The 51915-nt window shown below is 73.1% G+C and carries 43 protein-coding genes; 11 read left to right on the top strand and 32 right to left on the bottom strand.

The features are described 5' to 3' along the window. Nucleotides 1-153: 153 nt before the first annotated feature. Entirely contained in the window at nt 154-1701 is a 1548-nt protein-coding gene (locus ACZ7H1_RS26115; protein WP_470790237.1) for an MFS transporter, read from the bottom strand. Between the two features lie 117 nt (nt 1702-1818). Here ACZ7H1_RS26115 and ACZ7H1_RS26110 point away from each other — a divergent pair, with 117 nt between their 5' ends. After that, complete coding sequence (locus ACZ7H1_RS26110; RefSeq protein ID WP_470790193.1) at nt 1819-3891, top strand: S9 family peptidase; 2073 nt, start codon at nt 1819-1821, stop codon at nt 3889-3891. Nucleotides 3892-3969: 78 nt separating this feature from the next. On the opposite strand, the gene ACZ7H1_RS26105 is transcribed toward ACZ7H1_RS26110, so the two are convergent. The 14 genes from ACZ7H1_RS26105 to ACZ7H1_RS26040 all read right to left on the bottom strand — a co-directional run bounded on the left by ACZ7H1_RS26105 (nt 3970) and on the right by ACZ7H1_RS26040 (nt 20108). Beyond that, nucleotides 3970-4986 carry an ABC transporter ATP-binding protein gene (locus ACZ7H1_RS26105; protein WP_470790192.1) on the bottom strand — a complete coding sequence of 339 codons (1017 nt, stop codon included), beginning with the start codon at nt 4984-4986 and terminating at the stop codon, nt 3970-3972. Continuing rightward, nucleotides 4983-6050, bottom strand: a complete 1068-nt coding sequence (locus ACZ7H1_RS26100) for an ABC transporter ATP-binding protein (RefSeq protein WP_470790191.1) — start codon at nt 6048-6050, stop codon at nt 4983-4985. The genes ACZ7H1_RS26105 and ACZ7H1_RS26100 overlap by 4 nt, the downstream gene beginning before the upstream one ends. Further along, complete coding sequence (locus ACZ7H1_RS26095) at nt 6050-7036, bottom strand: ABC transporter permease (RefSeq protein ID WP_470790190.1); 987 nt, start codon at nt 7034-7036, stop codon at nt 6050-6052. The genes ACZ7H1_RS26100 and ACZ7H1_RS26095 overlap by 1 nt, the downstream gene beginning before the upstream one ends. Beyond that, nucleotides 7033-7977, bottom strand: a complete 945-nt coding sequence (locus ACZ7H1_RS26090; protein ID WP_470790189.1) for an ABC transporter permease — start codon at nt 7975-7977, stop codon at nt 7033-7035. The genes ACZ7H1_RS26095 and ACZ7H1_RS26090 overlap by 4 nt, the downstream gene beginning before the upstream one ends. 29 nt (nt 7978-8006) lie before the next feature. Further along, on the bottom strand, nt 8007-9755 hold the full coding sequence (locus ACZ7H1_RS26085; protein WP_470790188.1) for an ABC transporter substrate-binding protein: 1749 nt from the start codon (nt 9753-9755) through the stop codon (nt 8007-8009). Nucleotides 9756-9932: 177 nt separating this feature from the next. Further along, nucleotides 9933-10652, bottom strand: coding sequence for a GntR family transcriptional regulator (locus ACZ7H1_RS26080; protein WP_470790187.1), 720 nt, complete (start codon nt 10650-10652; stop codon nt 9933-9935). Between the two features lie 41 nt (nt 10653-10693). Continuing rightward, entirely contained in the window at nt 10694-11620 is a 927-nt protein-coding gene (locus ACZ7H1_RS26075) for an ornithine cyclodeaminase family protein (protein ID WP_470790236.1), read from the bottom strand. A gap of 50 nt (nt 11621-11670) precedes the next feature. Beyond that, nucleotides 11671-12690 carry a proline racemase family protein gene (locus tag ACZ7H1_RS26070; protein WP_470790186.1) on the bottom strand — a complete coding sequence of 340 codons (1020 nt, stop codon included), beginning with the start codon at nt 12688-12690 and terminating at the stop codon, nt 11671-11673. Beyond that, nucleotides 12687-13691, bottom strand: a complete 1005-nt coding sequence (locus ACZ7H1_RS26065) for a proline racemase family protein (RefSeq protein ID WP_470790185.1) — start codon at nt 13689-13691, stop codon at nt 12687-12689. The genes ACZ7H1_RS26070 and ACZ7H1_RS26065 overlap by 4 nt, the downstream gene beginning before the upstream one ends. Nucleotides 13692-13725: 34 nt before the next feature. After that, nucleotides 13726-14637, bottom strand: coding sequence for a dihydrodipicolinate synthase family protein (locus ACZ7H1_RS26060; RefSeq protein WP_470790184.1), 912 nt, complete (start codon nt 14635-14637; stop codon nt 13726-13728). Between the two features lie 75 nt (nt 14638-14712). Then, a complete protein-coding gene (locus ACZ7H1_RS26055; RefSeq protein WP_470790183.1) occupies nt 14713-16152 on the bottom strand; it encodes an FAD/NAD(P)-dependent oxidoreductase in 1440 nt (479 codons plus the stop codon). Next, nucleotides 16133-16444 (bottom strand): (2Fe-2S)-binding protein, encoded by a 312-nt coding sequence (locus ACZ7H1_RS26050; protein WP_470790182.1) that lies wholly within the window; start codon nt 16442-16444, stop codon nt 16133-16135. Before ACZ7H1_RS26050 ends, ACZ7H1_RS26055 begins: the two co-directional genes overlap by 20 nt. After that, nucleotides 16441-17637 (bottom strand): NAD(P)/FAD-dependent oxidoreductase, encoded by a 1197-nt coding sequence (locus ACZ7H1_RS26045; RefSeq protein WP_470790181.1) that lies wholly within the window; start codon nt 17635-17637, stop codon nt 16441-16443. Before ACZ7H1_RS26045 ends, ACZ7H1_RS26050 begins: the two co-directional genes overlap by 4 nt. 92 nt (nt 17638-17729) lie before the next feature. Beyond that, nucleotides 17730-20108 carry a collagenase gene (locus ACZ7H1_RS26040; RefSeq protein ID WP_470790180.1) on the bottom strand — a complete coding sequence of 793 codons (2379 nt, stop codon included), beginning with the start codon at nt 20106-20108 and terminating at the stop codon, nt 17730-17732. 196 nt (nt 20109-20304) lie between these two features. Between ACZ7H1_RS26040 and ACZ7H1_RS26035 the strand changes: the two genes are divergently transcribed. Next, nucleotides 20305-21684 (top strand): aminopeptidase P family protein, encoded by a 1380-nt coding sequence (locus ACZ7H1_RS26035; RefSeq protein ID WP_470790179.1) that lies wholly within the window; start codon nt 20305-20307, stop codon nt 21682-21684. 3 nt (nt 21685-21687) lie between these two features. Here the strand turns inward: ACZ7H1_RS26035 and ACZ7H1_RS26030 are convergent, their stop codons facing one another. Continuing rightward, on the bottom strand, nt 21688-22086 hold the full coding sequence (locus ACZ7H1_RS26030) for a RidA family protein (RefSeq protein WP_470790177.1): 399 nt from the start codon (nt 22084-22086) through the stop codon (nt 21688-21690). Nucleotides 22087-22098: 12 nt separating this feature from the next. After that, nucleotides 22099-23208, bottom strand: coding sequence for an acyl-CoA dehydrogenase family protein (locus ACZ7H1_RS26025; protein WP_470790175.1), 1110 nt, complete (start codon nt 23206-23208; stop codon nt 22099-22101). A gap of 161 nt (nt 23209-23369) precedes the next feature. Between ACZ7H1_RS26025 and ACZ7H1_RS26020 the strand changes: the two genes are divergently transcribed. The 3 genes from ACZ7H1_RS26020 to ACZ7H1_RS26010 all read left to right on the top strand — a co-directional run bounded on the left by ACZ7H1_RS26020 (nt 23370) and on the right by ACZ7H1_RS26010 (nt 26728). After that, the gene (locus ACZ7H1_RS26020; protein ID WP_470790173.1) at nt 23370-24989 is read left to right on the top strand and encodes an AMP-binding protein; all 1620 of its coding nucleotides are present in this window, start codon (nt 23370-23372) and stop codon (nt 24987-24989) included. A 4-nt stretch (nt 24990-24993) separates the two neighbouring features. Then, nucleotides 24994-25806, top strand: a complete 813-nt coding sequence (locus ACZ7H1_RS26015) for a PaaX family transcriptional regulator (RefSeq protein WP_470790171.1) — start codon at nt 24994-24996, stop codon at nt 25804-25806. An 82-nt stretch (nt 25807-25888) separates the two neighbouring features. Further along, on the top strand, nt 25889-26728 hold the full coding sequence (locus ACZ7H1_RS26010) for a GNAT family N-acetyltransferase (protein ID WP_470790169.1): 840 nt from the start codon (nt 25889-25891) through the stop codon (nt 26726-26728). 20 nt (nt 26729-26748) lie between these two features. Here the strand turns inward: ACZ7H1_RS26010 and ACZ7H1_RS26005 are convergent, their stop codons facing one another. Continuing rightward, a complete protein-coding gene (locus ACZ7H1_RS26005; RefSeq protein ID WP_470790168.1) occupies nt 26749-29013 on the bottom strand; it encodes a bifunctional salicylyl-CoA 5-hydroxylase/oxidoreductase in 2265 nt (754 codons plus the stop codon). A 2-nt stretch (nt 29014-29015) separates the two neighbouring features. Continuing rightward, nucleotides 29016-29843, bottom strand: a complete 828-nt coding sequence (locus ACZ7H1_RS26000) for an enoyl-CoA hydratase family protein (protein WP_470790166.1) — start codon at nt 29841-29843, stop codon at nt 29016-29018. A gap of 372 nt (nt 29844-30215) precedes the next feature. On the opposite strand from ACZ7H1_RS26000, the gene ACZ7H1_RS25995 reads away from it, so the two are divergent. After that, the gene (locus tag ACZ7H1_RS25995; protein WP_470790164.1) at nt 30216-30665 is read left to right on the top strand and encodes an ATP-binding protein; all 450 of its coding nucleotides are present in this window, start codon (nt 30216-30218) and stop codon (nt 30663-30665) included. Nucleotides 30666-30669: 4 nt separating this feature from the next. On the opposite strand, the gene argF is transcribed toward ACZ7H1_RS25995, so the two are convergent. The 7 genes from argF to ACZ7H1_RS25960 form a co-directional block, all read right to left on the bottom strand. Beyond that, entirely contained in the window at nt 30670-31680 is a 1011-nt protein-coding gene (gene argF / locus ACZ7H1_RS25990) for an ornithine carbamoyltransferase (RefSeq protein ID WP_470790162.1), read from the bottom strand. Between the two features lie 145 nt (nt 31681-31825). Next, nucleotides 31826-33055 (bottom strand): arginine deiminase, encoded by a 1230-nt coding sequence (locus tag ACZ7H1_RS25985; protein ID WP_470790160.1) that lies wholly within the window; start codon nt 33053-33055, stop codon nt 31826-31828. A gap of 49 nt (nt 33056-33104) precedes the next feature. Continuing rightward, on the bottom strand, nt 33105-33608 hold the full coding sequence (locus ACZ7H1_RS25980) for a hypothetical protein (protein WP_470790158.1): 504 nt from the start codon (nt 33606-33608) through the stop codon (nt 33105-33107). 151 nt (nt 33609-33759) lie between these two features. Further along, nucleotides 33760-36321, bottom strand: coding sequence for a polynucleotide kinase-phosphatase (locus ACZ7H1_RS25975; RefSeq protein ID WP_470790157.1), 2562 nt, complete (start codon nt 36319-36321; stop codon nt 33760-33762). Further along, the gene (locus ACZ7H1_RS25970) at nt 36318-37862 is read right to left on the bottom strand and encodes a 3' terminal RNA ribose 2'-O-methyltransferase Hen1 (RefSeq protein ID WP_470790155.1); all 1545 of its coding nucleotides are present in this window, start codon (nt 37860-37862) and stop codon (nt 36318-36320) included. The genes ACZ7H1_RS25975 and ACZ7H1_RS25970 overlap by 4 nt, the downstream gene beginning before the upstream one ends. 43 nt (nt 37863-37905) lie before the next feature. Beyond that, on the bottom strand, nt 37906-38799 hold the full coding sequence (gene mmuM, locus ACZ7H1_RS25965; protein WP_470790153.1) for a homocysteine S-methyltransferase: 894 nt from the start codon (nt 38797-38799) through the stop codon (nt 37906-37908). Further along, nucleotides 38799-39749: an LLM class F420-dependent oxidoreductase gene (locus ACZ7H1_RS25960; protein ID WP_470790151.1), complete on the bottom strand. Its 951-nt coding sequence runs from the start codon at nt 39747-39749 to the stop codon at nt 38799-38801. The genes mmuM and ACZ7H1_RS25960 overlap by 1 nt, the downstream gene beginning before the upstream one ends. A 203-nt stretch (nt 39750-39952) precedes the next feature. On the opposite strand from ACZ7H1_RS25960, the gene ACZ7H1_RS25955 reads away from it, so the two are divergent. Next, complete coding sequence (locus ACZ7H1_RS25955; protein ID WP_470790150.1) at nt 39953-40225, top strand: hypothetical protein; 273 nt, start codon at nt 39953-39955, stop codon at nt 40223-40225. A gap of 89 nt (nt 40226-40314) precedes the next feature. Here ACZ7H1_RS25955 and ACZ7H1_RS25950 read toward each other — a convergent pair whose 3' ends face one another. The 4 genes from ACZ7H1_RS25950 to ACZ7H1_RS25935 form a co-directional block, all read right to left on the bottom strand. Further along, nucleotides 40315-40824: a DUF6099 family protein gene (locus ACZ7H1_RS25950; RefSeq protein ID WP_470790235.1), complete on the bottom strand. Its 510-nt coding sequence runs from the start codon at nt 40822-40824 to the stop codon at nt 40315-40317. 128 nt (nt 40825-40952) lie between these two features. Beyond that, nucleotides 40953-41333: a nucleotide pyrophosphohydrolase gene (locus ACZ7H1_RS25945; protein WP_470790149.1), complete on the bottom strand. Its 381-nt coding sequence runs from the start codon at nt 41331-41333 to the stop codon at nt 40953-40955. Then, entirely contained in the window at nt 41330-42547 is a 1218-nt protein-coding gene (locus ACZ7H1_RS25940; protein ID WP_470790147.1) for an AAA family ATPase, read from the bottom strand. Before ACZ7H1_RS25940 ends, ACZ7H1_RS25945 begins: the two co-directional genes overlap by 4 nt. A 56-nt stretch (nt 42548-42603) precedes the next feature. After that, nucleotides 42604-42999 carry a cell division protein SepF gene (locus ACZ7H1_RS25935; RefSeq protein WP_470790146.1) on the bottom strand — a complete coding sequence of 132 codons (396 nt, stop codon included), beginning with the start codon at nt 42997-42999 and terminating at the stop codon, nt 42604-42606. Nucleotides 43000-43138: 139 nt separating this feature from the next. On the opposite strand from ACZ7H1_RS25935, the gene ACZ7H1_RS25930 reads away from it, so the two are divergent. Beyond that, nucleotides 43139-43762, top strand: a complete 624-nt coding sequence (locus ACZ7H1_RS25930; RefSeq protein WP_470790144.1) for a TetR/AcrR family transcriptional regulator — start codon at nt 43139-43141, stop codon at nt 43760-43762. Between the two features lie 30 nt (nt 43763-43792). On the opposite strand, the gene ACZ7H1_RS25925 is transcribed toward ACZ7H1_RS25930, so the two are convergent. Beyond that, the gene (locus tag ACZ7H1_RS25925) at nt 43793-44188 is read right to left on the bottom strand and encodes a nuclear transport factor 2 family protein (RefSeq protein ID WP_470790142.1); all 396 of its coding nucleotides are present in this window, start codon (nt 44186-44188) and stop codon (nt 43793-43795) included. Nucleotides 44189-44382: 194 nt separating this feature from the next. Here ACZ7H1_RS25925 and ACZ7H1_RS25920 point away from each other — a divergent pair, with 194 nt between their 5' ends. After that, complete coding sequence (locus ACZ7H1_RS25920; protein WP_470790140.1) at nt 44383-47589, top strand: AfsR/SARP family transcriptional regulator; 3207 nt, start codon at nt 44383-44385, stop codon at nt 47587-47589. A 162-nt stretch (nt 47590-47751) separates the two neighbouring features. On the opposite strand, the gene ACZ7H1_RS25915 is transcribed toward ACZ7H1_RS25920, so the two are convergent. Further along, nucleotides 47752-47967 (bottom strand): hypothetical protein, encoded by a 216-nt coding sequence (locus tag ACZ7H1_RS25915; RefSeq protein ID WP_470790138.1) that lies wholly within the window; start codon nt 47965-47967, stop codon nt 47752-47754. Nucleotides 47968-48383: 416 nt separating this feature from the next. Between ACZ7H1_RS25915 and ACZ7H1_RS25910 the strand changes: the two genes are divergently transcribed. Together ACZ7H1_RS25910 and ACZ7H1_RS25905 are read left to right on the top strand one after the other, a co-directional pair. Further along, nucleotides 48384-49817, top strand: coding sequence for a helix-turn-helix domain-containing protein (locus ACZ7H1_RS25910; protein WP_470790136.1), 1434 nt, complete (start codon nt 48384-48386; stop codon nt 49815-49817). Nucleotides 49818-49954: 137 nt separating this feature from the next. Next, a partial coding sequence (locus ACZ7H1_RS25905) for a condensation domain-containing protein (RefSeq protein ID WP_470790135.1) occupies nt 49955-51915 on the top strand: 1961 nt, incomplete at its 3' end.

Genomic DNA, 51915 nt, shown 5'->3' with positions numbered 1-51915 from the left:
GAGGTTTTTGTCCCCTCCCCCCCCCTTTCGCCGCCAGCTGCCGAACGCGGGCCTGCCTCACCAGGAAGGCCGGGACGGCAGGGACGGCAGGGACGGCAGGGACGGCAGGGACGGCAGGGCCCGTGCCGGCCGGCGGCAGGGCACGGGGGTCGTTCAGACGCTGCCCGGGGTGCCGGCCGGGCTGTGGTTGCCCTGAAGGCGTTCGCGGTCCGAGGGCCGGACCTGGATGACGAAGAGCGCGATGACGGCGGCCGCGAGGGCGAAGACCGCCGCGGCGACGAAGGCCGCGCTGACGCCGGAGGTCAGGACCTCGTCGCCCCAGGGGTCGGGCAGCTGGCCGGTGCGCTCGAACAGGGCGCGCTGGGCGGGGCCGGCCTCGGCGAGGAAGGCGGGCACCTGGGTCTCGGCCGCGTTGCGGCTGGCCGTGCCGAAGACCGTGACGAGGATGGAGAGGCCGAGCGAGCCGCCGACCTGCTGGGTCGCGTTGAGCAGGCCGCTGGCCGCGCCCGACTCGCGGTCGGGGACGTTCGACAGGGCCATCAGCGTCAGCGAGATGAACATCATGCCCATGCCGAGGCTGAACACCAGCATCGGGCCCAGCACGCTGCCCAGGTACGTGGAGTCGACGTCGGTCAGGGTGAGCCAGGACAGGCCGGCCGCGGCGAGGATCGCGCCGACCACCATGAACGGCTTGGGGCCGTACTTCGGCAGCAGCTGGGAGGTGATGCCCGCGCCCACCGCGATGACCGCGCTGACCGGCAGGAAGGCGAGGCCCGCCTGCAGGGGGCTGAAGCCGAGGACGTTCTGCACGAAGAGGGTGAGGAAGAAGAACATCCCGAACATCGCGCAGGCGAGGAAGAGCATGATGCCGTACGTTCCGGCGCGGTTGCGGTCCGCGAACATGTGCAGCGGCGTGATCGGCTGGCTCGAACGCCGCTCGATCAGGATGAACAGCACGAGCAGCACCACCGCGGCGCCGAAGGAGGCGAGGGTGAGGGGGTCGCGCCAGCCGTCCTGGGCCGCGCGGATGAAGCCGTAGACCAGGGCCACCATGCCGAGGGTCGAGGTGAGCGCGCCCGCGAAGTCGAAGTGACCCGTGTGCCGTTCGGATTCCTTGATGACCTTGGGGGTGGCCAGGGCGATCAGCGCGGCGATCGGGACGTTGACGAAGAGGACCCAGCGCCAGTCGAGCCACTCGACGAGCAGGCCGCCGGCCAGCAGGCCGATGGCGCCGCCGCCCGCCGAGACGGCCGCGAACACGCCGAACGCCCTGTTGCGTTCGGGGCCTTCACGGAAGGTCGTGGTGATCAGGGCGAGCGAGGTCGGCGAGGCGATGGCGCCGCCGACACCCTGGAGGGCGCGGGCGGCCATCAGCTGGCCGGCGTTCTGCGCGAAGCCGCCGAGCAGCGACGCGACGCCGAAGAGCACGACACCGAAGATGAAGACGCGCCGCCTGCCGAGGATGTCGCCCGCGCGGCCGCCCAGCAGGAGCAGTCCGCCGAACGTGAGCGTGTAGGCGTTGACGACCCAGGACAGGCTCTCGGTGGAGAAGCCGAGGTCCGTCTGGATGTGCGGTAGCGCGATGTTCACGATCGTGATGTCGAGAACAACCATGAGCTGGCAGGAAGCGATGACCAGGAGCGCGAGGTTCCCGCGTCCGCTTTTGCCCTCTTGGACCTTGCCGTCGGTCCCGGTGCTGATCGGCAGATCGTTCCGGTCCACCCTTCCGACGCTAAGCCGGGACGGGGAGTGTTACCACTCGAACAGGCTAAGGCCGCGGACCTGGAACAGTGTAATTTCACATGTCACACTGCTGTTATGGATTCCTTCCTCCAGCTCTCCGCCCGGACCGGGCGCTTCACCTACGGCGCCCCGCGCGCCGCCGCCTTCGGTGACGACGGGCGGCTGTTGTACTTCCTGCGCTCCTCCGGACCGGCCGACCCCGTCGACTCCCTCTGGGTCCTGGACACCGCCGATGGCACCGAGCGGCTGCTCGCCGACCCCGCGCTGCTCGCACCCGGCGGCGGCGAGCTGCCCGCCGCCGAGCGGCGGCTGCGCGAGCGGATCCGGCTGTCCGCCCCCGGCATCGGTGCGTTCGCCCTGGCGGGTACGGGGACCTGCGCGGTGTTCGCACTGTACGGGCGGGTGTTCCGGGTCTCCGTGCCCGGCGCCGCCACCGCCGACGGCGCCGCCGGTCCCGAGGAGGTGGCGGTCGCCGGACCCGCCTTCGACCCGCGCCCCAATGCCGACGGCTCGCGGATCGCGTACGTCACCGGCGACGCCCTCCACGTCTGGCCCGGCGGCCTGGTCAGTCCCGCCGACGGGGCCCGCTGGGGCGTGGCGGAGTTCGCCGCCGCCGAGGAGCTCGGCCGCTCCCGCGGCCACTGGTGGTCTCCCGACGGGGTGACGCTGCTCGCCGCGCGGGTGTCCGAATCGGCCCTGCCCCGACGCTACTTCGCCGATCCGACGCACCCCGAGCGGGCGCCGGAGGACTTCGCCTACCCGCAGGCCGGCGGGCCCAACGCCGACGTGCAGCTGTGGGTGCTGGGACCGGACGGGGACCGGGTGCGGCTGGAGTGGGACGCGGACGCGTTCCCCTACCTCTCGCAGGCCTCCTGGGAGTCGGCCGGCGAGATCCTGCTGACCGTGCAGGACCGGCTCCAGCAGAACGTACTGCTCCTGACCGCCGACCCGGCGACCGGCCGGACCCGCGAACTGTCCCGTACGTCCCACCCCCAGTGGGTGGACCCGCTGCCCGGCACCCCCGCCCGGCTCCCCGACGGCCGGATGCTCACCTCCGCCGACACGCCCGGTGGCGCGGCCCGGGGCCTGGCGGTCGACGGCAAGCTCCTGACCGGCGCCGACGTCCAGGTCCGCAGGGTGGTCGGCGTGCACGGCGGGGCGCTGCTGGTGGAGGCCGGCCGGCGCGACCCCTCCGAACAGCAGGTCCTGCTGATCGACCCCGGCAGCGGCGAGGTGCGGCCGCTCGCCGACGGGCCGGGCGTGCACACGGCCGAGGCCAAGGCCGGCGCCCTGCTGATCACCTCCGCCGGTCCCCGGGGGATCCGGCGGACCGTACGGACCGCGGACGGGCGCGAGTCCGGCCCGCGCGACCTCTCGGAGCCGCTGCCGTACGCCGTCGGACCGCGGCTGGCCCGGGTCACCGAGCACCGGGTGCCGACCGCGCTGGTGCTGCCCCGCGGCCATGTGCCGGGCGAGCGGCTGCCCGTACTCCTCGACGTGTACGGCGGTCCCGGCTACCAGGCGGTGTCCGCGGAGCCGAGGCGCTGGCAGCACCAGCAGTGGTGGGCGGACCAGGGCTTCGCGGTCGTCACCATCGACAACCGCGGCACGCCGTTCGTGTCCCCTGCCTTCACGCACGCGATGTACCGCGGATTCTCTGATGTGACATTGCACGATCAGGTGTCGGCGCTGCGGGAACTCGGCGCGCGCCATCCCGAGCTGGACCTGAGCCGGGTCGGGGTGCGCGGCTGGTCGTACGGCGGCTATCTGGCCGCCCTGGCGGTGCTGCGCCGGCCGGACGTCTTCCGCACCGCGGTCGCGGGCGCGGCGCCGACGGACTTCCGCCTCTACGACACGGCGTACACCGAGCGGTACCTCGGGCTGCCGCAGGAGAACCCGCAGGTGTACGAGCGGGACTGCCTGATCCCCGACGCGCCCGCGCTGACCCGGCCGCTGCTGCTGGTCCACGGCCTGGCCGACGACAACGTGCACCCGTCGCACACCCTGCGCCTGTCGCAGGCCCTGACCGACGCCGGGCGCCCCCACCAGCTGCTGGCCCTGCCGGGGGTGACCCACATGACCCCGGGCGGTGTCAACGAGAAGCTGATGGCGCTCGAACTCGACTTCCTGCGCCGCACGCTCGCCTGAACCGGGTGACCGGACCGGGCACGGGGAAGGGCCCCGGAGACGTCGTTGTCTCCGGGGCCCTCTTCCCGTGGTTCCCCGTCAGACCCCCGGGAAGTGACAGGCCACCTCGCGCGCCTCGCCCGGTGAGGCGATGCGCAGCAGGGGCCGTTCGGTGCGGCACAGGTCCTGTGCCTTCGCGCAGCGCGGGTGGAAGGTGCAGCCCGGCGGCGGGGCGGCCGGGCTGGGCGGGTCGCCGAGCAGGGTGATGCGTTCGCGCCGGCGCTCGGCGGCCGGGTCGGGCAGCGGTACAGCGGACAGCAGCGCCCGGGTGTACGGGTGCTGGGGGTCCTCGTACAGCGCCCGCTTGTCCCCCGTCTCCACGATCCTGCCGAGGTACATCACGGCGACGCGGTCGCTGACGCGCTTGACGACGGACAGGTCGTGGGCGATGAACACGTAGGCGAGGCCGAGTTCCGCGCGCAGCCGTTCCATCAGGTTGACGATCTGGGCCTGGACGGAGACGTCGAGGGCGGAGACCGGTTCGTCGGCGATGATCAGGCGGGGGCTGGTGGCGAGCGAGCGGGCGATGCCGATGCGCTGGGCCTGGCCGCCGGAGAACTCGTGCGGGTAGCGGTCGATGTGCTCGGGGATGAGGCCGACGAGTTCCATGAGCTCGGCGGCCCGGTTGCGGGCGTCGGCGGCGCTCCAGCCCTGGACCAGCAGCGGGTCGGAGATGATCCGGGCGACGGTCTGGCGGGGATTGAGGGAGGAGTGCGGGTCCTGGAAGACCATCTGGAGGTGCTTGCGCAGGGGCCGCATGCCGCCCTGGGACAGCCGGCTGATCTCCTTGCCCTCGAAGGCGATGCTGCCGGAGGTGGGCTGGAGCAGCCGGACGAGCATCCGGCCGGTGGTGGACTTGCCGCAGCCGGACTCCCCCACCAGGCCGAGGGTCTCGCCCGCGGCCAGATCGAAGGAGACGCCGTCGACGGCCCGGACGGGGGCTCCGCGGCGGCCGGTGACGCTGCGGCGGCCGGGGAAGGTCATGGTGAGGTCGCGGACGGAGAGCAGCCGGTCGCCGGCCTCGGCCGGGGCCGTGGTGACGGGGGTCGTGGTCATCGGGCCGCCTCCTGGACGGCGCCTGCGAAGTGGCAGGCGGTCATGCGTGACATGTCACCGTACGGTGTGAACGCCGGACGCTCGCCGGTGCAGCGCGCCCGCTCCTGGTCGGTGCCCGCGGCCGCCCGCGCACAGCGGGGTGCGAAGGCGCAGCCTGGGGCGGGTGCGAGCAGGGAGGGCGGCGAGCCGGGGATGGCCCGCAGCGGTTCGTCGTCGGTGTCGTCCAGCCGTGGCAGGGAGTCGAGCAGCCCGCGCGTGTAGGGGTGCGCGGGTTCGGCGAACAGGGCGTCGACCGAGGCCTGTTCGGCGGCCCGGCCGCCGTACATGACGAGCACCTCGTGGGCGACGCGTGCGACCACGCCCAGGTCGTGGGTGATCATCACGACGCCGAGGCCGCGCTCCTGCTGGATCCTGGCGATCAGTTCGAGGATCTGCGCCTGGACGGTGACGTCGAGGGCGGTGGTCGGCTCGTCCGCGATGAGCAGGTCCGGCTCGCACGCCAGCGCCATGGCGATCATCGCCCGCTGGCGCATGCCGCCGGAGAACTGGTGCGGGTACTCCCCCGCCCGGCGGGCGGGTTCCGGGATGCCCACCTCGCCGAGCATGTCCACGGCACGCTTGCGCGCGGCGGCCCGCCCGGCCCGGAAGTGCACCCGGAAGTGCTCGGCTATCTGCTCTCCGACCGTGTAGTAGGGGTGCAGGCTCGACAGGGGGTCCTGGAAGATCATCGCCATGCGCCGGCCGCGGAGCTTCGACAGCTCCTTCTCGGGCATGCCGACCAGTTCCTGCCCGTCGAGGGCGATGGAGCCGCCGACCTCCGCGCCGCGGTGGAGCCCCATCACGGCGAGGGAGGTGACGGACTTGCCCGATCCGGACTCGCCGACGATGCCCAGCGTGCGGCCGGCCTCTACCGTGAACCCGAGCGAGTCGACGGCCCGTACGCTGCCCCGCGGGGTGCTGAACGTGACGTGCAGGTCCCGCACTTCGAGCAGGGACCGGGGACTCTTCGCGGCCTTGGCGGCGTTGGCGGCGTTCGCGGCCTGGGCTGACTTGTCGGGTGTCATCAGTACCTCACCCTCGGGTCGACGACGGCGTACAGGAGGTCGACCGCGAGGTTGGCGACGACGATGAAGAAGGCGGCGAGCAGGGTGACGCCGAGCACCACGGGCTGGTCGGAGCTGACCAGTGCGCCGTAGAACAGCCGCCCGATGCCGGGGAGTCCGAAGATGGACTCGGTGATGACGGCTCCGGCGAGCAGGCCGCCGAGGTCCATCCCGAAGATCGTGAGGATGGGGGTCATGCCGGAGCGCAGGCCGTGTTTGACGACGACGGTGCGTTCGGGCATGCCCTTGGCGCGGGCGGTGCGGATGTACGGCTCGGCCATCGCCTCGATCATCGAACCGCGGCTCTGGCGGGCGTACATGGCGGCGTAGAGCAGGGCGAGTGCGGTCCAGGGCAGGATCAGGTTGGCGGCCCAGCCCGCGGGGTTGTCGGTGAAGGCCTGGTAGGTGGGGTACGGCAGGAGTCCGGCGATGCGGATGACGCCGTAGATGAGCATCACGGAAGTGAAGTAGACGGGCAGCGAGGCCGCCGCGACCGCGCCGACCATCAGCGCCTTGTCGGTGACGGTGTCCTTGCGCAGGGCGGCGGTGACGCCGGCGCCCAGGCCCAGGAGCAGCCAGAGCACGGCGGCGCCCACCGCGAGGGACGCGGAAACCGGGAGCCGGTCCATGAGGAGGTCCCAGACCGGCAGGGAGTTCTCGTACGAGTAGCCGAGGCACGGGAAGTCACATGTCACCGCGTACTGTCCCGTGCCCAGGGTGCGCCCTGTGAAGATGCCGGTGACGAACTCCGTGAACTGGCTCCACAGCGACCTGTCCAGGCCGAGGTATTCGCGTACCACGGCGAGCCGTTCGGGGCTGCAGGTCTTGCCGCAGGCTGCTGCCGCAGGGTCCGAGGGCAGGACGTAGAAGATGAGGAAGGTGACGGCGGCGATGGCGAGGAGCACGCCCGCGAGGGCGGCGAGCCGGCGCACGAGGTAGAGGATCACGTGCGGCCGCCCCTCGGGTCGAGGATGTCGCGCAGGGCGTCACCGAGCAGGGTGAAGGCGAGCACCGAGAGGAAGAGGAAGGTGCTCGGGATGACGAAGTACATGGGGTCGGTCTCGTAGAAGGCGACGCTCTCGGCGATCATCTGGCCCCACGAGGGGGTGGGCGGGCGGACGCCGACGCCGAGGTAGCTCAGCGCCGCCTCGGTGCTGATCATGCCGGGGATGAGCAGGGTGGTGTACGCGATGACCGGGCCGGAGACGCCGGGGAGGATGTCGCGGGTGAGGATCCGCCAGGGTCCGGAGCCGCCGACGCGGGCCGCGTCGACGTATTCGCGGTGCTTGAGGGAGAGGGTCTGGCCGCGGACCACCCGGGCGACGCCGGGCCATCCGAAAAGGCCGATGACGGCGGTCATCAGCACGATGCGGTTGACGTCCTTGGCCACCGACAGCATCGCGATCATGAAGATCAGCGAGGGGAAGGACATGGTGAGGTCCATCAGGCGGGACAGGACGGCGTCGGTGCGGCCGCCGAAGTAGCCGGCGGCGATCCCGGCGGCGGTGCCGGCGAGGACGACGATCGCCGTGGCGGCGAAGGCGATCAGGAGGGAGACCTGGGCGCCGTGCACGACGCGGGCGAACAGGTCGCGTCCGGTGACGGGTTCGACGCCGAGCCAGTGCTCGGGGCTGATCCCGCCGAAGGAACCCAGCGGCAGGCCGCCGAGGTAGGGGTCGACTGCGGACTTGTCGAACTCGTCCGGGGACCAGCCGCCGAGTGCGCCCAGCCAGGGGGCGGTGGCGGCCATGAGGACGAAGAGGACGACGACGGAGAGGCTGATGCGGACGGCGGGGCGGCGGCGGAGTTCCCTCCGGGCGAGCTGCCAGGGGCTGCTGCCCGGAGGGACTGCCGCGGCCGGCGCGGTACCGGCGGCGGTGGCGGTCACGGTGGTGTGGACCTCGCTGGCCTTCGCCCTCAGCCCTGGCTCTTCGAGGGGTCCTTGAGGCCGATGGTGGCGTAGTCGAGCTGTCCGACCCAGACGGGGTGGCCGAAGGCTCCGGCGATGTTGGGGCCGACGAGCAGCGGCTTGCGCTCCAGCAGGACGGGGACGGCCGGGGACTTGGCCATGATGGCCGCGTCGAGCTCGATCCAGGCCTGGTTGGCCTGCGCCGGGTCGGACATCGCGTTGATCTCGTCGATGCGCTTCATGGTCGCGTCATCGCGGAACTGCGCGTAGTTGCCGCTGTTGCCCTTGACCTTGATGGTGCGGCCGTCGAAGACGAAGGGGAGGAAGGTGGAGCCGGAGGGGTAGTCGGGGCACCAGCCACTGAGCACCATGTCGGGTGCCGTTGTAGTGTCACCGATCACGTCGTAGTAGGCGCCCGGGTCGACCGTGTCGATGACGACCTGGATGCCTGCGCGGGACAGGCCCTGCTGGATGGCTTCGGCCTTGGTCTTGTCGCCGGTCGAGACGGCGAGCGAGACCTTGAGGCTCGTCTTGCCGGCCGCCTTGAGGAGTTCCTTGGCCTTCGCCGGGTCGCCGGCCGGGGCGATCTTGACGGTGTCGGCCTGCTTGCCGCCGGAGAGCGCGGACGGGAGGTAGGCGGTGGCGATCTCGTTGAGGGCGGGGCCGCCCGCGGCGGTGAGCAGGGACTCCTTGTCCACGGCGTACTGGAGGGCCTCGCGGACCTTGGGGTCGTTGAACGGCGCGCGGGAGGTGTTCATCTGGAGCATCTCGGTACAGCCCTGGGACTCGGCGAGCAGCCGCTGCTTGACGTCCGCCTTGGGAAGCACCTTGGGTGCGCTCTCGGGCCGCATGTCGGACCACTGGACGGCGGAGGCGTCGGCGCCGCTGCCGGCGATGATCCGGTCGTCGATCTGGCCGCCCTTGAGGCCCATGACCACGACGAACTTGTCCGGGTAGGCCTTGCGCACGGTGTCGGTCTTCGGGTCCCAGTGCTCGTTGCGGACCAGGACGAGCTTCTTGTCCCGGTCGTACGACTCGATCTTGTACGGCCCGGAGGAGAACGGGCGGGCGTCGTACTGGGTGCCCTTCTCCTTGGACTGCGGGACGGGCGCGAAGGTCGGGAGGGTGGCGGTCGCGGAGAACTCGGCGACGGGGCGGTTCAGTTCGAAGACGATCGTGCGGTCGTCCGGGGTCTTGACGGAGTCGAGGTGCTTGCCCTGGAGGGGGCCCGTGTAGCCCTTCGCGCCGGCCAGGTAGCGGGCGGCGTAGTCGGGGCCGCCGGTGAGGTCCGGGGAGAAGGAGCGCTCGACGTTGTACTTGACGTCCTGGGCCTTGATCGGGGTGCCGTCCTCGTACTTCAGGCCTTCTTTGAGGGTGAAGGTCCAGGTGCGGCCGCCGTTGGAGGACTTGCCGAGGTCGGTGGCGAGGTCGGGGACCAGCTCGCTGCCCGCCTTGCCGGGCTCGGCCTTGAAGGTGACCAGCGTGCGGTAGAGCAGGCGGGTGCCGAAGTCCATCGTCGGCATGACCCAGTTGCGGGCCGGGTCCAGGTGGGCGAAGTCCTGGTTCGACAGGACGGTGAGGGTGCCGCCCTTGACCGGGGTGCCGCCGATGATCCGGCCGTCGTTGCCCGCCGCGGGGTTCGAGGCGCCGGAACCGCCGCCCGCCTTGCCCTTCGTCGTGCCGGAGCAGCCCGAGGCGCCGAGTGCGAGAGCAGCCACCAGGGCGGTGGCGAGGGCGAGTTGGGTGCGCTTGGTCATAGGTCACTCCAGGGAAGGGCCGCTCTAAGGTGTGACCGGTAACATAGTAATGTGAAATTGTACTGACAAGACTTCCGTCGCCTCGTTATCCAGCCGTGTCCAAATGGCCTTCCCCAAAAGCAAGTTGGGGCCCGGACCAGGAGGTCCGGGCCCCGATCAGGGCATGCTCAGGGTGGATCAGGCCGGGCGGCCATCACCGAAGCGGCGCGGCCAGCCCATGCCTACCGGCTCGTCACGGCCCTGGGCCCACAGCGAGCGCACGTGCCCGAGGTGGCGGCCCATGCAGGCCTCCGCCCCCGGGGTGTCCCGGGCGAGCATCAGGTCGAGCAGCTCCAGGTGCTCCTCCGCGGACGCGACGAGCAGCCCCGCCTCGTCCAGACCCGTCAGGCCGTAGAGCCGGGAGCGCTTGCGCAGGTCGCCGACCGTCTCCACGAGCCGGTCGTTGCCCGAGAGCCCCAGCAGGGTCAGGTGGAAGCGGCGGTCGGCCTCGAGGTAGCCGATGAGGTCGTGCTCGCGCGCGCTGCTGACGATCTCCTCGGCGATGGGCCGCAGCGCCTCCAGCTGCTCCGCCTGCGCGATCTGCGTGACGATGCCGATGGTCGGCACCTCGATCAGCGTGCGCAGCTCCGTGTACTGGTCGAGGTCCCGCTCGCTGACTTCGGTGATGCGGAAGCCCTTGTTGCGGACCGGTTCCACCAGGCCCTCGCGGGCCAGGTCGAGCATCGCCTCGCGGACCGGGGTCGCCGAGACGCCGAGCTCCGCGGCGAGGCCGGGCGCCGAGTAGACGTTGCCGGGCCGCAGCTCACCCGCTATCAGGGCTGCTCGGAGGGCATGGCCGACCTGGTCGCGGAGCCGTTCCTGGGCCTTGATGAGACTGTGCTGCTTCAGGTCACCCATTGCATTTCCTCCGAGAAATCGCAGAGGAACAGCGTACAATGTCACGTTTCGCTGTTCGCCCCGGCAGCGAGGTACAGAGCCACCGCCACTGCGAGATCTTCCCAGGCCATGCCCACGCTCTTAAAGACCTGTGGACAACTCATCGGGCTGCCCGGCCGCGCGCCCCTGACCAGGTCCGCAAGGGTTCCGGTGACATGTCCCGGCCCAATGGCCCCTTCCGCCTCGGGGATCAGCAGGTCTCCGGCCTCCCGCAGGGCCGCCGCGCGGGACTCGACGTACACCGCTGCCCTGCGTATGAGCGCGGTGTCGGTCTCCCGCGCGTCGGGCTCGTGGGACCCGACTGCCACGACGGTGGCGCCGGCGGCCACCAGCCGACCGTCGAAGAGCGGTTCGCGGGCGGTGGTGCAGCACACCACCAGGTCGGCGCCCGCGACGTCGGCGGCGGTACCGGTCCGGGAGGCGGGGACCAGCGACCGTGCGTACCCGGCGAGTTCGGCCCCGGCGGCGGCGTTGCGCGCCACCACCACGACCTCGGCGAGCTCCCGGACCGCGAGGACCGCCTCGAGGTGCCCGTACGCCTGCGGTCCCGAGCCGAAGAGCACCATCCGCAGCGGACCCGGCGCGGCGAGGTGCCGTACCGCCAGCGCGGAGACGGCGGGGGTGCGCAGCGCGGTGAGGGCCGCGCCGTCCAGCAGGGCGAGGGGGTGCAGGGTGGTCCCGTCGAGCAGCAGGTAGCTGCCGGTGATCCGGGGCAGGCCGCGGGCGGCGTTGCCGGGCGCGACTCCGGCGATCTTGACGCCGGCGTAGTCGCCGGACGCGGCCGGCATCAGCAGGAGTTCGCCCGCGGGGACGGCGACGCCGGTGCGGTGCGGGCAGGTTTCGGGGTCGAGCCCGTCCTGGAGCACCCGGGCGACCGCCTCGACCGCGGCGGCGGGGGTGAGGAGTCCGGCGATCTCCTCGGCCCCCAGCAGCACCAGGTCCTTGAGCCCGGCCGCGCCGCCTGTGCCGCCCGGGCCGCTCACAGCAGGAATCCGGTGCCGAGGCTGTCGTACGGGTCGAGGACGAAGGTGTGCTCGCCCGTCCGGTACGCGGTGCCGGTGACCTCGGTGACGCCGTCGCCCAGGATCCGCCCGGTGAAGACCGTGCCGGCGACGGACTCGTGGAGGAGGTCCTCGCCCGGCGAGAGCAGGCCGTCCTCGGCGAGCAGCGCGAGCCGGGCGGAGGTGCCGGAGCCGCACGGGGACCGGTCGATCTGACCGTCGGCGAACACGGTGACATTGCGCTGGTGCGGACCGAACGGCGTCTCGGGCAGTTCGTCGTAGAGGATCACCCCGTACACCCCGGACAGCAGCGGTCCGTCGGGGTGCCAGGTGCCGGGGTGGGTGGCGAGTGCCGCCCGGATCTGCTGTCCGGCGCTGACGAGTTGGGGCAGCGAGGCGCGTTCGACGCTGAGGCCGAGGGACCGCGCGGACACCGAGGCGTAGCAGGCTCCGGCGTGGGCGATGTCGGCTTCGGCCAGCCCGAAGCCGGTGGCGACGGGCACTTTGCGGGCGGTCACCCTGGCGGGGACGTTGCGGAAGGTGACCCCGGTGGTGCGGCCTTCGGTGCGGTGGACGGTGGCGGTGACGCGTCCGGACGGCACGTCGATGCGTACCTGTGCGCTGCCGTCGTCGGGGGCGGGGACCAGCCCGCTGTCGACGGCCCAGGCACCGAGGGCCATGGTGCCGTGGCCGCATGCGGTGGAGTAGCCGTCCTTGTGCCAGAACAGCACGCCGAGGTGGGCGCCGTCGTCGTCGGGCGGCACGAGGAACCCTCCGTACATGCCGGCGTGCCCGCGCGGTTCGCGCACGAGCAGGCGGCGTACGTCGTCCAGCGGGCCGCGCCGGGGGGCGGTGCCCGATCCGCCGGGGCCGATGGCGGTGGCGCAGCGTTCGGCGACGGTGTCGCCGGGGGCGGGCGGGAGGCCCCCGGTGACGATGCGGAAGGGTTCGCCCGCGGTGTGGTAGTCGGTGGTGCGGACCGTTGTCGGCGCGCTCACAGCAGGAACCCTCCGGGGAAGGGGTCGGTCGGGTCGAGGAAGTACTGGGCGGTGCCGGTGATCCAGGCGCGTCCGGTGACGGTGGGCACGACGGCGGGGAGTCCGCCGACGGTGGTCTCCGCGACGAGGCGGCCGGTGAACTCGGTGCCGATGAAGGACTCGTTGACGAAGTCGCGGCCGAGGGGGAGTTCGCCGCGGGCGTGCAGCTGGGCCATCCGGGCGGAGGTGCCGGTGCCGCACGGGGAGCGGTCGAACCAGCCGGGGTGGATGGCCATGGCGTGCCGGGAGCGGGTGGCGTCGGAGCCGGGGGCGGCGAGGTAGACGTGCTTGACGCCGGAGATGGCGGGGTCCTCGGGGTGGACGGGCCGCTGCGGCGAGGCGTTGATCGCGTCCATGATCGCGAGTCCGGCCTTGATCAGGTCGTCCTTGCGGGCCCGGTCGAAGGGCAGGCCGAGGTCGTCGAGTTCGACGAAGGCGTAGAAGTTGCCGCCGTAGGCAAGGTCATATGTGACATTGCCGTATCCGGGGACGTCGGCCTTGAGGCCGAGACCGACGCTGAAGGCGGGGACGTTGGTGAGGGTGACGGAGGTGGCGGCGCCGTCGTCCACGCGGACGTCGACGCTCACCAGTCCGGCGGGGGTGTCCAGACGGACGGTGGTGACGGGTTCGGTGACCGGCACCATTCCGGTCTCGACGAGGACGGTGGCGACCCCGATGGTCCCGTGTCCGCACATCGGCAGCAGACCGGACACCTCGATGTAGAGCACCCCGCAGTCGGCGTCGGGGCGGGTGGGCGGCTGCAGGATGGCTCCGCTCATGGCGGAGTGCCCGCGGGGCTCGAACATGAGCAGCGTGCGGAGTTCGTCCATGTGCTCGATGAAGTGCAGTCGGCGTTCGGCCATGGTGGCGCCGGGGATGACGCCGACGCCGCCGGTGATGACCCGGGTCGGCATGCCTTCGGTGTGCGAGTCCACCGCGTGGTAGACGTGACGGGTACGCATCTGGGTCCCCTCCTCTTCTCCTGGTGGGCCGGGGTTAGTTGAGGCCCTCGGCGAGCGCCTTCTCGGTGGCGGCGCGGACGGCGGCCTCGACCTCGCCGGTCAGGGGGAAGCGCGGCGGGCGGGTGGCGCCGCCGGGACGGCCCGCGAGGTCCATGGAGAGCTTGATGGCCTGGACGAACTCCGTCTTGGAGTCCCAGCGCAGCAGCGAGTGCAGGGACTTGTAGAGGGGCAGGGCGGTGTCGAGGTCCCCGGCGACGGCGGCGCGGTAGAGGGTGGCGCAGGACCGGGGCAGGGCGTTGGGGTAGCCGGCGATCCAGCCGACGGCGCCGGCGAGGGCGAGTTCGAGGAGGACGTCGTCGGCGCCGATGAGCAGGTCGAGGCCGGGGGCGAGTTCGGCGATCTCGTAGGCGCGGCGGACGTCTCCGCTGAACTCCTTGACGGCGACGATGCTGCCGTCGGCGTGCAGGCGGGCGAGCAGGGCCGGGGTCAGATCGACCTTGGTGTCGATGGGGTTGTTGTACGCGACGACGGGTACCCCGGCGCGGGCGACCTCGGCGTAGTGGGCGCGCACGGCGTCGTCGTCGGCGCGGAAGGCGTTCGGCGGGAGCAGCAGGACGGAGCCGGCGCCGGCTTCGGCGGCCTGGTCGGCCCAGCGGCGGGACTCGGCGCTGCCGTAGGCGGCGACGCCGGGCATGACCCGGTCCCCGTCGCCCGCGGCTTCCACGGCGGTGCGGACGACACGGGCGCGCTCGTCGTCGGTGAGGGTCTGGTACTCGCCGAGCGAGCCGTTGGGGACGACGCCGTCGCAGCCGTTGGCGATCAGCCAGGCCACGTGTTCGGCGTAGGCGTCGTAGTCGACGGACCGGTCGTCGCGCAGGGGTAGTGCAGTGGCGACCATGATTCCGTGCCAGGGACGGGTGCGGTCGGGGGTGGACGCGTGGGTCATGGCAGGACTCCCTAGTGTGATGTGTGACATTTTACTAGTCGCTGTGTGTCGGCCACAAGGGCCGCACGGTTCTGATCAGCGGTCAGCGGGCAGGTCGGCGAGGTGTTTCAGCGGCACCGGGCAGGACAGCGGGCGCCGGTCGGCATCGGGGCCCGAGCCGGCGAGGGCGGCGACGGCCTGGCCGCACATGCGGCCCTGGCACCAGCCCATCCCGGCCCGGGTGAGGAGTTTGACGGTCCGTGCGTCGCGGGCGCCGAGCTCGCGGGCGGCTTCGCGGATCCGGCCGGCCGGCACCTCCTCGCAGCGGCACACGTCGGTGTCGTCGGTGAGCCAGCCGGTCCAGCCCGTGCCGGGCCGGTGGGCGGCGCCCATCGCGTCGGCGAAGGCCCGCAGCCGGCCGCGGCGCCGGACCAGGGCGGCGGGCAGCGGCACGCCGGCGACCGAACGGGCCGCCAGCTCCCCTTCCACGAGGGCCAGCTGGGCGCCCCCGATGCCTCCGGTCTCGCCCGCGGACCAGATCCCGGGCACGGAGGTGCGCTGCGCGGAGTCGAGGATGAGGGCCACCGTGCCGTCGGCGGCGAGGCGGGTCGCGCAGCCGAGTCCGGTGGCGAGTTCGAGCTGCGGTACGAGGCCGTGGCCGACGGCAAGGGCGTCGCAGGGGATGCGGCGTCCGGTCCCGGGAACGGGCCGCCAGTCGCGGTCGAGCCGGGCGACGGTGACGGCCTCGACCCGGTCGGTGCCGTGTGCCTCGGTGACGGCGTGCCGGGTGAGCAGCCGGACCTGATGGCGCAGCAGGGCGCTGCCGTACACGGCGCCTTCGGCGAGTTTGCCGGGATTGCGCAGCAGGGCGGGGAGCCGGCCGGCGTAGGAGGCGTAGGAGGCGGCCTCGGCGACGGCGGGTACCCGCGCTCCGGCGGCGGCGAGGGAGCCGGCGACGGCGAGCAGCAGGGGTCCGCTGCCGGCCACGACCACCCGGCGGCCGGGCAGTACCAGGCCGGACTTGAGCATGGCCTGGGCTCCCCCGGCGCCGATGACCCCGGGCAGGGTCCAGCCGGGGAAGGGCAGTTGGCGTTCGTACGCGCCGGTGGCGAGCAGGACGGACCGGGCCCGGACGGTGGCGGGGTGCTCCTCGGGTCCGGCGAGTGCGTGCAGGACCCAGCCGCCGGGGGCGGTGTCGCGCGCCGGGACGACGGTCCAGACGTGGTGGGAGGGGAGGTGGGTGATCCGGCCCGCGGCCTCGTGCGCCCGCAACCGCTCCTCGCGCGAGGAGAACGCCGCCCAGTCGTGGTGGAGGGCCTCGGGGCGGTCGGCGCCGAGGGCGGGCGCGGGGTGGCGGTAGTACTGGCCTCCGGGGCGCTCGCCCGCGTCGAGGACGGTGACGCGCAGGCCGAGGTCCGCGGCGGTGACGGCGGCGGCGAGGCCGGCGGGACCGGCGCCGACGACGGCGAGTTCGGTGACCGGTGACACTGCAATGTCACCCGTGCCGTGTCCGGGGTCAGACGCCGAGGTCGCCATGGCCGGTCCCTTCCTGTGTGGTGACGGTGTCGCCCGGGCTCGCGGGGACCAGGCAGGCCCGCTGGTTGGGCCGGCCGTTGACGGTGATCAGGCAGTCGTAGCAGCTGCCGATGCCGCAGAAGGCGCCGCGCGGGGCGCCGCCGTCCCGGGTGGTGCGCCAGGCGAGGATGCCCGCGCCCCAGAGCACGGCGGCGATGGTCTGGCCCGTCTGCGCGGGCAGGGCCCGTCCGTCGAAGTCCAGGCTGAAGACGGCGTCGGCGGTGCCGCCGACGAGGTCGCGCGGGTGGCTCACCGGCCGGCTCCGTTCGCTCGGTTGGTCGGATCGGCCCCGGGGTCCGTCCCGAAGCGTTCGGGGCGGAACGGCCGGAGGTCCAGGGCGGGTTCCGCGCCGGTCAGGGCCTGCGCCGTCAGCAGTCCGGTCCCGGGCGCCAGGCCGATGCCCGCGCCCTCGTGGCCGCAGGCGTGGTACAGCCCCGGGACGCGCGGGTCGGGCCCGATCGCCGGCAGGTGGTCGGGCAGGTACGGCCGGAAGCCGTGGTAGGTCCGCAGCACGCGGACGTCCGCGAGGACCGGGAAGAGGGCCGCGGCCTGGCCGGCCAGGCGCCGCAGAGCCTCGGTGGACAGGGAGCGGTCGAAGCCGACCCGTTCGCGGGTGGCCCCGATGAGCACCGGTCCGGAGGGGGTGCCCTCGACCACGGCCGAGGACTGCAGCGCGGCGGAGTCGCTCGCCACGTCGGCGATGTAGTCGGCGGCGTACACCTTGTGCCGTACGACCCGCGGCAGCGGTTCGGTGACCAGGACGAAGCCCCGGCGGGGCAGGACCGGCAGGGTGGTGCCGGCCAGTTCGGCGATCCGGCCGCCCCAGGTGCCGGCGGCGTTGATCACGGCGGGGGCGGACAGTTCGCGCCGCGCGGTGCGCACGCCGCGGACGGCTGCGCCGGGGCCGGTCAGGATGCCGGTGACCTCCTCGCCCAGGTAGGTCCGGGCGCCCGAGGCGTGCAGCAGCCGGGCGGCGGCCTGGGCGGGCTGGACTTGGGCGTCCTGCGGGTAGTGGAAGCCGCCGGCGAGGCCGGGGGCCAGGTGCGGTTCCAGTTCGGGCAGTTCGTCCGGGGTGATCTCGCGGGCGTCCACGCCCGCGGCCCGCTGGCCCTCGGCGAAGGTGCGCAGGGCCTTGAGCGTGGTTTCCCCGGGGGCCACGACGAGCCCGCCCTTGGGCTCGTACTCGGCCTCCGGGGGGAGCACTCCCGGTGCGGCGGCCAGCTCCTGCCAGAGTCGGGTGGACAGCAGCGCGAGGTCGAGCTCGGGGCCCGCCTCCTTGTCGGAGACGAGCAGGTTGCCTTCTCCGGCACCGGTCGTGCCACCCGCGACGGGACCGCGGTCGACGACTGCGACGGAGAGTCCGGAGCGGGTTGCGTAGTACGCGCACGCGGCTCCGACGACGCCTGCGCCGATGATCACGGCGTCCAGGGAGTGTCTGTTGGGCACGACAGTAATATGTCACATTCTTCAGAGGTGGCCAAGGGTCCCGGTACGGCCGGCCCCGCCCCCCGCGGGTCCGGGGCCGGCCGTACCCGGGGTCAGCCGCGCAGCGGGCCGTCGCAGGAGTAACGCGAGGTGCCGGCCTTGCCGTTCGTCCAGATCTCCACCGGGCCGAAGGAGCAGTTCATGTCCGCCAGGTTGTTGGACGCGGCGCCCGCCCGGTCGAGGATGAAGTAGTCCACCGTCTCGGACATGTCCTTGAAGACCTGGTCCGGGTTGCGGAAGTTCTTCAGGTTCGCGGTGATCTGTCCGGTGCAGACGAACCGGCGCTTGCCCGGCTCGCCGTTCTCGACGCAGTCGGGGTTGTTGTAGGTCGCCTCGTGGAAGTCGGCCTTCACCGAGGCCAGCGCGGAGTCCCGGAGCTGGTCCACCGGCGTGAAGGTGGTGTTCGGCACGTACAGGTCGTCGACCTTGGCGATCTGGGCGTCCAGGAAGCGGTCGTAGTCGCGCTGCAGGTACGTGTCCGCGCCGAGCCGGTTGCGCCACTGGTCGAAGGCCTGCGGGTCGTCGGCCCGCAGGTGCCGGTACATCTCCTGGAGCAGCGAGGGCCGCGAGGTCCACAGGAACTCGAAGAACGTGCCCGCGTAACTGTAGAAGCGGAAGCCGTCGCCCTCGTACGTCGCATTGAGGAGCTGCTCGACCGTCATCCGCGGGCCGCCGTTCGCGGTGTCGCCGATGATCGACTTCACCAGGGACTTGCGCACGGCGATGCCGTTGTCGCGGGTGGCACCGTCGAAGAACTCCGCCGTGCCCTCGTCCATGGCGGTGGTGCGGTCGCCCTGGTACCAGTCGCCCTCGCCGAAGTAGCCCGGCACGGCGAAACGGCCGTTGAGGTAGTGCACGTACTCGTGGCGGAACAGCTCCTCGAGGGTGAGCGAGGAGTCCTGCGGCACGCGGCGCTGGTAGGTGTAGAAGGTGGCGCCGCGCTCGATGTAGATGCCGCCGTTGTTCGTACCCATGCCCGTGAGGATCGGGTGGTAGTTCACGTAGTCGGCGCGTGAGCCGTACAGCACGATGTTCAGCGTGGAGTTGGTGTCCCCGGCGAGCGGCTGGTCGGTGCCGACGACGCGGTGGAACTGCGCCTTGACCCGCTTGCTGGCGTAGTAGAGCTGGTCGACGGTGGCCTTGTCGAGGCCGGTGCGGACCTTGATGGCACCGCTGTCGTAGACGTAGGTGTACGGGAAGAGCTGCTTCTCGATGTCTTCCTTGCAGACGCCGTACTGCTTGCACGCGCCGTAGTAGTTGAGCCAGGAGACGGCCTTGGCCCACTGCTCGCTGCCGGCGCCGAAGGTGGCCTTCGCGGTCTCCATGGCCGGGCCGAGCTCGGCGATGACGCCGTCCCGCAGGGCGGGGACCTCGCCGAAGCGGGCGAACTCGCTGATCGCGTCGCGGGCCACCCAGGAGTTGGCGGTGCCCTTGAGGTGGCCGTAGCCGGCGAAGGCCTTGAAGAGGGCGCGGTACGCGGGGTCCTGGGCGACGGCGGCGTGGAACGCGGCGTCCTGGTTGCCCGGGTAGACGCCCAGGTAGTTCACCGACAGGGCGGCCAGGGCCGCTCCGGCCCAGGCGGTGTCGAGGTGCGTGGCCGGGTGGCTCGGGTCCATGGTGCCCAGGACCTTCTTGATGAGCCCGAGCTGGTGCTGGCGCAGGCCCGGGGCGCTGCCCGCGTACAGCGCCTCGCGCAGGGTGTTGGCGTTGGACCTGGTGACGTCGAAGGTGCGGGCGGCGTTGCCGAAGTCGGCTATCGCGCGCCGCATGGCGTCGACGGTCGGGGCGTCGGTCACGTCTATCTCGGAGCGGGAGTAGTCGTGGTACGCGACGGCGTGGAGGTAGGTGAACATCTCCTCCAGGTGGCTGCCGTTCTTCCCGTCGTGGGCGGCGGCCAGGCTGGATATGCGGCGGGAGACGGCCTGGACGTGGGCGTCGGACATGACGGGCGTCAGGCGCGCGTCCCAGGTCCAGATCAGGTCGCGCAGACAGCCGTCGGCGGTCACGGCGGGGTCGGCGAGGAAATCGGCGAACTGCTCCGGGCCGAGGCCCGTGATCCCGTCGAGGGTGCAGGGGACTCCGCCCGCCACGGTGGTGGCGGTGGGCGCGGCGGCGAGCGTGCCCTTCTGCTGCGCCTGGGGCTTGGCCTTGGCCTTGGTCTGCGGGCCGGCGATACGGCCGACGGCCTGGCCTCCGGGCACGAAGGCCGGGGCGGGCTTGGCCTTGGGGGCCCGGGCGTAGCGGTCTACCTCGTCGAAGGGGTTCTGCGCAGCGGGAGCGGCGGCCGGCGCCTGGCGGCCCGCGGTGAAGGAAGCGGGTACGGGCTGCGCGGTCTCCGAGGCCTGGACCACCGACTGCCCGGCGGAGGCGAGGAGTGTGGCCGCGATGGCCGTGGCGAGGAACGACGTGCGCACAGCAGTGTGCTTGGACACCAAAAACTCCTGGTTGGGAGGGGAGGTGGGGGTGGTGTTGCTCGAACTTCCCTGCTGCACCGGGCACTTGACGGGGATGGGTGCGCCGCGATGTGAGCTGTAACATAGTAATGTGAAATTGCACTGACAAGCCCTGTGCACCTTCCGTTTTCCGGAGCGTCAGATTCCGCCCGCCGACGTCACCTTGGGAGCACCCATGACCGAGACCCCCTCCCGCCTCAACATCGGCAGCCACGACCTGCCCGTATCAGCCGAGTTGTCCCAGTTCATGGCTTCCGGCTGGGCCTCCTCGCCGCTGCCCGCCGACTCCCGTGCCGCCGCGTACGCCGTCACCCCCGCCCGCCGCGCCCGGCTGTCCGCCCGCTTCCCCGGCGAGCGGCTGCTGATCCCGGCCGGCGAGCTCAAGGTCCGCTCGAACGACTGCGACCACCGCTTCCGCCCGCACAGCGCCTACGCGTGGCTGACCGGCCTGACCGGCGAGGACCAGCCCGGCCACGTGCTCGTCATGGAGCCCTCCGGCCCGCACGGCCACGAGGCGGTGCTCTACCTGCGCCCCCGCTCCCCGCGCTCCGGCGGCAACGAGGAGTTCTACCGCGACCGCCGCTACGGCGAGTTCTGGGTGGGCCGCCGCCCCGACCTCGCCGAGGCCGAGCGGCTGACCGGCATCCGCTGCGAGCACCTCGACCGGCTCGGCGCCTCGGGCCCGGCCGCGGGCCGCGATGCCTCCCGCGACCCCGAACTCGCCACCGCCCTCTCCGAACTGCGGCTGGTCAAGGACGCCTGGGAGGTGGAGCAGCTCCAGCTGGCCGTGGACCACACCACCGCCGGCTTCGAGGACGTCGTACGCGCTCTGCCCCGCGCCCTGGCACACCCGCGCGGCGAGCGCTGGATCGAGGGGGTCTTCGGACTGCGGGCCCGCGCCGAGGGCAACGGCACCGGCTACGACACCATCGCCGCCTCCGGCGCGCACGCGTGCGTACTGCACTGGATCCACAACGACGGCCGCCTCGACCCCTCCGAGCTCCTGCTCCTCGACGCCGGCGTGGAGACCGACACCCTCTACACCGCCGACATCACCCGTACCCTCCCGCTGTCCGGCCGCTTCTCCCCCGTACAGCGCCAGGTCTACGAACTGGTCCTGGCCGCACAGGATGCGGGCATGGCCGCGCTGCGCCCCGGCGCGAGCTTCCGCGACTTCCACCGGGCCGGCATGCGGGTCATCGCCGAGGGACTGGCCGAGTGGGGCGTGCTCAAGAACGCCGAGGGCGACCTGCACCGCCGCTACACCCTGTGCAGCAGCGGACACATGCTCGGGCTGGACGTCCACGACTGCGGGAAGGCCCGCGCCGAGACGTACCTCGACGGCGTGCTGGAGGAGGGCCAGGTGCTCACCGTCGAGCCCGGCCTGTACCTCCAGCCCGACGACGAGACGCTCCCCGCCGAACTGCGCGGCATCGGCGTGCGCATCGAGGACGACCTCGTGATCACCGCCGACGGCGCCCGGCTGATGTCGGGCGCGCTCCCCCGCACGGTCGCGGGCATCGAGGAGTGGATGGGCGCGCTGCTGGAGGGCTGACGGTCAGTCCAGTACGGCGATCCCGTCCAGTTCCACCATCGCCTGCTCGTCCCACAGGCGGGTCGTGCCGACCACGGCCATGGCCGGGTAGTCGCGGCCCGCCAACCGCCGCCAGATACGGCCGAGTTCGGGTGCGTGGGTACGGTACGCCGCCACATCGGTGGAGTACACCGTCACACGTGCCAGTGCACCCGGGGTGCCGCCCGCCGCGGCGAGCGCGGCGAGCAGGTTGCCGAGGGCGGTCTCGAACTGCTCGGGCAGGGTCTCCCCCACGATCTTGCCCGCCGCATCGAGCGAGGTCTGCCCGGCCAGCAGCACGAGCCGGCTGCCGGTCGCGGTGACGGCGTGCGAGAAGCCGGTGGGCGGGGAGAGTTCGGGCGGGTTGATCCGCTCCAGGCTCATCGGTGCCGCTCCTTATCGGTAGAGCTCTCGGGCGATGATCGTGCGCTGGACCTCGCTGGCGCCCTCGTAGATCCGCGGGGCGCGCACCTCCCGGTAGAGGTGTTCGAGGAGGTGCCCGCGCTGCAGTGCACGGGCACCGTGCAGTTGTACGGCGTGGTCGACGACGTACTGCGCCGTCTCGGTGGCGTGGAGCTTGGCCATGGCCGCCCGCCTGGGCACGTCCCGGGCCCCGCTGTCGTACGCGCCGGCGGCGGCGTAGACCAGGAGGCGGGCAGCCTCGGTGCGGGTGGCCATCTCGGCGACGCGGTGGGCGACGGCCTGGAGGTCGCCGAGCACTCCGCCGAACGCCGTCCGCCGGGAGGTGTGGCCCACGGTCGCGTCGAGTGCGGCCTGCGCCATCCCGACGGCGAAGGCCCCGACGCTGGGCCGGAAGAGGTTGAGGGTGTCCATCGCGACGCGGAAGCCGCGGCCGGGCTCGCCGAGCAGGTCGGCGGGGCCCACCGGCACCGCGTCGAAGGAGAGCGCACCGATGGGGTGCGGGGAGAGCATCTCGAGCCCTTCGCCGGTGAGCCCGGGGCGGTCCGCGGGCACCAGGAAGGCCGTCACCCCGCGCGCTCCGGGTGCGTCGTCCGTTCGGGCGAAAACGGTGTAGAAATCGGCCTCGGGCGCGTTGGAGATCCAGCGCTTCTCGCCCGTCAGCCGCCAGCCGCCGCCGTCGGGTTCGGCGCGCAGGGCCAGTGCCGCCGCGTCCGAGCCCGCGCCGGGCTCGCTGAGCGCGAAGGCGGCCACGGCGCGGCCGGTGCGCACCTCGGGCAGCCAGCGCTCGCGCTGCTCGTCGGTGCCGGAGCGCAGGACGGGGTGGGTGCCCAGCCCCTGGAGGGCGAGCGCGGTCTCGGCCTCCGTGCAGGCGTAGGCGAGGGATTCGCGCAGGAGGCACAGGTCGAGGGCGCCGGAGGTGAACAGCCGGTCCAGCAGGCCGGATTCACCGAGGGCGGCCAGCAGGGGGCGGTTGACGCGGCCCGGTTCGCCCTTGTCGGCGAGGGGGCGCAGCCGGTCGGCGGCGAGGGTGCGCAGCTCGGCGCACCAGCGTTCCTGCTCCGGCTCGAGCGCGAACCACGGCATCGCGGCCTCTTCCTCTCGCCCGTCGGCGAGTGCAGTCGGCGAGTTGAGCGAGTTAGGCGAGTTGGGCGAGTTCTATCGCGTGCGTTTGACTGCCGTCACTCCCACGATACGCTCGATTGGCAACCGCACGGCCGGCTCCACCACATTTCCGGACCGCCGCCATGGGGGCGAATGCCTTGGAACTCAAACCGTCCGCACACGCCGACTCGTTTGCCCGCGACCACCTGCCGCCGGCCGGGGAGTGGCCCCGGCTCGTCTTTCCCCTGCCCGAGCTCACGTACCCGGACCGGCTGAACTGCGGCGCGGAGCTGCTGGACGCGACGGTGGAGCGCTTCGGCGCGGACCGGACCGTCTTCCGTACGGGGGACGGACACGTCTGGACGTACGGGCAGCTGCAGGTCCGGGTCGACCGGATCGCCCATGTCCTGACCGCCGATCTGGGGGTCGCTCCGGGCAACCGGGTCCTGCTGCGCGGGCCGACCGGGCCGTGGCTGGCCGCCTGCTGGCTGGCGGTGATGAAGGCGGGGGCGGTGGCCGTCACCGTGCTGCCGCAGCAGCGGGCGCACGAGCTGGCAACGGTGTGCGACATCGCGCAGGTCACTCATGCACTGTGCCATGTCACCGTGCTCGATGACCTGTCGAACGCCGCCGTGCCGGGTCTGCGCATCACCCCGTACGGCGGCGACTCGCCCGGGGACCTGCTGAGCCTCGCGGCCGGCAAGCCGGAGCGCTACGAGCCGGTGGGGACCTCGGCCGACGACGTGGCGCTGATCGCGTTCACCTCCGGTACCACCGGACGGCCCAAGGGCTGCATGCACTTCCACCGGGACGTGCTCGCCGTGGCCGACACCTTCTCCCGGCAGGTGCTGCGGCCGGAGCCGGACGACGTGTTCGCGGGCAGTCCGCCCCTCGGCTTCACCTTCGGCCTGGGCGGGCTGCTCGTCTTCCCGCTGCGCGCGGGGGCCTCGGTGCTGCTGCTGGAGCAGGCCGGGCCGCGGCAGCTGCTGCCGGCGCTCGCGGAGCACCGGGTGTCGGTGCTGTTCACGGCGCCGACGGCGTACCGGGCGATGCTGGAGGAGCTGAACGGCCACGACCTGAGCCGACTGCGCCGGTGCGTGTCCGCCGGGGAGAACCTGCCCGCGGCGACCTGGCAGGCCTGGTACGACCGCACGGGCCTGCGGATCATCAACGGCATCGGGGCCACCGAGCTGCTGCACATCTTCATTTCGGCCGCCGACGAGGAGATCCGCCCGGGCACCACGGGGCTGCCGGTGCCGGGCTGGCAGGCCCGGGTGGTGGACGAGGCGGGCAAGCCGGTCGCGGACGGCGAGCCGGGGCTGCTCGCGGTCCGTGGGCCGGTCGGCTGCCGGTACCTGGCCGACCCGCGCCAGCGCGAGTACGTACGCGACGGGTGGAATGTCACAGGTGACACCTACGTCCGCGAGGAAGGCGGCTACTTCCGCTACGTCGCCCGGGCGGACGACATGATCATCTCGGCGGGCTACAACATCGCCGGGCCCGAGCTGGAGGACGCCCTGCTGCGCCACCCGGACGTGGCGGAGGCCGCGGTGGTGGGACAGCCGGACGAGCGGCGCGGGCAGATCCCCGTCGCCTACGTGGTGCTGCGGGCGGGGGCCGACGCCACCGAGGACGACTTGCGCACCTTCATGAAAGCCGAGCTGAACCCGTACAAGTGCCCGAGGTCGTTCGTCTTCGTGGCCTCGCTCCCCCGCACGGCCACCGGCAAACTGCAGCGCTTCCGGCTGCGCGATCTAGAGTGACCACGTGGCCGAGCAGCACACTCCGCGATCCCTGATCGTCACGTTCTACGGCGCCTACGGGCGGCCGGAGCAGGGCCCCGTCCCGGTGGCCGCCCTGATCCGGCTGCTCGGCGCGGCCGGCGTCGACGCGCCCTCCGTCCGCTCCTCGGTCTCCCGCCTGAAACGGCGCGGCTTCCTGGTCCCGGCCCGTACGGCCGACGGCGCGGCGGCGTACGCCCTGTCGGACGAGGCGCGCGAGGTGCTGACGGACGGCGACCGGCGCATCTACCGGGCTCCGGGCGCGGCCGACACCGCCGACGGGTGGCTGCTGGCCGTGTTCTCGGTGCCCGAGCAGGAGCGGCACAAGCGGCACCTGCTGCGCTCCCGGCTGGCCCGGCTGGGCTTCGGCACGGCCGCCCCGGGCGTGTGGATCGCCCCGGCGGGGCTGCACGAGGAGACGCGGCACACGCTGGAGCGGCTGCAACTGGGCGGGTACGTCGACTTGTTCCGCGGCGAACACCTCGGCTTCGCGCCGACGGCGGAGGCCGTGTCCCGCTGGTGGGACCTGGCATCGGTGGCCAAGCAGCACGAGGAGTTCCTCGACCTGCACGAGCCGGTGCTGCGGGACTGGCAGGCGGGCCGCCGGGGCACGCCCGAGGAGGCCTACCGGGACTACCTGCTGGCGCTGGACTCCTGGCGTCGGCTGCCGTACGCCGATCCGGGCCTGCCGTCCGCCCTGCTGCCGTCCGACTGGCCGGGCGACCGGTCGGAGGCGGTGTTCGCCGAGCTCCACGCGCGGCTGCGGGACACGGGGGCGCAATTCGTCGTTGCACTGTGACATTTCACAGTGCAACGTGCCGGGTCGCCGCGCCGCCCCAAAACCCGGTGCACCCGGCCGCCCCCGCCCCGCATCATGGCGTATGACCTGGACCTTCACCGGTGACCTCGCGGTCTTCACCGCTGCCGCCGGGCCCTTCACCGCCTCCCATCCCGTCTCCCACACCCTCCTCCTGACGTGCATCGACGCCCTGGAGCGCCGCGGTCCGCACGCCTTCGGGGAGGGCGATCCGCTCTACGGCTGGTGGACGGGCCCGGCCGGAGCGGTGACCGGGGTCGCGCTGTGCACCCCGCCCTATCCGCTCCAGCTCGGGGTGGCGCCCGCCGAAGCGGTCACGGCGCTCGGCGCCGCACTGTCCGCCGAGCCCGCGCTCGCCTCGGTGGGCGCACTCAACGCCCGCCGCACGGACGCCCAGGCACTGTCCGGGTCCTGGGCATCGCCCGCCCGGCTCGTCGAGGAGCTGCGCCTGTACCGCCTGGAGTCCCTGGTCCCGCCGCACCCGGCCCCGTCCGGCCGCGCCCGCACCGCCACCGCGGCCGACCTTCCGCTGCTCGCCGAGTGGTACGCGGCCTTCGGCCGCGACACGGACCAGCCGGCCGCGGTGTCCGAGGAGGCGGTCCTCGCCCGCCTCGCGTACGGCGGTCTGCTCCTCTGGGAGGACGACGGCGGGCCCGCGGCCATGGCCGGCTTCAGCCGGCCGGTCGGCGCGACGGCCCGGATCGCGCCGGTCTACACCCCGCCCGCTCTGCGGGGCCGCGGCTACGCGGCGGCCGTCACGTCCGCCGCCACCACGGCCGCCCACCGGGCGGGCGCCACGGAGGTCGTCCTCTTCACCGACCTCGCCGACCCGACGAGCAACGGCGTGTACCAGCGGATCGGCTACCGCCCCGTGGAGGACCGCCTGGTGATCGAACGGCCCTGACCACCGGTAGGGCAGGAGGGCTAGAGCGAGAGGCGGGGCTTCGGTGCGTCCGTGCGGCCGGTCGGGGGGCGGCGGGATCCGGCGCGGTAGGGCGTGGGCCAGGGTGCGGCCAGGCCCTCGTACTCCTGCTCGGCGGCCGCGTGCAGGGTCCAGTGGGGGTCGTACAGGTGGGGCCGGCCGACCGCGCACAGGTCCGTACGCCCGGCCAGCAGCAGGGAGTTGACGTCGTCCCAGGAGGAGATGGCGCCGACCGCGATGACGGGCACGCCGACGGCGTTGCGGATCCGGTCGGCGTACGGCGTCTGGTAGGAGCGCCCGTATTCGGGGTGGTCGTCGGCGACGACCTGCCCGGTGGAGACGTCGATCGCGTCCGCGCCGTGCGCCGCGAAGGCGCGGGCGATGGCGACGGCGTCCTCCGCGGTGGTGCCCCCGTCGGCCCAGTCGGTGGCGGAGATGCGGACCGTCATGGGGCGGTCTTCGGGCCAGACCTCCCGTACCGCGTCGAAGACTTCGAGGGGGAAGCGCAGCCGGTTCTCCAGCGGGCCGCCGTACGCGTCGGTGCGCCGGTTGGTCAGCGGCGAGAGGAATCCGGAGAGCAGGTAGCCGTGGGCGCAGTGCAGTTCGAGGAGGTCGAAGCCGCTGTCCGCGGCGCGCCGGGCGGCCTCGGTGAACCGGTCGCGCAGCGCGGGCAGTTCGGTGGTCGCGAGGGCGCGCGGGACTTGGTTGACGCCGTGCCGGTAGGGCAGGGCGGACGCGGCCGCGAGCGGCCAGTTCCCGGCGGGTAGGGGTTCGTCCATGCCTTCCCACATGCGTTTCGTCGAGCCCTTGCGGCCCGAGTGACCGAGCTGCACGCCGATGGCCGTGCCGGGCGAGGCGGTGTGGACGAAGTCGACGATGCGGGTCCAGGCGGCGGCCTGCCGGTCGGTGTAGAGGCCTGCGCAGCCGGGTGTGATGCGGCCTTCGGGGCTGACGCACACCATCTCCGTCATGACCAGTCCGGCTCCGCCGAGGGCGCGCGCCCCGAGGTGGACGAGGTGCAGGTCCCCGGGGACGCCGTCCTCGGCCGAGTACATGTCCATGGGCGAGACGACGACGCGGTTGCGCAGGGTGAGTCCGCGGAGGGTGTACGGGGTGAACATGGGCGGGGTGCCCTCGGGGCAGCCGAAGTCCCGCTCGACGAGTCCGGTGAAGCGGGGGTCGCGCAGTCGCAGGTTGTCGTGCGTGACGCGGCGGCTGCGGGTGAGCAGGTTGAAGGCGAACTGCCGGGGCGGCTGGTCCACGTAGCCGGCGAGGTCCTCGAACCAGTTCAGGCTGGCGGCCGCGGCGCGCTGGGTGGAGGTGACGACCGGCCGGCGTTCGGCCTCGTACGCGTCGAGCGCGGCGGGCAGGGTGTCCTGTTCCTCGATGCAGGCGGCGAGGGCGAGGGCGTCCTCGACGGCGAGCTTGGTGCCGGACCCGATGGAGAAGTGCGCGGTGTGGGCGGCGTCGCCGAGGAGCACGGTGTTGCCGTGCGACCAGCGGTCGTTGACGACGGTGCGGAAGGCAGTCCAGGCGGAGTTGTTGCCGCGCAGCGGGCGGCCGTGGAGCGCCTCGCTGAAGATCTTGGCGCAGCGCAGGGCGGATTCGTGTTCGTCGCACAGGTCGAGTCCGGCGGCCTGCCAGACCTCTTCGCGCATTTCGACGATGACGGTGGAGGAGTCCGCGGCGAAGGGGTAGCCGTGCAGCTGCATGACGCCGTGCTCGGTCTCGGCGATCTCGAAGCGGAACGCGTCGAAGGCGAAGTCGGCGGCCAGCCAGATGTAGCGGCAGCGGTGGGTGGTCAGGCGCGGCCGGAAGACGTGGGCGTGGGCGCTGCGGGTGAGGCTGTGGATGCCGTCCGCGGCGATCACGAGGTCGTGGGTGGCGGCCAGTTCGGCGGCGGGGGGCGCCTCGGTCCTGAAGCGGAGCTGCACGCCGAGGTCGTTGCAGCGGGTGTGGAGCATCTGCAGGAGCCGGCGGCGGCCCACGGCGGCGAAGCCGTGGCCGCCGGAGGTGAGGACGCGGCCCCGGTGGACGACGTCGATGTCGTCCCAGCGCACGAACTCCCGCTGGAGGGCGGCGTAGACGACGGGGTCGGCTTGTTCGATGCCGCCGAGGGTCTCGTCGGAGAGGACCACGCCGAAGCCGAACGTGTCGTCGGGGGCGTTGCGCTCCCAGACGGTGACGTCGCGATGCGGTCCCAGCCGCTTGAGCAGCGCTGCCGCGTAGAGCCCGCCGGGCCCGCCTCCGATGACCGCGACCCTCATGGCTACCGTCCCCGCCAGTCGGGCGGCCGCCTGCCGGTGAAGGCCGCGTGGAATTCTGCGTAGTCCTCGCCGTTCATCAGCAGTGCCTGGGTCACGGCGTCCAGTTCGACGGAGGCGGCGAGCGGCATGTCGAGTTCGGCGGTGAGCAGTGCCTTGGTCTGGGCGTAGGCGAGGGAGGGTCCGGCGGCGAGCCTGGCGGCCAGCTCGGCGGCCCGGACGCCGGCCTTGCCCTCCTCGGTGAGTTCGCTGAGGAGGCCGATCCGCTCGGCTTCGGCGGCCCCGACGGGTTCGCCGAGCATCAGCAGGCGGGTGGCGTGTCCGAGGCCGACGACGCGGGGCAGCAGGTAGGCGGCTCCCATGTCGCCGCCGGACAGGCCCACGCGGGTGAAGAGGAACGCGAAGCGTGCGGTCGGGTCGGCGATCCGGAAGTCGGCGGCGAGGGCGAGGACCGCCCCGGCTCCGGCGGCGACCCCGTGGACGGCGGCGATCACCGGGAAGGGGCACTCGCGGATCGTACGGACGACCTGGCCGGTCATCCGGTTGAAGTCGAGCAGCTGGGCGGTGTCCATCGAGAGCGTGGCGCCGATGATCTCGTCCACGTCCCCGCCGGAGCAGAAGCCGCGGCCCTCGCCGCCGAGCACGAGGGCACGCACGGAGCGCTCGCGGGACAGTTCGGTGAGAAGGTCGCGCAGGTCGGCGTAGGCGCCGAAGGTGAGGGCGTTCAGCTTCTCGGGGCGGTCGAGGGTGACGGTGGCGACGCCGTCGTGCGTGGTCAGCCGCAGGTGTCGCCATCGTTCCGTGCGGGCTGCGGAACCGGTGAAGGGGCTCACCCCATGAACGTATCACCGAGTCGTGACTGTCGTCACAGGAACGCGACAATCGGGTGAGGGCGGGCCCGCTGAACCTGCGCCGGCGCCGAGGGAGAGCCGCCGGCACCGCGGGCGGGGCGCCGGCACCGCGGGCGGGGCGCCGGCACCGCGGGCGGGGCGCCGGCACCGCGGGCGGGGCGCCGGCACCGCGGGCGGGGCGCCGGGGCCGCTACACGGGCCGGAGGTCCCGACCCCCGGCTGCCCTGGTCCCTTGCACTTGCGCCGGGGTGCCCTACTGGACGCAATTTCCACTTCGTATCGTTGAAAGCGGGAATTCCCCTCCGGGCCTCCCCGGAACGGACCCGCCGCACCACGGAAGGACGGCCCCCCGCCATGCCAGAGCCTGCCGCTCTCGCCTCGTGGCGCATCGCCCTGCCGCACACCACGGCGGCCGTGCCGATGGCCCGCGCCGTGGTGCGCACCGCGCTCTCCGACGGCGAGGCACCGGCGGACAGCGACACGGCGGAGCTGCTCACAGCCGAGCTGGTCGCCAACGCGGTGGAGCACACTGCGGGCCGGTCCCCCATCGAGCTGGTGGTGGAGCTGCTGGCGGACGGCTGCCAGGTCGAGGTGCACGACGGCGACCCGCGCCCGCCGGGCGAGCTCGGCCGCGGCGCCCGGGACGCCTGCCCCGACCCGTGGCAGGAGCACGGCCGCGGCCTGCTGCTGATCCGCTCGCTGAGCTCCGACTGCGGGCACCGCCGCACCCCGTACGGCAAAGCCGTGTGGTTCACGCTGCCGGGCCGGCAGCGGCAGCCGCATCAGCGGCGCACGAGCGGCTGAATGACTATGCGCCGGCTCCGGCGAGCGTGGCGACCAGGACGGCCTTGATGGTGTGCAGGCGGTTCTCCGCCTCGTCGAAGACGACCGAGTGCACCGACTCGAACACCTCGTCCGTCACCTCCAGCGAGTCCAGGCCGTGCCGCTCGTGGATCTCGCGGGCGACCCGCGTGCCCAGGTCGTGGAACGCGGGCAGGCAGTGCAGGAACCTCACGTCCGGGTTCCCGGTCGCCCGCAGCACGTCCATCGTCACGGCGTACGGCGCCAGGGCCGCGATCCGCTCGTCCCAGACCTCCTTGGGCTCACCCATGGACACCCACACGTCGGTGGCGACGAAGTCGGCGGCCGCCACGGCCTCGGTGACGTCCTCGGTGAGCGTGATCCGGGCCCCGCTGGCGGCGGCCAGGCCGCGGGCCAGGTCCACGACGTGCCCGGCCGGCCAGTACGCACGGGGCGCCGCGATCCGCACGTCCATCCCGAGCAGGGCGCCGGTGACCAGGTAGGAGTTGCCCATGTTGAAGCGCGCGTCGCCCAGGTACGCGAAGGCCATCCGGTCCAGCGGCTTGGCGCAGTGCTCGGTCATGGTGAGCACGTCGGCCAGCATCTGGGTGGGGTGCCAGTCGTCGGTCAGCCCGTTGTAGACGGGCACGCCGGCGAACTCCGACAGCTCCTCCACGGCGTCCTGGCTGTCGCCGCGGTACTGGATCGCATCGAACATCCGGCCGAGGACCCGGGCGGTGTCCTTGACCGACTCCTTGTGCCCCATCTGCGAGCCCGCGGGGTCGAGGTACGTCGTGGACGCGCCCTGGTCGGCGGCCGCCACCTCGAAGGCGCAGCGGGTGCGCGTGGAGGTCTTCGCGAACACGAGCGCGATGTTCCTCCCGCGCAGCCGCTGCACCTCGGCGCCGGCCCGCTTGGCCGCCTTGAGCTCGGCGGACAGCTCGATCAGGCCGCGGAACTCCTCGGCGGTGAAGTCGAGCTCCTTGAGGAAACTCCGGCCGGCCAGGTCGGTCGCCATGGGGGCGCTCCTAGATCACAAATTCGGGGGACTGTGAAAGTATATACGAGACTCTGCATTCATATACAGAGACCCCCCTCACGCCGTCCCCCTCACACCAGCCCGCGCACCAGCCCGCGCACCGGCTCCGGCCCGCGCACGCCCCTCAGGTCACGGCGTCCCGCTCCACCGGGCAGCTCATGCAGCGCGGGCCGCCCCGGCCGCGGCCCAGCTCGCTGCCCGGGATCTCGATCACCTCGATGCCCTGCTTGCGCAGATGGGTGTTCGTGGTGACGTTGCGCTCGTACGCGACGACCACCCCGGGCTCGACGGCGAGCACGTTGCAGCCGTCGTCCCACTGCTCGCGCTCGGCGGAGTGCACGTCCTGGGTCGGCGTCAGCACCCGGATCGCGTCCAGGCCCAGGGCGGCGGCGATCGCCCGGTGCATGTGCTCCGGCGGGTGGTCGGTGACCTTCAGCTCCGCCTCGCCCGCGCCCGGCTCGATGGTGTACGAGCGCAGCATGCCCAGCCCCGCGTACTGAGTGAACGTATCTCCGTCGACCATCGTCATGACCGTGTCCAGGTGCATGAACGCCCGCCGCTTGGGCATGTCGAGCGCCACAATCGTACGGGCGGACCCGGCGGCGAACAGGCCGCGCGCGAGCATCTCCACGGCCTGCGGGGTGGTGCGCTCGCTCATCCCGATGAGGACGGCGCCGTTGCCGATGACGAGGACGTCCCCACCCTCGATGGTGGACGGGTAGTCGGCCAGTCCCTGCGACCAGAAGTGGAAGGCGCCGGAGGCCGTGAACAGCGGGTGGTGGCGGTAGATGGCCTCGAAGTGGACCGTCTCGCGCTGCCGGGCGGGCCAGCGCATCGCGTTGATGGACACGCCGTCGTAGATCCAGGCGGAGGTGTCCCGGGTGAAGAGGTGGTTGGGGAGCGGCCCGAGCAGGAAGTCGTCCAGGTCCAGGGCGTGGAAGCGGACCGAGACGGGCTCCGGGAACCGTTCCAGGTATTCACGCTTCGTCATGCCGCCGACGAGCGACTCGACGAGGTCGGCCGCCGGCAGATCGTCGAAGGCCGCCCGGAGGTGCCCGGTGGCCAGCGGTCCGTACTCCTTCTCGTCGAAGACCCGGTCCAGGACCAGGTGTCTGGCCTGCGGGACCTCCAGGACCTCGCCCAGCAGGTCGCCGAACAGGTGCACCGCCACCCCGCGGTCGCGCAGCACGTCCGCGAACCCGTCGTGCTCCTGGCGGGCCCGGCGCACCCACAGCACGTCGTCGAAGAGCAGGGCGTCCTTGTTGCTCGGGGTGAGGCGTTTCAGCTCCAGGTCGGGCCGGTGGAGGATGACGCGGCGCAGCCGCCCGGTCTCGGAATCGACATGGAATCCCATGTGTACACGGTGGCAGACCGGGCGGGCTTTTGGTGGGGGCCGCCGACGGTCAGTGCAGACCGAGGAACGCCGCCGGGTCGCCCTGGAGCGCGGGGCCGATCACCCCGAGCCGGGGCTGGACGAGCTTCGGCAGGCCGTAGTTCGAGCCGTCCGGCATGCTCAGCGGGGCGCCGACGACCGCGCCGGCCCCGCTGGCGAGCAGCGGCGAGGTCGGGGAACTGACCTCGGCCTCGTCGGGGTTGCCGGTGCCGAGCAGGCCCGGCAGCGGGGTCTCGACGAGGGTGGGGGCCAGTTCCCCCACCAGCGGGACCGCCGGCAGCACCGGGTTGGGCAGCAGCTCGCCACTGTGGTGCCGCGGGGCCTCGATCGCGCCCGGCACCGGCAGGGGCAGTCCGGTGGCCAGCTTCGGGGCCGGCACTCCCACCGAGGACTCCAGGGCCTCCAGGGGGACATCGACGGGCACGTGCCCGCCCGCCACGGCCGGCGAAGCCGCCACCGCCGTGGCCATACACGTCATGAGCGCCGCAATGCTCCCGCGCGCGGTCATCTTCATACTGCGTTCCGTCCTTCCAGGGATCGCGGACACTCCGCTTCCCTGGAAGAACGAGCCCGCCCGCCGATTCCCCGGAAAGTTCCCCCATTTGACCTAACGGAAGGGGAACCGGCCGGGGCCGGCGGGCGGCACGGCCGGTCTCAGCCGCCGGTCACAGCCGGGGGTCGACCGGCTCCGACTCCAGGGCGAGCACCGCGAAGACGGCCTCGTGGACCCGCCACAGCGGCTCGCCGCCGGCCAGCCGGTCCAGGGCCTCCAGGCCGAGCGCGTACTCGCGCAGTGCGAGGGAGCGCTTGTGGCCCGGCGAGCGGCCGCGCAGCCGCTCCAGGTTCTCCGGGCGCGTGTACTCGGGACCGTAGATGATCCGCAGGTACTCGCGCCCGCGGACCTTGACGCCGGGCTGCACCAGGCGGCCGTTCCCGGCGCGGGCGTACGCCTGGAGGGGCTTGACGACCATGCCCTCGCCGCCCTCCGCGGTCATCTTCAGCCACCAGTCGGTGCCGGCGCGCACGGACTCGTCGTCGCCGGTGTCGACGAGGATCCGCGCGGTGGTGCGCAGCAGCCCGGTGCCTGCCCGCTCGTCGGCCCCGACCAGGCGGTCCAGCCAGGCGAGCTGCTCGTCGTGGGGCACGGCGGCCAGGCTGCGGCCTTCGCAGGCGAGCAGCTGGAACGGCGCGAAGCGCACGCCCTCGAGCCCCTGGGTGGGCCAGCAGTAGCGGCGGTAGGCGTCGGTGAACGCGGCGGCGTCGGCGGCCCGTTCGCGCTGGCGTGCCAGCAGCTCGCCGGTGTCGACCCCGCGGGCGGCGGCGCTCTCCAGGGCGGCCAGGGCCTCGGGGAAGGCGGCGCCGGAGGCCGCGCCGACGGCCGCGTACTGGTTGCGCAGCAGTCCGGCGGCCTTGAGGGACCACGGGAGCAGCTCGCCGTCCAGCAGCAGCCAGTCGGTGTCCAGTTCCTCCCACAGGCCGGCGCCGGCGACGGCCGTGCGGAGCCGCCCGAGGACGTCCTCGGTGACGGCGGGCTCGTCGAAGAACGGCCGTCCGGTACGCGTGTACAGGGAGCCGGTCACCCCCTGCACGCCGAAACGGGCGTGCGCGGCGTCCGCGTCCTTGCAGAGCAGCACCACGGCCCGGGAGCCCATGTGCTTCTCCTCGCACACGACCCGCTCGACGCCGTCGGCCCGGTACTGGGCGAAGGCCTCGGCCGGGTGTTCCAGGTAGCCCGGTGCGCGGGAGACGGCCGTGGGCGCCATGGTCGGCGGCAGGTACGGGACCAGCCGCGGGTCGACGGCGAAGCGGCTCATGACCTCCAGGGCGGCCGCGGCGTTCTCCTCGCGTACGGTGACCCGGCCGTGGTGCCGGGTCTCGACGACGCGGCGGCCGTGCACGTCGGCGAGGTCGAGCGGGCGGCCCTCGTGTCCGCCGGGGGCTTCGGCGGCCAGCGGGCGCACCGGCTCGTACCAGACCTTCTCGGCGGGTACGTCGACCAGTTCGCGCTCCGGCCAGCGCAGCGCGGTCATCTTCCCGCCGAAGACCACTCCGGTGTCGAGGCAGATGGTGTTGTTGATCCAGGTGGTGGACGGCACGGGGGTGTGCCCGTAGACGACGGCGGCGCGGCCTCGGTAGTCCTCGGCCCAGGGGTAGCGCACGGGCAGGCCGAACTCGTCGGTCTCGCCCGTGGTGTCCCCGTACAGGGCGTGCGAGCGGACCCGGCCGGAGGTGCGGCCGTGGTACTTCTCGGGGAGCCCGGCGTGGCAGACCACGAGCCGGCCCCCGTCGAGGACGTAGTGGCTGACGAGGCCGTCGATGAACGTGCGGACCTCGGCGACGAACTCCTCGTCCTCGCGGCCGAGCTGCTCGATCGTCTCGGCGAGGCCGTGGGTGTGCTGGACGTTGCGGCCCTTGAGGTACCGGCCGAGCTTGTTCTCGTGGTTTCCGGGCACGCACAGGGCGTTGCCGGACTTGACCATGCCCATGACACGGCGGAGCACGCCGGGGCTGTCGGGGCCGCGGTCCACGAGGTCGCCGACGAAGACGGCGGTGCGGCCGTCGGGGTGGACGCCGTCGCGGTAGCCGAGTCCGGCGAGCAGGGTCTCCAGCTCGGACGAGCAGCCGTGGACGTCGCCGACGATGTCGAAGGGGCCGGTGAGGTGCCGCAGGTCGTTGAACCGGCGCTCCAGGACCACTTCGGCCCGGTCGGCTTCCTCGACGGTGCGCAGGACGTGCACCTTGCGGAAGCCTTCGCGTTCCAGGCCGCGCAGGGAGCGGCGCAGGTCGCGTCGGTGCCGCTGGATGACCTGGCGGGGCAGGCCGGCGCGGTCGGGGCGGGTGGCGTTGCGGGCGGCGCAGACCTCCTCGGGCATGTCGAGGACGATGGCGACGGGCAGGACGTCGTGTTCGCGGGCGAGGGCGACGAGCTGCCGGCGGGCCTCCTGCTGGACGCTGGTGGCGTCGACGACGGTCAGCCGGCCGGCGGCGAGGCGCTTGCCGACGATGTAGTGGAGGACGTCGAAGGCGTCCCTGCTGGCGCTCTGGTCGTTCTCGTCGTCGGCGACCAGGCCGCGGCAGTAGTCCGAGGAGACGACCTCGGTGGGCTTGAAGTGCCTGCGGGCGAAGGTGGACTTGCCGGAGCCGGTCGCACCGATCAGCACCACGAGGGACAGGTCGGTGACGGCAAGGGTGCGCTTCTTCGCGTGCTGTTCGTTCGTGTCGTTCATGCGGCCTTCTCCTCCTTCGGGGTGGCGTTGGTGGCGGGGTCGGGTGCGGTGTCGCCGCGGAGCGCGAACACGGCCATCTGGGTGGGCGCTCCGACCTCGGGGTCCTCGGGGCCGACGGGGCTCAGGACGACGTCGTAGCCGTGGCGGGCGGCCACGGCACCGGCCCAGGCGCTGAACTCCGCGCGGTTCCATTCGAAGCGGTGGTCGCCGTGGCGGACGTGGCCGGCGGGCAGGGACTCCCAGCGGACGTTGTACTCGACGTTCGGCGTGGTCACGACGACGGTGCGGGGGCGCGCCGCGCCGAAGACCGCGTACTCCAGGGCGGGCAGCCGCGGCAGGTCGACGTGTTCGACGACCTCGCTGAGGACGGCCGCGTCGTAGCCTGCCAGCCGCCGGTCGGTGTACGCGAGGGAGCCCTGGAGCAGCGTGACCCGGCTGCGCTGCCGCTCGCCCATCCGCTCCAGGCGCAGCCGGCGGGCGGCGACGGTCAGGGCGCGCACGGACACGTCCACGCCGACGATGTCGGTGAAGGACGGGTCCCCCAGCATCTCCTGGACCAGCCGGCCCTGGCCGCAGCCGAGGTCGAGGACGCGCCGGGCGCCAGCGGAACGCAGGGCCGCGAGGATGGCCTCGCGCCGGTGCACCGCGAGCGGTACGGGCCGCTCCTCGGAATCGGCGTCGGCGTCGGCACCGACGACGCCGGTGTCGATGCCGGACTCGATGTCGATGTCTACGTCCAGTTCTTCGACGTCGCTGTCGTCCACGTCCGCGAGGCGGGCGAGCTCCAGCTGCTCCATGGCGGTGCGGGTCAGCCCCCAGCGGCGCGCCAGGTAGCGGCTGGTGATCAGCCGGTGCTCGGGGTGGGCGGCGAGCCAGCCGTCCCCGGCCCGCAGCAGCTTGTCCACCTCGTCGGTCGAGACCCAGTAGTGCTTGGCGTCGTCGAGCACGGGCAGCAGGACGTACAGCTGGCGCAGGGCATCGGCGAGCGTCAGCTCGCCCTCCAGGGTCAGCCGGACGTACCGGGAGTCGCCCCACTCGGGGAAGGACGCGTCGAGTGCGACCGGTACGGCCTCGACCGTGGTCCAGCCGAGCGGGCCGAAGAGGCGGTGGACGAGGTCCGCGCCGCCGCCGCGGGCGGGCAGCGCCGGGATCTCGATCCGCAGCGGGAGCGGCCGCTCCGTCAGCTCGGGGCGCAGCTTGCACTCGCCGTTGACGGCGCTGCGGAACACCGCGGCGAGCGCGACGGCCAGCAGCGAGGACGCGGCGTACGGCCGGTCGTTCACGTACTGGGCCAGCGCCGAGTCGGGTGCACCGCCCCGGCCCCGGCCGTTCTCCCGGCCCTTGCCGACCAGCGCCACGGCGTCGACCTCCAGCAGGAGCGCCGCGGTGCAGCGCTCCTCTGACGCCTCGGGGTACAGCACGTGTGCCGTGCCGTGCGAGGTCGTGAACGACTGCGCCCTGCCGGGATGCTTGTGCAGGAGGAAGCCCAGGTCGGTCGCGGGGCGGTCAGGGGTGCCGGTGGTGGAGATCGTCAGGAACACACGTCCGAGTATTGTCCCGGCTTCCTCGGGTCACCAGGCATTTTCATCCCGTCGGCGGCGGTGGCGGGCCGTCCCCGGCGAGGCGCAGCCGGGCCGCGAGGGCCGCGATCCGGTCCGGCCCGATGCGGCAGCAGCCGCCGATCAGGCGGGCCCCGGCGCGCTGCCACTGCTCGACCTCCCACTCTGCCGGGAGCGCCGGGGCGTGCCACTCGCGGGCGGCGGCGTCCCAGACCGATCCGTCGTTGGGGTACGCCACCACGGGCTTGCCGGAGGCGGCCGCGGCGGCCTCGACCGCGGGCCCCACCTCCTGCGGGTCGCAGCAGTTGACGCCGACGGCGAGGACGGCGGGCGCGGCGGCGGCGAGCCCGAAGGCCTCGTCGAGGGGCTGGCCCGCCCGGGTCCTGCCGCCCTCGACGGTGTACGACAGCCAGGCCGGGACGGGTGAGTCGGCGATCACCCGGAGCAGGGCCTCGGCCTCCTCGGTGTCGGGGACCGTCTCCAGGGCGAGCAGGTCGGCGCCCGCGTCGGCGAGGGCCTCGATGCGCGGCCGGTGGAAGCGTTCCAGGGCGGCCGCGCTCAGGCCGTACCGGCCGCGGTACTCGGAACCGTCCGCGAGGACCGCGCCGTACGGCCCGGCCGAGCCGGCCACCCAGACCTCCCGGCCCGCCGCCCCCGCGGCGGCCGAGGCGGCCAGCTCCACACTGCGCCGGACCAGGCCGGGGTCCGTGACCTGGTAGCTCGCGGTGATCAGCACCTCGGCCCCGGCCCTGAGGTAGGCGGTGTGGGCGGCCGCGACCTGGCCGGGGGCGTCGGCCAGCACGCGGCCGGTCCACAGCGCACCGGACAGGTCGCAGCCCTGGTCGGCGAGCTGGTTGCTCAGCCCGCCGTCGAGGAGCACGGTCCGGCCGGCCGGCAGCGGGCCGCGGGCGCGCGCCATCAGCCGAGCCGGCTCATGACCTGGGCCGAGATGAGCTCCAGGTGGTCCAGGTCGTGGAGGTCGAGCACCTGGAGATAGATCCGGGAGGACCCGGCGGCGCGGTAGGCGGCGATCTTCTCCACGACTTCCTCCGGGCTGCCGGCGAGGCCGTTCGCCTTGAGTTCGTCCACCTCCCGTCCGATGGCCGCCGCCCGGCGGGCCACCTCCGCGTCGTTCCTGCCCACGCACACCACGAGGGCGTTGGAGTACACCAGGTCACCGGGGGCCCGGCCGGCCTCCCGCGCCGCCTGCGCGACCCGCCCGAACTGCCGCTCGGTGTCGGCCACCGAGGCGAACGGGATGTTGAACTCGTCGGCGTACCGCGCGGCCAGCCGCGGGGTGCGGGTGGCCCCGTGGCCGCCGATCAGCACCGGCACCCTGCGCTGGAGCGGCTTGGGCAGCGCCGGGGAGTCGATCAGCCGGTAGTGCTTGCCCTCGTGGCTGAACGTCTCCCCGACCGGGGTCTCCCACAGGCCGGTGACGATGGCCAGCTGTTCCTCCAGCCGCCCGAACCGCTCGGGGGGGAAGGGGATGCCGTACGCCTCGTGCTCGCGCTCGAACCAGCCCGCACCGAGGCCCAGTTCGATCCGGCCGCCGGACATCTGGTCCACCTGCGCGACCTGGACGGCCAGCAGTCCCGGGAGCCGGAAGGTGCCCGCGGTCATCAGGGTGCCCAGCCGGATCCGTCTGGTCTCCCGGGCCAGCCCGGCGAGGGTGATCCAGGCGTCGGTGGGACCCGGCATGCCCGGCGGCTCCGCCCCCGGCGACAGGCGCACGTCGGCGCCCATGCGCAGAAAATGGTCGGACCGGAAGAAGGCGTCGAAGCCCAGGTCCTCGGTGGCCTTCGCCACCCGGAGCAGCGTGTCGTAGTCCGCCCCCTGCTGGGGCTCGGTGAAGATGCGAAGATCCATACGTCCATCCTGCCGCTCCGCACCCCGGCAGGGTGAATCTCCGTCAACCGCACGGCCCGCGTCCGCCCCCGCCAGTGACCAGCGCCGACGGTGATCGTTGGCTCGGACGGAGCCGGACCGCCCGGCCCGCGCGCCGGCGGCCGTCGCCGGTGCGTCCACCGCACCCTTCCCCCCTCGGAAGGGCCCGGGCCGAGGAGGCCGCCATGTCCCAGGAATCCGTGCCCGAGCACACCGGACAGGCAGCGCACGACCACGTGCGACAGGAGCAGCCCGTGCCCGCGCAGAGCGGCCGGCCCAAGGGGCTGCTGCAGCAGATGGAAGAGCTGATGGCCGCGCTGAACGCCGACCTTTCACAGCTCGACGCCGACCTCCAGTCGTCCGCGGAGCGTCCCGCCCCCGAACCGATGACGTACACCAGCGCCCCGCAGCACGGCTCGGACACCGAGCGCGAGCGCCCGTCGTACCGCGGCTACTGACGCACGGCCGTCACCCGGCCGTCACGCGGCCTGTCGTCGGACGCCGGCCGGCCCGCGCCGCTGCGACGACAGGTCCCGCCGCCGGCTGGTCACGTCGCACCCGCCGTCGAGTCGCGGGCCGCGCCCGAGGTGCTGCCCCGCTCCCGGTCCGTGAGCCTGCGTAGTAGCGCGCGCACCCGGTCGCTGGACTCGTCGGCGGCGTCGATCGCCTCGATGCACTGCCAGTACAGCCCCTCCTCGTCGGTCGCGCACGCGACGCCGACCAGGGCTATGCCCACCTCGCCCAGTAAGGCTCCCAGCCCCAGCAGGGCCTGGCGGGCGTCGCCGACGTCCGTCAGCTGCGCCGCTCTGGGGAGGTACTCCGCGCCTCTTCCGTCCAGGGCCGGCAGCGGCCGGTCGAGGACACCGCAGCCTCTGCCGCCGGCCTCGCCCAGCCCCCGTGCCTCCGCTCTCAGCTCCGGCGGTCCGGTGACCGCCAGCCAACTCCCTATCGCCTGGGCGAGCGCCTGGGCCTGCCAGGCCTCCACCACGATGTCCAGTGCCGCCCGGCTCTGTGCCAGAGCATGGCGGCCGGCTGCGATGAGCCGCACCGCGTCCATGAGCCGTCCCCCCGTCCCGTACGACATGATGCCGTCCCTCACTCACTACCCAGCGTGAGGGCAATGGGACCGTAAAGCCAGGGGTATTCGGAAATCTATGGACACTCTCACGGTTGTGGGCAGCGCCATCACTCCGAAGAGTGACGATCACCCTCATTTTGGCCCTCCACGGCCGTGTCCGGCACCGGGAACCGGGTTTCGTTCCGCGCGATCTTGGCCGCCAGCGCACCCAGCGCATCCACCCCGAGCACCTCGCAGAACTGCAGGAGATACGCCAGGACATCGGCCACCTCGTCGCTCACGCGGTGCGCGGAGCGCGGGTCTTCCATGATCCGCGCGGACTGCTCGGGCGTCAGCCACTGGAAGATCTCGACCAGTTCGGACGCCTCCACGCTCAGCGCCACGGCGAGGTTCTTGGGCGTGTGGTACGGCTGCCAGGAGCGCGCCGCCGCGAACTCGGCGAGCCGGCGCTGAAGGTCGTGGAGGGTCGGGTTCTCTGATTCGCTCACCCCGCCAGGTCTACCACCGACACGCCGTCCGTCCTGCGGGCCTCCCGGACCCCGGCCCCGACGGACCCGACCAGGCGGATGTGCCCGCGGGCCCCGCAGACCAGGGCTAGCCGCAGCAGTTCGGCGGTCTGCCGCGAGTCCAGCCCGCGGTCCAGGCCGTCGGCGAGCACCGTGAGCGCCTGCTGCGCGGGCAGCAGCTCCGCCGCCGGGTCGACGGCGAGCACGCCGGGCCCGGTGAGCAGGACGAGCGCCATGGCGAGGAAGCGCAGTTCGCCCTCGGCGAGCCGCCCCAGCGGAGTGCCGGGCAGGCCGCCGCGGCCGAGGACGGCCCGCACCCGCCCGTCGGGCAGGTCCTCCGCGCCGATGTCGGCGACCGGTCCGGTGCAGCCGACCCGGGCGGCCTCGACGAGGGCCGCGTGCCGGGTGACGCACTCCCCCTTGGTACGGCGGAGCACCTCGGCGAGGTTGTCGCAGCCGGTGCGCAGCCGGCCGGCGCCCGCAGCCACCGGCTCCCGCATCCTGCGCGGCTGCGGATCGCAGGCGAAGACCGACCGCAGGGCGACGACCAGCTGCTCCGCCGCCGCCAGGACCTGCCGCTGGCCGGCGGTGCTGCCCGCGACGCGCAGCGGCAGCAGGGCCGTGCCCAGCCGGTCGTCGGGGAGCGGGGCGCGGGTGACGCCGATCGCGCCTCCGGTGTGCCAGGCCGCCTGGACGGAGCGCCGTCCCGGATCCCGTAACGCCGTGGTGAGCAGGGTCCGTCCGGCGGCGGTCAGGCGTTCGCCGACGACGCGCAGCTCGGGCTCGGCCTGTACGGCGAGGTCGAGGCTGACCGGACCGGCGGGCCCGTCGACGGTGCAGCCGATCCGGAAGCCGCGCCGGCCCTGGGCGTCGGCGGCGGCACGCTCGGGGACGCAGGCGGCGGGGTCGGGGAAGACGTCTTCCAGGGCGGCGCCGGAGCCCAGGCGCGCGAGGGCGGCGTACGCCTCCAGGGCGTTCGACTTCCCGCTGCCGCTCGCCCCCGCGAAGAGGGTGACCGGCGCCAGCGGGAAGACGGCGCCGCGGTGGGACTTGAAGGAGGAGAGCCGCAGCTCGGTGAGGGCGGGGCGGACAGGGGCGGGTACGGAGCCGCCGGCGGCGGGAGCCGGAGCGGCAGGGCGTACGGCCGGAGCGGCGGCGGCGCGCACCTGGGGAGCGGCGGGGCGGGGGGAGTCCATGCGCGGGACGCTAGCCACCCCCTGCCCCGGCGAACCGTTCCGTCCCCGGTGCCTTCCTACGATCGGGGGACGGCGGCGGCCGCGATCCCCTCGACCTCGGTGCCGACCGGCGCCAGCAGGAAGACGTTGCGGTCGACCCGGTGCATGCCGCTGCCGAGTCCGAAGACCACGCCGCTGCTGAAGTCCAGGATCCGCTTGGCCACCTCGGTGTCGGCTCCGGTCAGGTCCAGGAGTACCGGGATCTGCGCGATCAGGTACTCGGCCACTTCCCGGGCGTCCGCGAAGACCTGCACGCGCAGGACGACGAACCGCCGCTGCTGTGCGGCGAGGTCGTCGGCGGACCTGGGAATGGTGCGGTGGTCGACCCTCGACGGCCACTCGTTGCGGCTGCGGAGGGGCACCACCTGGGCAAGCCCCTCCCACTGTTCGTCGGTGACGTCGTACCTGCTCACCGGCCCACCTCGGCCCCACGCTTCTTGTGCATCCCCCCATCCTCTCGCGTTTCACCCGTTCAGCCCAACACCGACACGGCCGCCGTGCGGGCCGGGACGACCGAATCCCTGCCTGCTCGCCACAAGTAAGGTCGTGGCCATGACTGACGGGGACGAGTTCCGCTTGCCGGGCGACAGCCCGGCGGCCGGCCACCGGGCTCCCCGGCGGCGGCAGCGGGCCGACGCCGTCCGCAACCGCGCCCAGATCCTGGGCGCCGCCGAGCAGCTGTTCGCCGAGCAGGACCCCCGTACGGTGACCATGGACCAGATTGCGAAGGCCGCGGGGGTCGGACGGGCCACGCTCTACCGGCGGTTCCCCGATCCGTCCTCGATAGCTGTCGCCCTGCTCGAGGAGCACGAGCGGCTGCTCCAGGGGCAGCTGGCGTACGGGCCGCCGCCGCTCGGCCCGGGAGCCCCGGCGTCCGACCGGCTCTCGGCGTTCTACGCCGCCTCCGTCGAGCTGCTGGAACGTCACCTCCCGCTGGTGCTGGGCGCCGAGGCCGGTGCGGGCCGCTTCGCCACCGGCGCCTACCGGTACTGGCGGGCGCACGTCCGCGGCCTGCTGCTGGACGCGGGAGTAGAGGACCCCGACGGCTGCGTCGACGCGCTGCTCAGCCCGCTCGGCCCCGAGGTCTACCACTTCCAGCGGCACAAGCTGGGCTTCCCGCCGGAACGCATAGTGAGCTCGCTCAGCCTCCTGGCCCGCCGCGTCCTGGACCGGTGAGCCTCCGGTACGCCTGCTTCGACGGGCCGGTCAGGGCGCGGCGTGGTAGTAGCGCCGGCAGTCCCGCAGCATGCCCTCGTCGGAGAGCGTGAAGACGTCGACGAACCCGACCCCGCCGACCCGCCCCACCGCCACGACGCTGTCGCCCTCGGCGACGATCCGGTCGATGGCGTGGCGGGCCGGCGGGACCACCCCGTCGACGTGCATCCGGATCACCTCGGCCCGGCCGCGGCCCGGGGGCGAGTCCGGGTGGCGCAGTTCCACGTCCTCGTGCAGGAGCGAGCCGTACCCGTCCACGTCGCCGGTCTCCAGGTAGTGGTAGGCGAGGCGCACGTGGTCGACTCCCGCCGCCGTGACCATGCCGCTGGGCGGATGCCTGCGGACCGGTTCGCTCGGCTGACTGCGGTGACTGCGGTGGCTGCTCACGGGGATGTGTCCTTTCTTGCGACCTCGGACACTGTGCTCCGCGCGCGCAACCCGGAACTATCGCAGGGCTATCACCACCACGGACCACCACGGAAAATCCACACCATGGACAAGAACGTGCGTGTTCCGCAAGACTGACCCGGCTCCACCGTGGATCTTTCTCTCCAAGTGCCGTGCCCCGAGCTGGGAGACGCATGCCCGATTCCATCGGCGGGGTACGCCCTGCCCCTGACCGACCCGTCTTCCGGATCCTGGGGCCGTTACAGGTCGGCGGCCCGCTCGGGCCGGTCCGGGTGCCGCCCGGCCGGCAGGAAGTGATCCTGGCCGCCCTGCTGCTCGAAGCCAACCGCGTGGTCAGCACCGACTATCTGGTCGACCTGATCTGGGACGACGAGCCGCCGGACACCGCCCGCACCCAGGTGCAGATCTGCGTGTCGCGGCTGCGCAAGCTGTTCGCGGGGGCCGCGATCGACGCGGCGATCACGACCCGGCCTCCCGGGTACGTCCTGAAGACCGACGGCGACAGCGTGGACTCGGCGGTGTTCGCCCGGCAGGTGGCCGATGCGCGGGCGCTCGCCAAGGCGGACCGGCCCGCAGAGGCGGTCGAACGGCTCCGCTGTGCCGAGGAGTTGTGGCAGGGCGACTGCCTGGGCGGGGTGGTGAGCGAGACCCTGCGCAGCAAGGCGCTCCAGCTGGACGAGGAGCGGCTGACGGCCGTCGAGACGCGGCTCCAGCTGGAACTGCACCTGGGCCGGCACCACCAACTCGTCGGTGAGATACGGCTGCTGGTGCACGAGCACCCGCTCCGGGAGCGGCTGCGCGGACAGCTGATGCTGGCGCTGTACCGGTCGGGCCGGCAGGCGGAGGCCCTGGAGACGTACCGCGTGGGCCGGGAGCTGCTGGTCGACGAGCTCGGGCTCGAACCGGGCGAGGAGCTGCGCCGGCTGGAGTCGGCGATCCTCTCGGGGGACGCGGCGCTGCGCGCGGGGGCGCCCGAGCCGGAGCGGGCAGCGGCGACCCTGCCCCACCCGGTCCCGGCGGCGGGTGCACCGGCGGCGGGCGGGGCGGGCACGGGCCTGGCAGGTGCGGCGGCGGGGGCGGCAGGCCAGGCAGGTCCGGCGGCGGACGGGCAGGCTCCGGCGGCGGACGGGCAGGCTGCGGCGGGGACGGCGGCCGGTGCGGCGCTCGCCGTGACGGGTCCGGGGGGCGCGGTTGCCGAGCCGGCTGCCGCCGAGCCCGAGGGGCCGGCGGGGCCGGTCGGCTACCGCGAGGAGATCCCGCGCCAACTGCCCGCGGACACGGCGGACTTCGTGGGCGACCGGGAACAGATCGCGGTGATCGAGCAGGCCTTGCTCGGTGACGGCGTACGACGCGCCGTGGGTGTCGCGGTGGTCGTCGGCAAGCCGGGTACCGGCAAGTCGACCCTGGCCACGCACATCGCCCACCTGCTGAGCGAAACGGGCTTCCCGGACGGGCAGTTGTACTGCGACCTGCGCGGGACCACGGGTACGCCCGCCACGGCGACCGAGGTGCTCGGCCGGTTCCTGCGCGCGCTCGGCATCCCGGGTCCGGTGATCCCCGAAACCCTGGACGAGCGGGCCGAGATGTACCGCACCCTGCTCGCCGGCCGGCGGATGCTCGTGGTCCTGGACGACGCGGCGTCCGAGAGCCAGGTGCGGCCGCTGCTGCCCGGCAGCAGGAACTGCGCGGTCCTGGTGACCAGCCGGGTCCGGCTGACCGGGCTGCCCGGCGCGCACCGGGTCGAACTGGACGTACTGAGCACCGAACGCGCCCTGGAGCTGCTGGTCCGGGTGATCGGCACGGACCGGGTCACGCGCGAGTCGGTCGCGGCGGAGGCGCTGATCCGCACGGTCGGCGGACTGCCGCTGGCGCTGCGGATCGTGGCGGCCCGGCTCGCGGCGCGGCCGCACTGGTCGCTGGCCTCGATGGTGCACCGGCTGGCGAACGAACGGCACCGGCTGGACGAGCTGGCGCACGGCGAGATGACGATGCGGGCGAGCCTGTCGCTGACGCACGACGGGCTGGGGGCCGCGGATCGCAGGCTGCTGCGCCTGCTGAGCATGGCGCAGGGGGCGACGCTGCCGGGCTGGCTGGCGGGCGCGCTGCTGGACGACGACCGGCCGTTCCCCTCCGATCTGCTGGAGCCGCTCGTCGACGTGCAGATGCTGGACGTGGTGGGCGTCGAGTCCACGGGCGCGTTCCGCTACCGCTTCCACGAGATCATCCGGGTGTTCGCCCGGGAGCAGCTCGCGGCACACGACGAGCCCGCCACCCGGTCGGCGGCCCTGGAGCGGATGATGGGCGGCTGGATGGCACTGGCCGAGCAGGCCCACCGGCGGATCTACGGCGGCGACTTCACGGTCCTGCACGGCAGCGCGCCGCGCTGGCGGCCGCCGCAGATGGTCGTGGACGAGCTGCTGATCGACCCGCTGGAATGGCTGGACAGCGAGCAGGCCAACCTGTGCCAGGCGGTGGAGCACGCGGCGCGCGAGCAACTGCACGAGGTGTGCTGGGACTTGGCGACCACGCTCGTGACGCTCTTCGAGGTGCGGGGCTATCACGACCAGTGGGAGAGGACCCACCGCCAGGCCCTGGACGCGGTCCGTCAGGCCGGCAATACGCGGGGCACGGCGGCGCTGCTCAGCTCGATGGGCTCGCTCCACCTGAGCCGGAGCCAGCACGACGAGGCACGCACCGCGCTCGGCTCGGCCCTGAGCCTGTTCCTGGAACTGGGCGATCCGCACGGCCGGGCGCTGTGCCGCCGGGACCTCGCGCTGCTGGAGCGGCTGCGCGGCGACGACGACCGGGCCCTCGGCCTGTACGGGCTGGCGCTCACGGACTTCGACCGGGCCGGTGACGCGGTCGGCCGGGCGAACGTCCTGACGCAGCGTGCGCACATCTGGATGCGGCGGGGGCAGGGTGCGACCGCGCAGTCCCAGCTGGACGAGGCGCTCGGCATCTACCGGTCGGTGGGGTACACCGGCGGTCAGGCCCGCACCCTGCGCCGGGTGGGTCAGTTGCTCCAGCAGCAGGGGGAGCACGAGCGGGCGGTGGTCACCTTCACCGAGGTGCTGGAGCTGTGCCGCACGCGGGGCGATGTGATCGGCGAAGGGCACCTGCTGCGGGACCTGGGTCAGGCCCTGGCGGCGATGGGCCGGGACGAGCAGGCCCGGGGCTATTACGACCGGTCGCTGTCGGTGCGCGAGCAGATCATGGACCAGGGCGGGGCCGCGCTGGTCAGGCTGGACCTGGCCCGGCTGCTGGCCCGTTCGGGTGAGCCGGCCCGGTCGCGGGATCTGCTGGAGTCCGCGGCCCAGGCCTTCCGGGACCGGAACATGGCCCCGGAGCTGCGCGAGGCCGAGCTGCTGCTCGGGCGCTGAAACCGAGCGGTTCGGGCGGTGCGGGCGAAGTCGGCCCGCATCCCTCGGACTGCCCGGACTGCCCGGACTGCCCGGACTGTTCGGACTGTTCGGACTGTTCGCTCTGCCCGGCCGACCTGTTCGGTCTGCTCGGGCTTGCCGCTCCGGACTGCTCGAACCGCATTAGTCCCAGGGGTCGTTCTCGTTGCTCGCCGACGGGCTGGGCGTGGGGGCGGCCTGCTGCTCGGCGCCGCCGTCCGCAGGGACGGTCCGCACGGTCTGGGCCGGCGTGGTGGGAGCGGTGGCCTCGTCGGCCTGCGCCGCCTGCGTGCCGAGCACGGCCGCACCGGCGATGGCGGCGGTCAGCAGGGCGGTGCGGAAGGCCTTGGTCATGCTCATCAGGAGTTCCCCTTCGGCTCTATCACGGCGGTTCGACGCTGTCCGGTGTGCTGTCACGTGAGGCAGTGCCATGTCACGTGTGGTGGTGCGCTGTGCTGTGTTCCGGTCTTGCCGTGCGCTTCGTTCTCTGTGGGCACCACGTTAGGAAGCCCTGGAATCCCCGGACCGTCTCCCGTCCTATCGCGGCGCTATCACCGCTCGAGCGCGTCGTGGTAGGCGATAGCGGCCGGAGACGGAGCCTGAACGCGTGCCACCGCGATAGCGGGTGGTAGCCCGTGGCCATTGCTCTGGTGATGCCCCGCCGATAGCGCGATTCGGACGATGGGAAACAGGAACCGGGCCGCGGCCGCCCCACGAGGACGGCAGCGGGCCTGCATCTGCCTACGGGTTCCCCACCACGACTCGCGGGAGCACACATGACCACGACCAGACCGGCCACCGCAGCGGACGCGGACACTGCCGTATCACCCGAGACGTCGCAGGTCGGTGCACTGATAAGGGGACACCGGCTGCGCATCGGCCTCACCCAGCGCGAGCTGGCCGACCTGTCCACGATCAGCGTGCGGGCCATCCGCGACCTGGAGCAGGGCAAGGCCCGCCGTCCGCGCACCGACACCGTCCGGCTGATCGCCGACGCGCTGCGGCTGGGGCCGCGGGCCCGGACCGCCCTGGAGGCGGCGGCGCAGCAAGGCCGGTGTGCGGCGGGTTCCGGCCTGGATGCCGAGCCGCCCGCGCCTCCCACCGCCCTGCACGGCCTCACCGGCCGGGAGGCGGAGACCGAGGTGATGGTGCGGGAGCTTTCGTCCGGGGCGGAGCGGCTGGTCAACGTGGTGGGGCTGAGCGGAGTCGGCAAGACGCGGCTCGCCCTGGAGGTGGCCAACCGGCTGCACGCCGCGGGGCTGCCGGTGCTGTGGCACGCCTTTCCCGGCGCCGCCATGGACTATCTGACGTCGGTGGACGCCGGGCCCGCGGAGCCGGTACGGGCGTGCGTCGCGCACCTCTTCGGCCCCGGGACCACCGGTACGGGCGGTACGGGCGGTACGGGCGGTACGGCCGGTACGGGCGGTCCCGCCGACGGCGCCGGCGGGCTGGCCGAGCTCCTGGGCGAGCGGGACGTACTGCTGGTGCTGGACGGCGCTCCGGCAGCCGCCCCGCGGTTCGACCGGCTGACCCGGCTGCTGCGCGAATGCCCGGGGCTGCGCCTGCTGGTCACGTCCGAGCAGCCCTGGGAAGTGCCGGGTGAACGGCCTTTCCTGCTCGCGCCGTTGGAGGTGCCGGCCGAGACCGGTCCCGGCAGCAGCCCGGCCTCCGTACGGCTCTTCCTCGAGCATGCGCGGCGGGTGCGTCCCGAGTTCACGCCCTCGCCGGAGGACCTCGAGGACGTGGCCCGGATCTGCCGCCGCCTGGACGGGCACCCGATGGCGCTCGGCGCCGCCGCCTCCTGGCTGGCGGTGTGCGATCTGCGCACGCTGTGCCGGAGCCTGGACGGCGATCCGGCGCCGCTGCTCGACCACCTCGCCGGGGGCGACGGCGGACGCCGCTTCCAGGACGCGCTGCGTCGCGGGCTGCTGCGGCTGCCGGCCGCGCACCGGTCGCTGCTGGCTTCCCTCTGCGCCGCCCCGGAGGGCGGCTTCGGGCTGGACGAGGTCGTGGCGCTGACCGGCCGCGGGCTGCCCGAGTGCGGGCGGATGGTGCGCGACCTGCTGATCAGCGGGATGATCCGGCCCGGCCACGAGGCGGGGCGGTCGCGGTTCCGCGTGCTCCAGCTGGTCCGGGCGTTCCAGGTGCGGGCCGCCGGCGACGGCGGTGACGGCGCAGAGCCCGCCGGTCTGGCTGCCGCAGCGCGCTGAGCTGCTGCCGGAGTGCCGGAACAACTGCCGCCCGCGGCCCGGCCCCCGCGTTTGGATGACATCGGCCGGTTGGTGCGCGGATCGCCCCGGAGACGGCCGGACCACCCGCACACCGTGATCTCACAAGGAGCTCCCTCATGGCGTCCGATCCGAGCACCGCATCCGGCCCGGCCGTTGTCCGGCTGCCGCTGTCGGCGGCGCAGCGCGACATCTGGATGGCGCACGACCTGGATCCGACCGGCTGCCGGTACAACATCGGCGAGTACCACGAGATCTTCGGAGCCGTCGACCCCGTGCTGCTGGCCGCCGCCTGGTACCAGCTGGTGCGCGAGGCGGACGTGCTGCGCATCCGCGGGACGGAGTGCGACGACGAGGGCGTCTGGCAGCTCCTGGACCGTGAACCGGGCGACCGCGAACTGGAGTTCCTTGATGTGAGCAGTGCGGGCGACCCCGGCGCGCAGGCCCGTGCCTGGGTGGCGCGGGCGCTGGCGACGCCGTTCGACCTGACCGGCGGCGAGCTGTCGCGCCACGCGCTGATCAAACTCGGGGACGCACACTTCTACTACTTCAAGAGCTACCACCACCTGATGCTCGACGGCATGAGCGCGGCGCTGCTCGACGCCCGGCTGGTGGAGCTGTACGAGCGGGCACTGACCGGCGCGCCGTGGGGGGACACGCCGTTCGGGACCCTGTCCGAGCTGCTCGCGCAGGACGCTGCGCACCGGGCCTCACCGGAGGCCGCGGCCGAGCGGGTGCACTGGGCGGAGCACCTGTCCGGGGCTCCGGAGACCGTCCGGATCGGCGAGGGGCGCTCGGCGGCGGTCGTGGAGCGGGGCACGGAGTCGGGGATGCCGTTCGTACGGCGCACGGTCCTCCTTGAGCCCGCCGCCACCGAGCACCTGAAGTCGGTGGCCCGCGCGCACCGCACGCCCTGGTCGATGCTGGTGGTGGCGCTGGTTGCGGCGTACGTGCACCGGGTCGGCGGGCAGAGCGAGCTGCTGCTCGGGCTTCCGGTGACGGGGCGTACCACCGAACTGGCCCGCCGCACACCGGGGATGGCGTCGAACGTCGTGCCGCTGCGGGTGTCCGTACGCCCGCAGGGCACGCTCGCCGAGCTGGTCGGGGCAGTGGTCGCGGAGACCCGGCACGGGCTCAGGCACCAGCGGACGCGGTACGAGGACGTCTGCCGCGATCTGGGCCTGGCCGACGGGGAACGCCGGATCACGGCCCCGCTGATCAACATCATGGCGTTCGCGCCGGGGTTCTCCTTCGGCGGGCACCGGACGGTGCCGCACAACCTGAGCAACGGGCCGGTGGAGGACCTGGCGATCGGGGTGTACGACCTCGGTCCGGAGGTCGGGCTGCGGATCGACTTCGACGCGGCGCCGGAGGTCTGCGACATCGAGGCCGTCGCCGGCCACCAGGACCGGTTCCTGCGGTTCGTGGGCACGGCACTGGGCGGGATGGACCGCACTCTCCGGGAGCTGGAGTTGCTGGATGCCGCGGAGCGGCGTCTGGTGCTGGAGGAGTGGAACGACACCGCGGTCGAGATCGGCGAGGCCTCCCTCGCGGGCCTGTTCGAGGAGCAGGCGCGGATCCGGCCCGCGCACCCGGCCGTCGTGTTCGGCGAAGAGACCCTGTCCTACGGCGAGTTGAACGAGCGCGCCAACCGGCTGGCCCACCACCTGCTGGCCGGCGGACTGCGCCGGGGCGACCTCGCCGGCATCCTGATCGAGCGCGGCACCGACTTTGCCGTCGCCCTCCTCGCCGTCGTCAAGACCGGAGCCGGATACGCCCTCCTCGACCCCGACTTCCCCGACGAACGACTCGGCCGTACGGCACACGACGCCGGTATCAGCGTGCTGGTGACCGATGCGGGCCAGGGCGACCGGGTGTCTGGCTCGTGGAGCACCGTACGGGTGCCGGTAGCGGGGTCCGGGGCCGGCGGCAGCGAGGCGGCTGCGCCGGCCGGGAATCCGGGGGTCGAGGTGACCGGTGACGATGTGGCGTGCGTGATGTTCACGTCGGGATCCACCGGACGCCCCAAGGGCATCCTCTCCTCCCACAACAACCTCATCTCCACCCTCACCGCACAGAC

Source organism: Streptomyces sp. NPDC037401, assembly GCF_055602345.1.
Note: the sequence above shows the minus strand (reverse complement) of the source record. Positions and strands in the feature narration are given on the sequence as shown.

Excerpts from the sequence above, each read along its gene's own strand:
- ACZ7H1_RS26110 (WP_470790193.1), top strand. The coding sequence starts at position 1,819 with ATGGATTCCTTCCTCCAGCTCTCCGCCCGGACCGGGCGCTTCACCTAC.
- ACZ7H1_RS26055 (WP_470790183.1), bottom strand. The coding sequence starts at position 16,152 with ATGGCGACCTCGGCGTCTGACCCCGGACACGGCACGGGTGACATTGCA.
- ACZ7H1_RS26060 (WP_470790184.1), bottom strand. The coding sequence starts at position 14,637 with ATGACCCACGCGTCCACCCCCGACCGCACCCGTCCCTGGCACGGAATC.
- ACZ7H1_RS25915 (WP_470790138.1), bottom strand. The coding sequence starts at position 47,967 with ATGAGCATGACCAAGGCCTTCCGCACCGCCCTGCTGACCGCCGCCATC.
- ACZ7H1_RS25940 (WP_470790147.1), bottom strand. The coding sequence starts at position 42,547 with ATGGACTCCCCCCGCCCCGCCGCTCCCCAGGTGCGCGCCGCCGCCGCT.
- ACZ7H1_RS25980 (WP_470790158.1), bottom strand. The coding sequence starts at position 33,608 with ATGAAGATGACCGCGCGCGGGAGCATTGCGGCGCTCATGACGTGTATG.
- ACZ7H1_RS26080 (WP_470790187.1), bottom strand. The coding sequence starts at position 10,652 with ATGGGTGACCTGAAGCAGCACAGTCTCATCAAGGCCCAGGAACGGCTC.
- ACZ7H1_RS25995 (WP_470790164.1), top strand. The coding sequence starts at position 30,216 with ATGCCAGAGCCTGCCGCTCTCGCCTCGTGGCGCATCGCCCTGCCGCAC.
- ACZ7H1_RS25950 (WP_470790235.1), bottom strand. The coding sequence starts at position 40,824 with ATGGACGCGGTGCGGCTCATCGCAGCCGGCCGCCATGCTCTGGCACAG.
- ACZ7H1_RS26020 (WP_470790173.1), top strand. The coding sequence starts at position 23,370 with ATGGGGGCGAATGCCTTGGAACTCAAACCGTCCGCACACGCCGACTCG.
- ACZ7H1_RS26085 (WP_470790188.1), bottom strand. The coding sequence starts at position 9,755 with ATGACCAAGCGCACCCAACTCGCCCTCGCCACCGCCCTGGTGGCTGCT.
- ACZ7H1_RS26025 (WP_470790175.1), bottom strand. The coding sequence starts at position 23,208 with ATGCCGTGGTTCGCGCTCGAGCCGGAGCAGGAACGCTGGTGCGCCGAG.
- ACZ7H1_RS26010 (WP_470790169.1), top strand. The coding sequence starts at position 25,889 with ATGACCTGGACCTTCACCGGTGACCTCGCGGTCTTCACCGCTGCCGCC.
- ACZ7H1_RS26100 (WP_470790191.1), bottom strand. The coding sequence starts at position 6,050 with ATGACACCCGACAAGTCAGCCCAGGCCGCGAACGCCGCCAACGCCGCC.
- ACZ7H1_RS26065 (WP_470790185.1), bottom strand. The coding sequence starts at position 13,691 with ATGCGTACCCGTCACGTCTACCACGCGGTGGACTCGCACACCGAAGGC.
- ACZ7H1_RS26005 (WP_470790168.1), bottom strand. The coding sequence starts at position 29,013 with ATGAGGGTCGCGGTCATCGGAGGCGGGCCCGGCGGGCTCTACGCGGCA.
- ACZ7H1_RS25910 (WP_470790136.1), top strand. The coding sequence starts at position 48,384 with ATGACCACGACCAGACCGGCCACCGCAGCGGACGCGGACACTGCCGTA.
- argF (WP_470790162.1), bottom strand. The coding sequence starts at position 31,680 with ATGGCGACCGACCTGGCCGGCCGGAGTTTCCTCAAGGAGCTCGACTTC.
- mmuM (WP_470790153.1), bottom strand. The coding sequence starts at position 38,799 with ATGGCGCGCGCCCGCGGCCCGCTGCCGGCCGGCCGGACCGTGCTCCTC.
- ACZ7H1_RS26105 (WP_470790192.1), bottom strand. The coding sequence starts at position 4,986 with ATGACCACGACCCCCGTCACCACGGCCCCGGCCGAGGCCGGCGACCGG.
- ACZ7H1_RS25975 (WP_470790157.1), bottom strand. The coding sequence starts at position 36,321 with ATGAACGACACGAACGAACAGCACGCGAAGAAGCGCACCCTTGCCGTC.
- ACZ7H1_RS26030 (WP_470790177.1), bottom strand. The coding sequence starts at position 22,086 with ATGAGCCTGGAGCGGATCAACCCGCCCGAACTCTCCCCGCCCACCGGC.
- ACZ7H1_RS25985 (WP_470790160.1), bottom strand. The coding sequence starts at position 33,055 with ATGGGATTCCATGTCGATTCCGAGACCGGGCGGCTGCGCCGCGTCATC.
- ACZ7H1_RS25955 (WP_470790150.1), top strand. The coding sequence starts at position 39,953 with ATGTCCCAGGAATCCGTGCCCGAGCACACCGGACAGGCAGCGCACGAC.
- ACZ7H1_RS25920 (WP_470790140.1), top strand. The coding sequence starts at position 44,383 with ATGCCCGATTCCATCGGCGGGGTACGCCCTGCCCCTGACCGACCCGTC.
- ACZ7H1_RS25930 (WP_470790144.1), top strand. The coding sequence starts at position 43,139 with ATGACTGACGGGGACGAGTTCCGCTTGCCGGGCGACAGCCCGGCGGCC.
- ACZ7H1_RS25960 (WP_470790151.1), bottom strand. The coding sequence starts at position 39,749 with ATGGATCTTCGCATCTTCACCGAGCCCCAGCAGGGGGCGGACTACGAC.
- ACZ7H1_RS26035 (WP_470790179.1), top strand. The coding sequence starts at position 20,305 with ATGACCGAGACCCCCTCCCGCCTCAACATCGGCAGCCACGACCTGCCC.